General features: G+C 61.2%; 49 protein-coding genes. 15 read left to right on the forward strand and 34 right to left on the reverse strand.

Going from position 1 to position 57,671, the window contains the following annotated elements:
• Positions 1–93 precede the first annotated feature (93 nt).
• Both clpB and F599_RS0106125 read right to left on the reverse strand, forming a co-directional pair.
• Positions 94–2,667, reverse strand: a complete 2,574-nt coding sequence (clpB, locus tag F599_RS0106120; protein ID WP_019542640.1) for an ATP-dependent chaperone ClpB — start codon at positions 2,665–2,667, stop codon at positions 94–96.
• 183 nt (positions 2,668–2,850) lie between these two features.
• Positions 2,851–3,252, reverse strand: a complete 402-nt coding sequence (locus F599_RS0106125; protein WP_019542641.1) for a hypothetical protein — start codon at positions 3,250–3,252, stop codon at positions 2,851–2,853.
• Between the two features lie 169 nt (positions 3,253–3,421).
• On the opposite strand from F599_RS0106125, the gene F599_RS13730 reads away from it, so the two are divergent.
• Complete coding sequence (locus F599_RS13730; RefSeq protein WP_019542642.1) at positions 3,422–4,147, forward strand: hypothetical protein; 726 nt, start codon at positions 3,422–3,424, stop codon at positions 4,145–4,147.
• 90 nt (positions 4,148–4,237) lie between these two features.
• Here the strand turns inward: F599_RS13730 and F599_RS0106135 are convergent, their stop codons facing one another.
• The 14 genes from F599_RS0106135 to cobO form a co-directional block, all read right to left on the reverse strand.
• Positions 4,238–5,467 (reverse strand): aspartate kinase, encoded by a 1,230-nt coding sequence (locus F599_RS0106135; protein WP_019542643.1) that lies wholly within the window; start codon positions 5,465–5,467, stop codon positions 4,238–4,240.
• A 579-nt stretch (positions 5,468–6,046) separates the two neighbouring features.
• Entirely contained in the window at positions 6,047–7,177 is a 1,131-nt protein-coding gene (locus tag F599_RS0106140) for a sodium ion-translocating decarboxylase subunit beta (protein ID WP_019542644.1), read from the reverse strand.
• A 21-nt stretch (positions 7,178–7,198) separates the two neighbouring features.
• Positions 7,199–7,552, reverse strand: coding sequence for an OadG family protein (locus F599_RS0106145; protein WP_019542645.1), 354 nt, complete (start codon positions 7,550–7,552; stop codon positions 7,199–7,201).
• A gap of 136 nt (positions 7,553–7,688) precedes the next feature.
• Positions 7,689–8,468, reverse strand: a complete 780-nt coding sequence (locus F599_RS0106150) for a sirohydrochlorin cobaltochelatase (protein WP_019542646.1) — start codon at positions 8,466–8,468, stop codon at positions 7,689–7,691.
• On the reverse strand, positions 8,468–9,817 hold the full coding sequence (glmM, locus tag F599_RS0106155) for a phosphoglucosamine mutase (RefSeq protein ID WP_019542647.1): 1,350 nt from the start codon (positions 9,815–9,817) through the stop codon (positions 8,468–8,470). Before glmM ends, F599_RS0106150 begins: the two co-directional genes overlap by 1 nt.
• A 135-nt stretch (positions 9,818–9,952) precedes the next feature.
• Positions 9,953–11,548 carry an NAD(P)/FAD-dependent oxidoreductase gene (locus tag F599_RS0106160; protein WP_019542648.1) on the reverse strand — a complete coding sequence of 532 codons (1,596 nt, stop codon included), beginning with the start codon at positions 11,546–11,548 and terminating at the stop codon, positions 9,953–9,955.
• 206 nt (positions 11,549–11,754) lie between these two features.
• On the reverse strand, positions 11,755–12,669 hold the full coding sequence (secF, locus tag F599_RS0106165) for a protein translocase subunit SecF (protein WP_019542649.1): 915 nt from the start codon (positions 12,667–12,669) through the stop codon (positions 11,755–11,757).
• Positions 12,662–13,900 carry a protein translocase subunit SecD gene (gene secD / locus F599_RS0106170; protein ID WP_173430939.1) on the reverse strand — a complete coding sequence of 413 codons (1,239 nt, stop codon included), beginning with the start codon at positions 13,898–13,900 and terminating at the stop codon, positions 12,662–12,664. The genes secF and secD overlap by 8 nt, the downstream gene beginning before the upstream one ends.
• Before the next feature lie 137 nt (positions 13,901–14,037).
• Complete coding sequence (locus F599_RS0106175; protein ID WP_019542651.1) at positions 14,038–14,403, reverse strand: hypothetical protein; 366 nt, start codon at positions 14,401–14,403, stop codon at positions 14,038–14,040.
• A 35-nt stretch (positions 14,404–14,438) separates the two neighbouring features.
• Positions 14,439–15,146, reverse strand: coding sequence for a PP2C family protein-serine/threonine phosphatase (locus tag F599_RS0106180; protein ID WP_019542652.1), 708 nt, complete (start codon positions 15,144–15,146; stop codon positions 14,439–14,441).
• A gap of 6 nt (positions 15,147–15,152) precedes the next feature.
• Positions 15,153–15,749, reverse strand: coding sequence for a 5-formyltetrahydrofolate cyclo-ligase (locus F599_RS0106185; protein ID WP_019542653.1), 597 nt, complete (start codon positions 15,747–15,749; stop codon positions 15,153–15,155).
• Complete coding sequence (gene yajC / locus F599_RS0106190) at positions 15,746–16,024, reverse strand: preprotein translocase subunit YajC (protein ID WP_020700521.1); 279 nt, start codon at positions 16,022–16,024, stop codon at positions 15,746–15,748. Before yajC ends, F599_RS0106185 begins: the two co-directional genes overlap by 4 nt.
• A gap of 58 nt (positions 16,025–16,082) precedes the next feature.
• Positions 16,083–17,219: a tRNA guanosine(34) transglycosylase Tgt gene (tgt, locus tag F599_RS0106195; RefSeq protein ID WP_019542655.1), complete on the reverse strand. Its 1,137-nt coding sequence runs from the start codon at positions 17,217–17,219 to the stop codon at positions 16,083–16,085.
• Between the two features lie 256 nt (positions 17,220–17,475).
• Positions 17,476–18,036, reverse strand: coding sequence for a cob(I)yrinic acid a,c-diamide adenosyltransferase (gene cobO, locus F599_RS0106200; protein ID WP_019542656.1), 561 nt, complete (start codon positions 18,034–18,036; stop codon positions 17,476–17,478).
• Positions 18,037–18,349: 313 nt separating this feature from the next.
• On the opposite strand from cobO, the gene F599_RS0106205 reads away from it, so the two are divergent.
• Complete coding sequence (locus F599_RS0106205) at positions 18,350–19,963, forward strand: SGNH/GDSL hydrolase family protein (protein WP_020700522.1); 1,614 nt, start codon at positions 18,350–18,352, stop codon at positions 19,961–19,963.
• Positions 19,964–20,057: 94 nt separating this feature from the next.
• Here the strand turns inward: F599_RS0106205 and F599_RS14780 are convergent, their stop codons facing one another.
• Positions 20,058–20,480 carry a hypothetical protein gene (locus F599_RS14780; RefSeq protein ID WP_019542658.1) on the reverse strand — a complete coding sequence of 141 codons (423 nt, stop codon included), beginning with the start codon at positions 20,478–20,480 and terminating at the stop codon, positions 20,058–20,060.
• A gap of 242 nt (positions 20,481–20,722) precedes the next feature.
• On the opposite strand from F599_RS14780, the gene F599_RS0106215 reads away from it, so the two are divergent.
• From F599_RS0106215 to rpmB, 5 genes are all read left to right on the forward strand, one after another.
• Positions 20,723–21,565 (forward strand): AraC family transcriptional regulator, encoded by an 843-nt coding sequence (locus F599_RS0106215; protein WP_019542659.1) that lies wholly within the window; start codon positions 20,723–20,725, stop codon positions 21,563–21,565.
• 150 nt (positions 21,566–21,715) lie between these two features.
• A complete protein-coding gene (locus tag F599_RS0106220; RefSeq protein ID WP_019542660.1) occupies positions 21,716–23,239 on the forward strand; it encodes a hypothetical protein in 1,524 nt (507 codons plus the stop codon).
• Positions 23,236–25,392 (forward strand): RNA degradosome polyphosphate kinase, encoded by a 2,157-nt coding sequence (locus F599_RS0106225; RefSeq protein ID WP_019542661.1) that lies wholly within the window; start codon positions 23,236–23,238, stop codon positions 25,390–25,392. Before F599_RS0106220 ends, F599_RS0106225 begins: the two co-directional genes overlap by 4 nt.
• 296 nt (positions 25,393–25,688) lie before the next feature.
• Positions 25,689–26,813, forward strand: a complete 1,125-nt coding sequence (locus F599_RS0106230; RefSeq protein ID WP_019542662.1) for a Ppx/GppA family phosphatase — start codon at positions 25,689–25,691, stop codon at positions 26,811–26,813.
• 185 nt (positions 26,814–26,998) lie between these two features.
• Positions 26,999–27,190: a 50S ribosomal protein L28 gene (rpmB, locus tag F599_RS0106235; protein WP_019542663.1), complete on the forward strand. Its 192-nt coding sequence runs from the start codon at positions 26,999–27,001 to the stop codon at positions 27,188–27,190.
• A 246-nt stretch (positions 27,191–27,436) separates the two neighbouring features.
• Here the strand turns inward: rpmB and ligA are convergent, their stop codons facing one another.
• Positions 27,437–29,446 carry an NAD-dependent DNA ligase LigA gene (gene ligA, locus F599_RS0106240; RefSeq protein ID WP_019542664.1) on the reverse strand — a complete coding sequence of 670 codons (2,010 nt, stop codon included), beginning with the start codon at positions 29,444–29,446 and terminating at the stop codon, positions 27,437–27,439.
• Positions 29,447–29,745: 299 nt separating this feature from the next.
• Between ligA and F599_RS0106245 the strand changes: the two genes are divergently transcribed.
• Complete coding sequence (locus tag F599_RS0106245) at positions 29,746–30,111, forward strand: VOC family protein (RefSeq protein ID WP_019542665.1); 366 nt, start codon at positions 29,746–29,748, stop codon at positions 30,109–30,111.
• Positions 30,112–30,187: 76 nt separating this feature from the next.
• Here F599_RS0106245 and F599_RS0106250 read toward each other — a convergent pair whose 3' ends face one another.
• From F599_RS0106250 to F599_RS0106320, 15 genes are all read right to left on the reverse strand, one after another.
• Positions 30,188–31,510, reverse strand: a complete 1,323-nt coding sequence (locus F599_RS0106250; protein WP_026327860.1) for a replication-associated recombination protein A — start codon at positions 31,508–31,510, stop codon at positions 30,188–30,190.
• Positions 31,511–31,611: 101 nt separating this feature from the next.
• Entirely contained in the window at positions 31,612–34,128 is a 2,517-nt protein-coding gene (locus F599_RS0106255) for an excinuclease ABC subunit UvrA (RefSeq protein WP_020700523.1), read from the reverse strand.
• A gap of 269 nt (positions 34,129–34,397) precedes the next feature.
• Positions 34,398–34,706 (reverse strand): thioredoxin, encoded by a 309-nt coding sequence (trxA, locus tag F599_RS0106260; RefSeq protein WP_019542669.1) that lies wholly within the window; start codon positions 34,704–34,706, stop codon positions 34,398–34,400.
• Between the two features lie 208 nt (positions 34,707–34,914).
• The gene (locus F599_RS0106265) at positions 34,915–35,700 is read right to left on the reverse strand and encodes a ZIP family metal transporter (protein ID WP_019542670.1); all 786 of its coding nucleotides are present in this window, start codon (positions 35,698–35,700) and stop codon (positions 34,915–34,917) included.
• 208 nt (positions 35,701–35,908) lie between these two features.
• Positions 35,909–37,261, reverse strand: coding sequence for an adenosylmethionine--8-amino-7-oxononanoate transaminase (bioA, locus tag F599_RS0106270; protein ID WP_019542671.1), 1,353 nt, complete (start codon positions 37,259–37,261; stop codon positions 35,909–35,911).
• A 54-nt stretch (positions 37,262–37,315) separates the two neighbouring features.
• A complete protein-coding gene (bioD, locus tag F599_RS0106275; protein WP_019542672.1) occupies positions 37,316–38,002 on the reverse strand; it encodes a dethiobiotin synthase in 687 nt (228 codons plus the stop codon).
• Positions 38,003–38,005: 3 nt separating this feature from the next.
• Positions 38,006–38,590 (reverse strand): biotin transporter BioY, encoded by a 585-nt coding sequence (locus tag F599_RS0106280; protein ID WP_051081674.1) that lies wholly within the window; start codon positions 38,588–38,590, stop codon positions 38,006–38,008.
• Between the two features lie 225 nt (positions 38,591–38,815).
• Positions 38,816–39,313 (reverse strand): hypothetical protein, encoded by a 498-nt coding sequence (locus tag F599_RS0106285; protein WP_026327861.1) that lies wholly within the window; start codon positions 39,311–39,313, stop codon positions 38,816–38,818.
• Between the two features lie 273 nt (positions 39,314–39,586).
• Positions 39,587–40,087, reverse strand: a complete 501-nt coding sequence (locus F599_RS0106290) for a 2-thiouracil desulfurase family protein (protein ID WP_019542675.1) — start codon at positions 40,085–40,087, stop codon at positions 39,587–39,589.
• Positions 40,084–40,686: a 3'-5' exonuclease gene (locus tag F599_RS0106295; RefSeq protein WP_019542676.1), complete on the reverse strand. Its 603-nt coding sequence runs from the start codon at positions 40,684–40,686 to the stop codon at positions 40,084–40,086. Before F599_RS0106295 ends, F599_RS0106290 begins: the two co-directional genes overlap by 4 nt.
• Positions 40,687–40,693: 7 nt before the next feature.
• Positions 40,694–42,106: an NADPH-dependent glutamate synthase gene (gene gltA, locus F599_RS0106300; RefSeq protein ID WP_026327862.1), complete on the reverse strand. Its 1,413-nt coding sequence runs from the start codon at positions 42,104–42,106 to the stop codon at positions 40,694–40,696.
• Between the two features lie 2 nt (positions 42,107–42,108).
• Positions 42,109–42,951, reverse strand: coding sequence for a sulfide/dihydroorotate dehydrogenase-like FAD/NAD-binding protein (locus F599_RS0106305; protein WP_019542678.1), 843 nt, complete (start codon positions 42,949–42,951; stop codon positions 42,109–42,111).
• A gap of 163 nt (positions 42,952–43,114) precedes the next feature.
• The gene (locus tag F599_RS0106310) at positions 43,115–43,864 is read right to left on the reverse strand and encodes a methylenetetrahydrofolate reductase (RefSeq protein ID WP_019542679.1); all 750 of its coding nucleotides are present in this window, start codon (positions 43,862–43,864) and stop codon (positions 43,115–43,117) included.
• 325 nt (positions 43,865–44,189) lie between these two features.
• The gene (locus F599_RS0106315) at positions 44,190–45,107 is read right to left on the reverse strand and encodes a LysR family transcriptional regulator (RefSeq protein ID WP_019542680.1); all 918 of its coding nucleotides are present in this window, start codon (positions 45,105–45,107) and stop codon (positions 44,190–44,192) included.
• A gap of 48 nt (positions 45,108–45,155) precedes the next feature.
• Positions 45,156–46,622, reverse strand: a complete 1,467-nt coding sequence (locus tag F599_RS0106320; protein WP_019542681.1) for a DASS family sodium-coupled anion symporter — start codon at positions 46,620–46,622, stop codon at positions 45,156–45,158.
• A gap of 337 nt (positions 46,623–46,959) precedes the next feature.
• On the opposite strand from F599_RS0106320, the gene F599_RS0106325 reads away from it, so the two are divergent.
• From F599_RS0106325 to F599_RS0106355, 7 genes are all read left to right on the forward strand, one after another.
• The gene (locus F599_RS0106325) at positions 46,960–48,324 is read left to right on the forward strand and encodes a cytochrome ubiquinol oxidase subunit I (RefSeq protein WP_019542682.1); all 1,365 of its coding nucleotides are present in this window, start codon (positions 46,960–46,962) and stop codon (positions 48,322–48,324) included.
• Positions 48,325–48,326: 2 nt separating this feature from the next.
• Positions 48,327–49,340: a cytochrome d ubiquinol oxidase subunit II gene (gene cydB, locus F599_RS0106330; RefSeq protein ID WP_019542683.1), complete on the forward strand. Its 1,014-nt coding sequence runs from the start codon at positions 48,327–48,329 to the stop codon at positions 49,338–49,340.
• A gap of 10 nt (positions 49,341–49,350) precedes the next feature.
• Entirely contained in the window at positions 49,351–51,048 is a 1,698-nt protein-coding gene (locus F599_RS0106335; protein WP_019542684.1) for an ABC transporter ATP-binding protein/permease, read from the forward strand.
• Complete coding sequence (cydC, locus tag F599_RS0106340; RefSeq protein ID WP_019542685.1) at positions 51,045–52,682, forward strand: thiol reductant ABC exporter subunit CydC; 1,638 nt, start codon at positions 51,045–51,047, stop codon at positions 52,680–52,682. The genes F599_RS0106335 and cydC overlap by 4 nt, the downstream gene beginning before the upstream one ends.
• A 330-nt stretch (positions 52,683–53,012) precedes the next feature.
• On the forward strand, positions 53,013–54,026 hold the full coding sequence (trpS, locus tag F599_RS0106345) for a tryptophan--tRNA ligase (RefSeq protein WP_019542686.1): 1,014 nt from the start codon (positions 53,013–53,015) through the stop codon (positions 54,024–54,026).
• Between the two features lie 103 nt (positions 54,027–54,129).
• The gene (locus tag F599_RS0106350; protein WP_019542687.1) at positions 54,130–55,071 is read left to right on the forward strand and encodes an AEC family transporter; all 942 of its coding nucleotides are present in this window, start codon (positions 54,130–54,132) and stop codon (positions 55,069–55,071) included.
• A 29-nt stretch (positions 55,072–55,100) separates the two neighbouring features.
• On the forward strand, positions 55,101–56,123 hold the full coding sequence (locus F599_RS0106355; RefSeq protein WP_019542688.1) for a hypothetical protein: 1,023 nt from the start codon (positions 55,101–55,103) through the stop codon (positions 56,121–56,123).
• Between the two features lie 381 nt (positions 56,124–56,504).
• Here the strand turns inward: F599_RS0106355 and F599_RS0106360 are convergent, their stop codons facing one another.
• Positions 56,505–57,395, reverse strand: a complete 891-nt coding sequence (locus F599_RS0106360; protein ID WP_019542689.1) for a LysR family transcriptional regulator — start codon at positions 57,393–57,395, stop codon at positions 56,505–56,507.
• Positions 57,396–57,671 lie beyond the last annotated feature (276 nt).

Below are 57,671 nucleotides of genomic sequence, written 5' to 3' on the forward strand. Positions count from 1 at the left end.
CCAGTGTCAGATGACCGTGATTGAGGTCAAAGAAAACGGGGCTATCCGCACGAAAATGCTTTCGTGAGACAGCCCCTTTTTAGAATCCACCAATCATACTTTCTTGAACGTAAACGCGCCGTTCTCGTAGCTCATGTTCACAGTATCGCCTTCGCCGACGGTGCCGCTGATGATTTCCTTCGAGAGGGCCGTCTCGACCTTGTGCGAGAGCAGGCGGCGCAGCGGACGCGCGCCGAAGCTCGGATCGAAGCCCTGCTCGGCAAGCGCCGTGAGCGCGGCGTCGTCCCAGGTAAGAGTGATCTTCGTCTGGCGCTCCATGCGCTCGTTGAGTGCTTTGAGCAGGATGGCGGCGATGTCCTTGACCTGTTCCTTCGCGAGTGCCTTGAAGACGATGATGTCATCGACACGGTTGAGGAACTCAGGGCGGAAGTAGTCTTTGAGGATCCCCTTGACGGCGGCTTTGGCCTCCTCGTAATCCTTATTGAGGATTTCCTGCGAGCCGAGGTTGCTCGTCATGATGATGACAGTGTTCTTGAAGTTCACGACACGTCCCTTGCCGTCTGTGAGACGCCCGTCGTCGAGGATCTGGAGCAGGACGTTGAATACGTCACGGTGCGCTTTCTCGATCTCGTCGAGCAGGATGACGCTGTACGGACGGCGGCGCACGGCCTCGGTGAGCTGGCCACCCTCGTCGTAGCCGACGTATCCCGGAGGCGCGCCGATGAGGCGCGAGACGCTGTGCTTCTCCATGTACTCGGACATGTCGATGCGGATCATGCTGCGCTCGTCGTCAAAGAGCGCCTCCGCGAGCGTCTTGGCGAGCTCGGTCTTGCCGACGCCTGTGGGGCCGAGGAAGATGAACGAGCCGATGGGCCGGTTCGGATCTTTGATACCCGCACGCGCGCGCAGGATGGCGTCGCTGACGGCGCGCACGGCTTCATCCTGGCCTACGACGCGTTCGTGGAGAACCTGCGGCAGGTGCAGAAGCTTCTCGCGCTCGCCCGTGAGCATCTTCGTGACGGGGATGCCCGTCCAGCGCGAGACGACGCTCGCGATGTCCTCCTCGCCGACCTCTTCCTTGAGCAGGCGCTGATCTTTTGACTTCTTGTTGATCTCCGCCTCCTGCTCCTCGAGCTGCTTCTGGAGTGCCGGCAGTTTGCCGTACTTGAGCTCGGAGAGCTTGTTGAGGTCGTAGGCGCGCTCGGCTGCCTCCATCTCGCTGTTCACGCCGTCGATTTCCTTTTTGATAGCGCGTACGCGCAGGATGCCCTGCTTTTCCTTCTCCCAGGCGGACTTGAGCTCCGCCTCCTTGGTGGTAAGCTCGTTTTTCTCCTGCTGGAGCTTCGTGAGGCGTTCCTTCGAGGCCTCATCCGTCTCCTTCTTGAGCGCCTGTTCCTCGATGGTCAGCTGCATGAGCTTGCGGCGCACCTCGTCAAGCGGCGCCGGCATGGACTCGATCTCCGTGCGCAGCTTGGCCGCGGCCTCATCGACGAGGTCGATGGCCTTGTCCGGCAGGAAACGATCGGAGATGTAGCGGTCAGAGAGCGTCGCCGCCGCGACAAGCGCCGCATCGCGGATGCGCACGCCGTGATGGACCTCATAGCGCTCCTTGAGGCCGCGCAGGATGGAGATGGTATCCTCGACGCTCGGCTGGTCGACCATGACCGGCTGGAAGCGGCGCTCGAGCGCGGCGTCCTTCTCGATGTACTTGCGATACTCATTGAGCGTCGTCGCACCAATGCAGCGCAGCTCGCCGCGCGCGAGCATCGGCTTCAAAAGATTGCCCGCGTCCATCGAGCCCTCTGCGGCTCCGGCGCCGACGACGGTGTGCACCTCGTCGATGAAGAGGAGGATCTGCCCGTCGGATTTCACGATCTCATTGAGCACGGCCTTCAACCGTTCCTCGAACTCGCCGCGGAATTTCGCGCCCGCGACGAGCGAGCCCATGTCGAGCGAGTAGAGCGTCTTGTTCTTCAGCGACTCCGGCACATCGCCCGCGACGATGCGGCGGGCAAGGCCTTCGACGATGGCCGTCTTGCCGACGCCCGGCTCGCCGATGAGCACCGGGTTGTTCTTCGTGCGCCGCGAGAGGATCTCGATCGTGCGACGGATCTCCTCATCACGGCCGATGACCGGATCGAGCTTGCCCGCCCGCGCGGCCGCCGTGAGGTCGCGGCCGTATTTCTCGAGCGACTTGTAGCCCTCCTCCGGATTTTCGCTCGTGACGTTCTGCTTGCGGTTCTTCTTAATCGAGCTCTGGATGTTGCTCTTCGTGAGTTTGAAATCGCGGCAGATGGACTGCACATCCTCGCTGCCGTCCGTCACGAGCGCGAGCAGGAGATGCTCGGTGCTCACATAGTCGTCCTTCATGATTTTCGCGTATTCCTGCGCCTTCGCGAGCACGCGCACCATGTCCATGCCCATCGTGAGGCGATCCTGCCCCTTGACGCTCGGAATCTTCGCGAGCTCCTGCTCGAGACGCGAGCGGAGCATGCCGAGATCGACGCCGCAGTCGTCAAAAATCGTCTGCAGCAGACCCTCCGGCTCCTTCGCGAGCGCGAGCAACGCGTGGAGCGACGTGATCTCCTGGTGATAGCGCAGGGCCGCCGTCTGCTGCGCGGCTTGCAGCGCGGCCAGCGTCTTTGCCGTATATTTTTCTTCTCCCATCATAAATCCCTCCTGAGCAGAAGTTGTTTTCTTTTGTCTTTCTGAACCTTATTATACTCGTAAAAGTCAAAATGTCAAACATTATTTTGATTTTTTGACTTTTAGGAGAAAAATTCTTGCTATCCTCCGACGAAATCTGCCATCCAGCATCGCGAAAGCGCAGATGCCCGCTGCGCTGCGCACCTATTTCACGCAGCGAAGTGAGGCGTGCAACCCACGCGCAGCAGGAGCGTCAGCAACAGCCGCGGCCGCCGCCTCATTTTCTCTTTGTACGAGCAAGAGCACCGGTTGCTTCCTCTTCCGCCGCAGCAGATCTTCCATGTGCAGCTCCCGTAGGCAAGCGGCCAGATAGCCGCCGCGCCGCGCCCTGCGGATGCGCGCCTCGAGGAGATCTGCCGCCGCTTTTTCCAAGGACAGCAGCCCGCTCTCAGAGCGTGCCTCCAGCAAAGCATCCGCCAGGTGATAGCGCCGAAGAAGCTTCTCCGCGTACCCATGGAAATACGCCTCCCGCAAGCGCTCCATGAAGCGCACGCGCGCTGCATGGATGACGCTCTCCAGCCGCTCATTGAACTGCTTCTGCCCCATGTGCCACACTCCTCTTTCTGCTACGAGCCACTTTTTCCGTCCGATTGTACACACCCACATCTCTTTTTTCTATTCGACGTCCAGCCGATAAAACCCTTGTTTCCACGTAATATGACATCCGCTGGAATCTATGCTAGAATGAAGTAAACTATTGATAGGGGGAATTTTCTTGCAGAAGCATTCCGCTGCTGCCGCCATCCTCGCGGCAGCTCTGACCATGAACACCCTGCCGGCCTTTGCCGCGCCGGCGGAAAATACGGCGGCAGAGTCCGCTGCCATCCTCTCGGAGACGACGAGAACGACAACAGACGCGGCAACCGCAACAAAAACAGCAAAAGCGTCTGCTACAGCAAAGGGAGCCACGGCACAGCCTGCCGCCAAGGAATCGCCCACTGCCGCCACACCTGCCGCAGCGGACACCCCTGCCGCAGCGGAGCCGAATCCGCTCATCCCTTATACTTCCTACGATGAGATGTACTCTGTCCTCGGTTTCCGCCCGCTCATCCTGCCCAAGAGTTCCGGCTATGAACTCACGGATGCTTTCGTCATCGACGGGGAAACGAGCGATATGCGCTATACCTCTCGCTACGGCTTGCCGGAGCAGCGCGCGACGTTCTCCGTACGTACGACGCGGAAGGCGAATATCAAGGGCCGCGATGCCGCGACGATAGCCACCGCACTCTCCGGCATATATTCCGTTTCCTGGCTGCCCTATACGCAGGACGGCATGCCGCTGCTCCTCGCCGAGATCAGCCCCACGGAATTTGCGGCTTGCTGGACGCAGGGCGACTATGTTTTCTCCTGTGACGGCCAGGGCATCAACCGCTGGGATTTCCTCTACAACGTCGCGAGCAATCTCCTTGACCTCACAGCGCATTATTATAGCGACAACTGACGGTTGCTCGATATCATATCAAAAGGCATCAGAGCCCCCCCTACTGTGGGAGTTCCCTGATGCCTTTTTCGTATCGTTCCGATCCGCTGCTCAGTTCTTCGGGAAGAACTCGTCATGGATCGCGTTCACAGCCTCCTTGAGCTCCGAGCCCTTGACGAGGCAACTGATGCTGATCTCCGACGTGCTGATGATGTCGATGTTGATGCCCGCGCGCGAGAGGGCGCCGAACATGCGCGCCGCCGTGCCCGGATTGCCGAGCATGCCTGCGCCGACGATGGAGACCTTCGCCACATCCTCCTCGACGAGAACGGCGATGGCGTTGAGCTTGTCCGCCACCTTGTCGACGACCTGCTTCGCTTGATTGAGGTCGTCAGACGCCACCGTGAAGACCATGTCCGTGACGTTCTTCTCAATGTTGCGGATGCTCTGCACGATCATGTCGACGTCGATGCTGGCCGCAGCGAGCGCCGAGAAAATCTCATGCGCGATGCCCGGCGTGTTCGGGATGCCGAGCACGGCAATCTTTGCCACCTTGTCGTCATGAGCTACGCCGCGAATCACAAAATCTTTATCTTCCATCGTATAATCCTCCCTAATGATCGTTCCGGGTTTCGTCGTAAAGGTCGAGCGCACATGGATGGGGATGTGGAAATACTCGCCCATCTCCACCGAGCGCGGCTGCATGACGCCGGCGCCGAGGCGCGCCATCTCGAGCATTTCGTTGTAGGTGATCTCCTTCATCTTGCGCGCACCCTTCACGATGCGCGGGTCGGCGCTATAGATGCCGTCGACGTCGGTGAAGATCTCGCAGCTGTCCGCCTTGAGCGCGCCCGCGAGCGCGACGGCCGACGTATCGCTACCGCCGCGTCCGAGCGTCACGGGATCACGCTTCTCGTCCGCGCCCTGGAAACCAGCGACGACAACGATGTTGCCCTTGTCGAGCTCCTCCTGCACGCGCTCCGGCGTGATATCGACGATGCGCCCCTTCGTGTGGACGGAGTTCGTCTGCATGCCCGCCATCGGACCCGTGAGCGAAATGGCCGGCTGGCCGAGCGTCTTGAACGCCATCGCGAGGAGGGCGATGGAGACCTGCTCGCCCGTTGTGAGCAGCATGTCCATCTCGCGCGTATACTGGTACGGATCCTTGTTGATGCCCTGCGCGAGCTTGATGAGGTCGTCCGTCGTGTCGCCCATCGCGGACACGACCATGACGATCTGGTCGCCCGGCTGCTTTTCCTTGAGCACCCGCTTGGCAACATTCATGATTTTTTCCGTGGTGGCAACAGAGCTGCCACCGAATTTCTTGACAATAAGCGCCATGATTCTCCCCCTACAATATCCATCTAAGGAACCGCTGATTAAATGAAGTGCTCCGGATTTACGTGGATGCGCTGTATCTCTCTAGGAGACAAACCGCAGGCATAGCCGAAGCTACGCTGAGGATTTGTCGACGACGAGAGGACAGCACAGACGCGTGAAGACGGAGTGCTGAATTAATCAGTGGTTCCTTAAGGCCTCGGCGAACCGATACCCTGATTCACAACCAATTACGGCCTATTATACAAAAAAATCCACCATCTGTCTACATATATAGAGAAATTTGTGTAAACTTATCAACGGTTGATATACACCCTTGTGCGCAACACGCAAACATCGTCAAGAAGTGCCATCTGCCCGCATACAAGTTCCCCCGCCAACGGAACGCATTGGCACGCGGTGGGTGTCAGCTATGACGCTGCCGTACGCAGCAGACATCCTGAACGCACAAGCGTACAGCCATCATGACATGCCCGCTTCGGCCCCACATCCCGGACATGCCATGTTCGCGCTTGCAACGAAAAGAGCTGCCAACGGTGCGATGCGATGCGCGCCGTTGGCAGCTCCTGCGAGATACGATATTTACTTCAGCATCGCGAGCATCGTGCCGGCTGCGACAGCCGTGCCGATGACGCCAGCGACGTTCGGGCCCATGGCATGCATGAGCAGGTAGTTGCCCGGCTTTGCCTTCATGCCGACGACCTGGCTCACGCGCGCCGCCATCGGGACAGCCGAGACACCGGCCGAGCCGATGAGCGGGTTGACCTTCCAGCCCGTCGCGCGGCACATGATCTTGCCAAAGATCACGCCGCCCGCCGTGCCGAAGATGAACGCGACGAGACCGAGGAAGATGATGAGCAGCGTCTGCGGCACGAGGAAGCTCTCCGCGCTCATCGTCATGCCCGTGCCCGTAGCAAGGAAGATCGTGACGATGTTGCAGAGGGAATTCTGCGCCGTGTCAGAGAGGCGATCCATGACGCCCGACTCGCGGAAGAGATTGCCGAGCATGAGCATGCCGAGCAGCGAGGCGATTGGCGGCAGCAGCAGGCTGATGAGGATGGCCGAGACGATGGGGAAGCAGATGCGCTCGAACTTCGTGACCGTGCGCATCTGTTCCATGACGACCTCGCGCTCCTTCTGCGTCGTGAGGAGCTTCATGACCGGCGGCTGGATGAGCGGCACGAGCGACATGTAGGAATACGCGGCAACCGCGATGGCGCCGAGGAGATGCGGCGCCATCTGGATGGAGAGGTAGATGGCCGTCGGGCCGTCCGCGCCGCCGATGATGCCGATGGCGCCTGCCTCCTTCTCCGTGAAACCGAGCATCATCGCGCCGACGAGCGAGACGAAGACGCCGATCTGCGCCGCCGCGCCCAGCAGCAACGTCGATGGACGGGCGATGAGCGGGCCGAAGTCCGTCATCGCGCCGATGCCGAGGAAGATGAGCGGCGGGAAGATCTCGTTCGCGATGCCGTAGTGGATCGCGAGCATGAGACCTGGATCCTCGAGGAATCCCGTGCGCGGGAAGTTCGCGAGGATGCAGCCGAAGGCAATCGGGCCGAGCAGCAGTGGCTCATACTCCTTGGCAATCGCCAGGTAGAGCAGCACGAGGCCGACGAGGATCATGATGGCGTTGCCCATCGTGAACGCCGAGAAGCCGCTGTCCGCCCAGACGGCCTGCAGCGAAATGACAAAAGCATTGATGATTTCCATGGTGGTTCCTCCCCTCCTGTCTTATTCGAGCGTCCGCTGTACGCCGAAGCTCCGGCCGGCGTTCTTCCAGCCGTCACGCTCGATGGGGCGCACGGCGCGGATGGCCGCCGGCCCGTAGCCATAGCTCGCGAGCGCGGCGGCGATGACAGCGATGACCTCAGGCGATACGCCGTCCGCGGACACAGGCTCGGGAGCGGGCGCCGCAGGTGTCGGCGCTGGCGCCGGTGCCTCCTTCTGGGGAGCCGCCTTCTCCTTGGTCGGGTCAATCGCGTGAATCAGGTTGATGACCAAACCCAAGGCGATGAGGACGATGAAGACAACCGTCATGTTGATCAGCATGATGACAAAGGGATTCGTCGTTACTGGCTCTGACATACACTCACCTCATTATAGTATTGATAGGAACGTTTTGTACATCATTATATATTATTGTTTATACAATTTGAAATATTTTCTTTGTATCTGAACTATTACCATAGGTTATTGTTCAAAAATAGATAACATCATGTTATCACGCCAGTGCCTCTGCCGCCTTTGCGAGATAGAGCGCGCGGAAAGCGGGATACTCACCGAGGCCGTGCATACTCACGCGCACGGAAAACCCCGCCGTGCGGAGGCGCGACGCCCAGGAGTCCGGCTGCTCGCCCGCGAGATCCTGGCGCACATGGCGGCCGCCCGTCAGGAGGAGCGGCGCGAGCAGTACCTCCGATGCCGCCGACGCGCGCAGGCGCGCGAGTACATCGTCGAAGCGCGGCGTGTCCGACGGCTCGAGCACGCCGACATGGATGGGCAGCCCCTCGCTGTCGATATGCGCCTGCAGCGCGTCGTAGACGGGGTTGTGGCGGTGCGGCGAACCATGCCCCATGAGCACGAGCTGCTCGCCCGGCCGTACATGGAGATCCATGAGCAGCGCCGTGAGCACGCGCGGATCGTCCTCCGCGCCCGCGAGCACCGGCGCCGCGAGGCGCAGATCCGCGAGGCGGTCGCGGTACGCCTCGTAGGGCGCGCGGATTTTCGCCTCGTACTCCTCGCCCGCTGTCAGATGCGTGGGCAGGATGAGCGCGCGCGTGTAGGCGTCCTGCACGAGGCGCTCTAGTACATCAGGGAGCGCGGGAATCTCGCGCCCCTCCTGCGCGCGGATCTTCTTGCGCAGGAATGCCGAGGTATACGCCTCCAGCACGTCGTAGTCCTTGAACTTCGCACGCAGGTCGAGCGCGATGCAGTCGATGGTCCGTGCGCGCTCCGCGGCGTCAGCGACGCCGAAGCTCGTGAGCACGATGGCCTGCCGCATCAGCCCTGCTCCTTTTTCACGACATCGGCGATGCGATGGCAGATGGTATCGAGCTGTGCCTGATCCGGTCCCTCCGCCATGACGCGGATGAGCGGCTCCGTGCCGGACGGGCGCACGAGGATGCGGCCGTCGCTGCCGAGCTCCTGCTCGCCCGCGGCGATTGCCGCCTTGATGGCCTCGTTCTCCTCCCAGCCGTCCTTCGTCGCGACCTTGACGTTGACGAGCAGCTGCGGATACGTCGTCATGAGGTTCGTGAGATCAGACGCCTTGCGGCCGCTGCGCTTGAGCGAAGAGAGCACCTGGAGCGCCGTGATGGGGCCGTCGCCCGTCGTGCTGAAATCCGTGAAGATGATATGGCCGGACTGCTCGCCGCCGATCTTGTAGCCGTTCTTGAGCATATTCTCGAGCACATAGCGGTCGCCGACCTGCGTGACCTCCGCACGGCCGCCCGCCGCCTTGATGGCTTTATGGAAGCCGATGTTCGCCATGACCGTCGTCACGACCGTATTGTAGGGCAGCGTGCCCTTCTTGATCATATCCTGCGCGCACATCACGAGGATATGATCGCCGTCGATGACCTGTCCCTTCTCGTCGACGCAGAGGCAGCGGTCGGCGTCGCCGTCGTGTGCGATGCCGAAATCCGCGTGGTTCTCGAGCACGGCGCGCTGCAGCGACTCGAGATGCGTCGAGCCGCAGTGATCGTTGATGTTGACGCCGTTCGGCAGCGCGTGGATGACCTTGACCTTCGCGCCGAGCTCGCGCAGCACGCGCGGCATGACCTCGTAGGCGGCACCGTTCGCGCAGTCGAGTACGACGCTCATCCCGTCGAAACGCTCCTTGCAGGTGGAGAGTACGAACTCGATATACTGGTTCAAAAGATCCGTGCGGTATTCGATATGGCCAATCTTGTCGCCCGAGGGACGCGCGAGGTTGTCATCCTGCTCGAGCTGATGCACGATGGCCTCGAGTTCATCCTCGACCGCGTCGGGCAGCTTGTAGCCGTCGCCGCCGAAGAACTTGATGCCGTTGTCGTGGAATGGATTGTGCGAGGCGGAGATCACGATGCCCGCCTTCGCCTTGTGACGGCGGGCGAGATACGCGATAGCCGGCGTCGGAATCACCCCCGCGAGCATTGCGCGGCCGCCGGCGGAGCAGATGCCGGCCGTGAGCGCCGAGGCGAACATCTCACCGGAAATGCGCGTATCGCGGCCGATGAGGATGAGCGGCTGCTCGTCCGACTCGCGTCCGAAATACAGCGTCGCCGCCCGGCCGAGACGGTACGCCATCTCCGGCAGCAGGGTCACATTCGCCTCTCCACGGACGCCGTCCGTGCCAAAAAGTCTTGCCATGAAAATATCCTCCTAAATCTCAAAAATGCAAAAGCTGGGGAGCCCGCTCCCCTTGCCGCCACGCATCACCCGGCGGCCCTGTTCAAGCGCAGGCATCCGCCTGCCCCGTACCAGGCGCCTCGGCGCAGCACAGCATCAGACCTCCAGATAAGCGAGCGCCGCTTTCATGCCGTCGACGGCCGCACTCATGATGCCACCCGCGTAGCCCGCCCCCTCCCCGATGGGATAGATGCCGGGCGTCCGCTCGGCGAGGAACGTCTGCCGGTCGCGGCGGATCCGCACTGGCGCTGACGAGCGCGTCTCGATGCCCGTCATCGGCACATCCGGCGCGGCAAAGCCGGGGATGCGGCGGTCGAACTGCGGCAGCGCGTGCGCGAGCGTCGCACAGACGGCAGGCGGCAGGCAGTCCGCGAGCCGCGCCGTCCGCACGCCCGGCGCGTAGGAGGGCGGCACGAGGAAATCACTGCTCCCCGCGCGCCCCGCGAGGAAATCGCCGACCGACTGCACGGGCGCAAAATAATCCCCGCCGCCCGCCGCGAACGCGCGCGCCTCATAGTCGCGCTGGAACGCGACGCCCGCGAGCACGCCGGGACCGAAATCCTCAGGCGTCACCTGCACGAGCAACGCGGCGTTCGCGACACCGGAGTCGCGGCGGTAGTTGCTCATGCCGTTCGTCACGAGCCGACCCGCCTCCGAGGCCGCCGCGACGACCTGTCCGCCCGGACACATGCAGAACGAGTACGCGCCGCGCCCCGTCTCACGATCCTGATACGTCAGCGCGTAGTCCGCGACCGGCAATCGCGGCTGGCCGGCATCCGCGCCGTACTGCGCCCGGTCGATGAAGTCCTGCGGATGCTCGATGCGCACGCCCACAGCGAACGCCTTCGCCTCCATCGCGAGCCCGCGCGCATAGAGCATCTCATACGTATCGCGCGCCGAATGGCCGATGCCGAAAAATGCTGCATCCGCCGCGACGCGCTCCTCTCCCGCAACGATGAGCGCGGCGAGCCGTCCGCCCGCGAGCTCCACATCCGTGACCTGCGCGCCGAAGCGCACCTCGCCGCCAAGGCGGCGGATCTCCTCACGCAGGTTCTTTACGACCGTGCGCAAAAGATCCGTACCGATGTGCGGCTTATGCAGGTAAAGGATCTCCTGCGGCGCGCCCGCCGCAACGAATGCCTCGAGCACATCGCGCATGTGCGGATCGCTGATGCGCGTCGTGAGCTTGCCGTCGGAGAACGTCCCCGCGCCGCCCTCGCCGAACTGCACATTCGAGGTGGGCGAAAAGGCGCCGCCGTGCCAGAACGACAAAATATCGCGATGACGCGTATCGACATCCTGACCGCGCTCCAGGACGAGCGGCGCCTGTCCCGCGCGCGCGAGCGTGAGTGCCGCGAACATCCCCGCGGGACCAAATCCCACGACAACGGGACGCCGTTCTCCCTTCCCGAGCGGCCGCTCTAGGATGGGCGGCCGCGGCTGCGGCTGCCGCCGCTCCACCTTGCGGTCGCGCCGCAGCCGCGCGAGCACCGCCCGCTCCTGCCTGACTGCTACATCGAGCACGTAGACAAAGAGGAGCGGCGCGCCATGATAGCGCCGCGCGTCGACGGCCTTGCGCACGATGGCGACGGAGACGATCTCCTCCGCGCGCACGCCGAGCCTCTGCGCCGCCAACTGCGCGAGCGGCGTCTCATCGTCAAACGGCACCGAAAAATCTTTAATCCGAAGCAACAAGCTCCCCCTTTCCGATTGAAAACGCCATCACTTCACGACCAAAATACGAAACTACAGACTTAGCCTACTCTAAATCAAGAGAAAAGTCAATCCAGAGCAAGCGCTCGCCGCATACAGCAACGGGGCCGCCGCGTATGCGACAGCCCCGCAAAAACACAGATGAGACGCTCCCGCGCCACAGCCGTTACCAGCTGCAAGCCGCTTTATTTCGCCGCCGCGACCTTCGCCGCGTGGCGTTTCTCCGACCAGCCGCGGAACACGATCCAGAGCGGGCTCGCGATGAAGATGGACGAATAGCAGCCGACGCCGAAGCCGACGAGCAGCGCGAACGCAAAGTCCTTCGTCGTCTCGCCGCCGAAGAAATAGAGCGCGAACGTCGTGAAGAGCACAGTGAACACCGTGTAGAGCGAACGCGTGAGGGTCTGGTAAACGCTCGTGTTGACGAGCGCGTTCACGTCGCCATTCCTGCGGAAATGCAGGCGCAGGTTCTCGCGGATGCGGTCGAAGATGACGATGGTATCGTTGATCGAGTAACCGACGATGGTCAGAAGCGCCGCGATGAACGAGGAGTCGATCTGCCGCTGCGTGAGCGAGAAGACCGAGAGCACGATGAGGATATCGTGGATGAGCGCGAGCACAGCCGCCACACCGAACTTCCACTCGAAACGATAGGCGACGTAGAGGATGATGAGCGCCCAGGAGATGACGAGCGCCTCGAGCGCGTTCGTGATGAGCTCGCCGCCGATGGTCGCGCCGACCTTCTCCTCACGCAGCACCGTATAGTCGCCGACGTCCTGCTTGAGTGTCGCCATGACTTCCTTGCGCTGTTCCTCCTCGAGATCCGTCGTGCGGATCATCACGTCCTCCGAGGAAGTGACATCCGACTGCGCGCCGGAGAGCTGAATGGTGCTGCCGTCGAGGCCGTACTTCGCGAGACTCGTGCGCACCTCGGCGATCGTGACCGGCTGCGCGAACTTGAGGTCGATGATCGTGCCGCCCGTGAAGTCGATACCGAAATTGAAGCCCCGCACGAACATGCAGATGATACCGGGAATGATGATGAGCGCGGAAATAAGGAACCAGATTTTCCGATGGCCCGCAAGATCGAATTTAGGCATTCTTCTTCAAATCCTCCTTTTTCCAAAGCATGAAGCCCGTCGCGCCGTAGGCGGCAGGATTGCTGAAGAGCTTCGAGGCAATCATCAGCTTCAGCATGTACTGCGTGAGCGTGATGGCCGTGAACATCGAGAGCAGCGTGCCGAGGCCGAGCGTGATGGCGAAGCCGCGGATCGTGCCCGTGCCGAGGAAGAAGAGCACGCCCGCCGCGATGAGCGTCGTGACATTCGAGTCGAAGATCGTCGTGAACGCGCGCTTGAAGCCAGAATCCATCGAGAGCCGCAGCGTCTTGCCCTGGATCTGGTACTCCTCCTTGAAATGCTCGAAAATCAGCACGTTCGCATCGACCGCCATGCCGATGGAAAGGATGATACCCGCGACGCCCGGCAGCGTCAATGTCGCATCGAGGACGTAGAGCAGCGCGAGCAGCATGATCGTATAGGCCATGAGCGCGACGTCTGCGATGAAGCCGGAGACGCGGTAAAAGAGCAGCATGAAGAGCAGCACGGCGCCGATGCCGACGGCAAACGCGAACTCCGATTTATCCTTGGAGTCCTGGCCGAGGGACGGGCCGACCGTGCGCGTCTCGATGATGTTGACCTTCACGGGCAGCGCGCCGCTCCGGAGGACGACCGCGAGATTCTGCGCCTCCTCGAGCGACTTCTGGCCGGAGATCTCCGCCTTGCCGCCGAGGATTGGCTCGCGCACGTTCGGCGCTGTGAGCACCTCGCCGTCGAGCAGGATGGCAATCGTGCGGCCGACGTTCTTCGAGGTGAGATCCGCGAACTTCTTCGCACCCTCATCCGTGAACTCGAGGTTGACGACGTTCTGTCCATTCTGCTGGTTCGTCGCCGCCTGCGCGTCTTTGAGGTCGGTACCTGTGAGCACCGTGTTGCCGTCCTCGTCTTTGAACTCGAGCATCGCCGTCTTGCCGATGGTCTTGATGGCGGCATCCGGATCCTTGACACCCGGCAGTTCGATGATGACGCGGCGCTCGCCCTCGCGCTGGATGATTGGCTCGGTGAGGCCGAGCGCGTTGACGCGCTTCTCCATGATGGTGACGACGCGGTTCATCGCGTCGTCATTGACCTTCGCGATATCCGTATCCTCGGCCTCGAGCACGACATGCGTGCCGCCCTGCAGGTCGAGGCCCTGGCGAATGGAGTTCGCCAACGGACGGACGAAAGCGAGGAAAATGCCGACAATCGCCACGACACAGACGATGAGCTTCAGGAGACTGTCTTTTCTCAACTGATTCAATCCTTTCTCATGGAGCGCAGCAGCGCTCCTATTTATTTATGAATGAAGGAATCACCGACCACGCCAGCGCTCCCCTTCTATGATGCCAAAACAATATAGTCAACAGGCTGTCAGTGTGCCGGCTCTGTCGCGGACGCATCCTGCTGCGTTTTCAAGAACGCGATGACCTTCTCCCGCACGGCGTCTGCGTCGAGCGCGTCCGTCTGAATATAGAGGTCCGCGTGCGCGCGGGCATCGGCGAGCCGCTTGTGCTGGACGGCGAGCCGATCCTCGCCCCAATAGACAAGGCGGCGCTTGTGGATGGCCGGGAGCGTCGCGTCGATCATCACGAGCACGTCGGGATGGTGCTTGTTCCAGAAATCATGGATGCAGGAATGCTCCTGCGCCACATTGTAGGCGTCGTAGCCCGCCGCCCGCAGCCCCGCTACGAGCGTCGTCTTTCCCGACGCGCAGACACCGACGATTGCAATCCGCATACTGCCATACCTCCCAAAGAGCCCGCACGAGCCCCTCAAAACGGATAAACGGCCTTGAGCTCCTCGATCTTCGCACCCGGGGAATCCTCCGTAATGCCGAGCACGACGACCGTCATATCATCCGACGCCTTCTCCTTGTCGAGGAAGAGCGCGTACTCCATGATGCTGCGCGCTATGTAGTCCACATCCTCCGCCGTGTTCTTGCGGATGATTTCCATGATTTTCTCAAAGTCCGCATCATGTCCCGTATGCTTCCGGCCCGCATGCGCGATGCCGTCTGTATACGAGACGACGAGCATGCCCGGCGTGAAGGGCACCTCGTACATGCGCGGCTTCATGTGTCGGTGCACGCCGATGGGCGCGACCTCGTCGTCGTAGACGCTCTCGTACTCCGGCGTCACGACGATAGTCGGACAGTTGGAGTTGCGACTGATGACGACCGTCTCCGACTCGAGATCCGCGCTGATGACCGTGAGCGTGCAGGAGACCTTGCGATCCTTCATCGCGTAGAGATAGTCGTGCACAGCGCGCGCGACAGCGCCGTCGCGCGCGCCGTCGCCGATGAGCTGCGTCGCCTTCGTGACGACCCAGCTGCTCGTATGATGTGCCGCGAGGCCATTGCCCTGCCCGTCCGCGATGATGGCGGAGATGCCGCCGTGCGGACGCTCCGCGAGATCGCAGGTATCACCGCAGTACTCATTGGCATACTTGGCGGTCTTCGCCATGCCAATCTTGATTTCCATAGACTCTCACCGTTTCTTCCTGCAAACCAGATGACGCGACTCCGTGATGATCTCCGCCACGTCGATGTCATGTGCCGCCATCGGCACCTCAGCGGTGAGGAGCGCGTCGAACGCAAGCGCGATGCGGTACGCGCCGCGCGCCCGCGCGCCGAGATAGCGGTCATAGTAGCCACCGCCGAGCCCGAGGCGCGCCCCCTCCGCGGTGAACGCCGCCCCCGGCACGATGGCGAGGTCGATCTCCTCCGGCGCGACAGCGCGGCGCAGATGCTCCGGCACATTGCGGATGCCATAGGCGCCGCGCTCGAGCACCGCGAGCGATGGAAGCTCTACGGCCTCCATCGTGCCGCGCCCCGTGATCCAGGGGATGGCGACGCGCTTGCCGTCTGCAAGAGCGTGCGCGAGCAGTCCGTCGAGCTGCACCTCCTCCGGCATCGACGCATAGGCGAATACCGTCCGCGCCGCCTGGTACCGCGGCAGCGCGCAAAGCGTCCCGCACATGGCGCGGCTCGCCGCCTCCCGCTCCGCCTCCGGGATGGTGCGTCGACGGCGCGTCATCTCCGTGCGCAGGCGGCGCTTGGCCGCGAGCAGCAATTCTTCATTCATTGTTCTGCATCCTTCGTGACTTTGCCGTTGATGGCCGCGCGCGCGAACGTGATCTTCGTCCCCGGCGCGACCTCAAGCGTCGCCGTCTTCTTGTCAAGCGCCGTGATCTTCCCGTAGATGCCGCCGATCGTGACGACCTCGACGCCGATCTCGAGGCTGTCGAGCAGCGCTTTGCGCTTCGCGGCCTGCTTCTTCTGCGGACGATACAGCATGAAATAGAAGAGCGCGACCATCACCGCGATCATCAGAACTGTGCTCTGGACTTCCTGTGTCATAAGATACCCCTTTCTGCTTTGGGCGCCCCAACACATGGGCACCCCGCAAGCCTTCTTGTCAGATTGCCTGCTTCCTGTGCGGATCGTAGCCTGCGAGGAACTCGCTGCGGAAGCTCTCGAACCGTCCCTCGATGATGGCGGCGCGCATGCGGCGCACGAACTCCTCGAGGAAATACAGGTTGTGCAGCGAGAGCAGCCGCAGGCCGAAAATCTCGCCCGCCCGCACGAGGTGGCGGATGTAGGCGCGCGTATAGCCGTTGCGGCACGCGTAGCAGCCGCAGCCCTCCTCGATGACCCGATGATCATGCTCGAGGTTTGCATTCTTCATCACGAGGCGGCCCGTCCACGTCATCGCCATGCCGTTGCGCGCGACGCGCGTCGGATAGACGCAGTCGAACATATCGATGCCGCGCGCAACGCCCTCGACGAGATGATCCGGCGTGCCGACGCCCATGAGGTACCGAGGCTTATACTCCGGCAGCAGCGACGTCGAGTAAGAAAGCATCTCGTACATGAGCTCCGGCGGCTCGCCGACGGAGAGTCCGCCGACCGCGTAGCCCGGCAGATCCATCTCCACGAGCCGCGCGGCGTGCCAGCGGCGCAGATCCTTGTACATGCCGCCCTGCACGATGCCGAAAAGCCCCTGCTGCGGCGCCGTCATCGCGCGCTGGCACCGCTCCGCCCAGCGCTGCGTGCGCTCCGTCGAGCGCTTCGCGTACTCGTAGTCCGCGGGATACGGCACACACTCATCGAACGCCATGACGATATCCGAGCCGAGGCACATCTGCACCTGCATCGACACCTCTGGCGAGAGGAACTTCTTCGAACCGTCGATATGCGAGCGGAACGTCACGCCCTCCTCCGTGATCTTGCGCAGATCGCCGAGGCTGAACACCTGGAACCCGCCGCTGTCCGTGAGAATCGCACGATCCCAGTGCATGAACTTGTGCAGACCGCCCGCCTCGCGGATGAGCTCCATGCCCGGCCGCAGGAACAGATGATACGTATTCGAGAGAATGATGCCCGCGCCGAGATCCTTGAGCTCGTCCGGCGAGACGCCCTTCACCGACGCCTGCGTGCCGACTGGCATGAAGATTGGCGTCTCGAAGCTACCGTGCGGCGTATGGATGATTCCCGCCCGCGCCCCCGTGCGCTCGTCCTTCGCTATGAGTTCATAAGTAATTGCTGGAGCCAAAAAACGACCTCCTAATCTATGAAGATACACAATGCTTATCATAGCACATTTTTAAAGGAAAGAAAAGAATTGACCGTCCGTTGCAGTGATTCCTTAAGGAATCGCTGATTAAATGAAGTCCTCCGGATTTACGCGGATGAGCTGTATCTCTCTAGGAGACAACCCGGAGACGTCGCGAGCTACACTGAAGATTATAGGGCGACGAGAGGACAGCGCAGACGCGTGAAGATGAAGTGCTGAATGAATCAATACTTCCTTAAAACTCTATGCCACGCTGCGCCTTGATGCCAGCTTGATACGGGTGCTTCACGAGGCGCATCTCCGTCACGAGATCTGCGCGGGCGATGATTTCTGGCGCGGCATCTCGTCCTGTGAGCACGAGATGGAGTGCGGCGGGACGCGCTTTCAGCAGGTCAATCACATCTTCCACGCGCAGCAGGCCGAATTTCACGGCATAGTTGATCTCGTCGAGCACGATGAGGTCATAGCGGCCGCTCACGATGGCCGCGTGCGCATCGGCAAGCGCTTCCTTTGCCGCGCGGCGGTGTTCCTCTGGTGGCACATGACCGCGCATGGTGAAGCCCCTGCCGCACGACCGCATTTCCATGCGCCCGTCTGCCGCCGCGAGCGCCGCGAAGCCCTTGCGCTCTCCATAGTCGCCGCCGCTCTTGATGAATTGCAGCACGAGGACGCGCAGCCCATCTCCCCAGGCGCGCAGCGCGAGCCCGAGCGCGGCCGTCGTCTTGCCCTTGCCGTCTCCCGTATGGACGATCACGAGCCCATGTACATCATTTCCGCTTTTTTTCTCCCTCTCCATTGGAAAATCCTCCTCCAGACCGCTGAGACAAGAAGCGCACCGGTATCACGCATCTACGCGAATTCAGAGTGCTGAATTAAACAGTGGTTCCTTAAGGAGACGCTGATTAAATGAGGTGCTCCGGATTTACGTGGATGCGCTGTACTCTTCGGAGACAAACCGCTGGCGTAGCCGAAGCTACGCTGAGGTTTGTCGACGACGAGAGGACAGTGCAGACGCGTGAAGACGGAGCGCCGAATTAAACAGTGGTTCCTTAAGCACTGCATTTTATGATATACTAGGATTATATCATAAAATGCAGGAGCCGAAATCGTTGAAAAAGTTCTTTGTCTTCTTACTGCTCATCGCAGGGCTCTGCCTCGTGAGCATCTTCGCCATAGAAAAAAGTGACCCCCTCGGCCTGCGCGGCCAGGCACTCCGTGCCTCCTTCCATGAAGAAGTCCAGGGACGCCTGCGCCTCACCTGGAAAAAATCTCCCTACCCGTGCCGTTATCGCATCGACACCTATACTAAGACGACGGGCCGCGTAGACGGCTCTCCTGAGTATCACCTACTCCATACGGAAACAACCTTTACAAACAGCTATGTCGTACCGACAGGTGCCATTCCGATGTATTACCGCGTGACGCCCATCGGACTCTTCGGAGCGCTCGTCGCGCCCTCGGAGCCTATCGCGAACCCAGATTACACGACGCCGCCCGTGCCCGTGACGATCTCTCACTACACGCCGAGCGCTCCTGCAAGCTCCATGCCATTCCTGCTCTGGCACACGGTTCCCGGCGCCGTCTGCTACGAGGTCGAACTCCTCTCCGAACCGCCGCAGACGGAGGGCGGCATCGCCCTATCGCCAAACGGCCACCTCGAAAGTACGCGCGAAGTCTTCACGAACGGCTGGCAGGCCGACCTGCGGAAATACCAGCAATTCACACAGCTCTACTGGCGCGTACGTGCGCTCGGCCTGCATCTCGAGCCCATCGGAGAATTCTCGAAGGCAGAGCCGCTGACCATCGATTGGGCGCTCACGCCGCCAGATGCACCGCTGCTCAACGAGTATGACCGCATGCCGGATTTCTCTATGCCGCTCTACCCCGTCTACAGCTGGATTCCACTGCACGGCATCACGCATTACGAGGTAGAACTCCTCACACAGCCGCCCGCTGACGAGCATGGCACGGAGCCATCGCCGCAGTGCGCCTGGCACCGCGAGGTGCACAGCGCAGCGAACTGCTACGACGAATACGCGCGTCCCTACGCCGGCGACTATTACTGGCGCGTGCGCGCACTCGGCCCTGACGGAAAGACCATCGGCCATTACTCCGACACGGCGCATTTCGTCATGCCGGAGCGCACGCACGTCCGTGTCGCGCTCTTCGGCGACAGCATCACGCACGGCGGGGGAGCCGTCTCCTACCCGCCCTCGGCGCTCGAGTACAGCTATGCGACATACCTCGACTTCCCCGCGGTCAACATCGGGCGCAGCGGCGACACGAGTCGCATGACGCTCGCGCGCTTCGAACAAGATGTCCTGCCGCTGCGACCGCAGAACCTTATCATCCTCACCGGTTCGAATAGCCTGCGCGACCCCGGCATCAAGGCCGACGACGTCATAAAGGATCTCGCGCGCATCAAGGCGCTCTGCGAGGCGAACGACATCCGGCCCGTCTTCCTCACGCTCATGCCCATCCATCCGGCGAACATCCGCTACGCGTTCCATACGGAAACCGATCCGCTCTGGCACGACAAGCTCAACCATATCAACGGCTACATCAAAGCGCAGCCCTACCATATCGACCTCGAACCGTATTTCTACGACCAGCGTCAGATGTACCTCGATCCCGGGCTCTCCATCGATGGTCTCCATCCTGATATCTTAGGAAAGATGCTCATGGGCGAAATCATCAATGCGCACAAGGACGTCCTGGAATGACAGCGGACGCAGCTGCTCTTTTTACAAAAAACACCCTTCCCGCGTGCCACGACACATGTTGCAGCACGCGGGAAGGGTGTTTTCACTTTCGCGCTCAGCCCACGAGACGCTCTGCCCGCTCGTCCGCCTCGCGCATACGCAGTGCAAAAGACGCCGTCACACGGAACTCGACGCGCGCGACCTCTCCGCCCTCGAATGCCTCGACGAATGCGCGATCACCAAACGCATGCGCAATCTCAGCCGGACTCGCCGCGAGATGTTCCTCTGCGAGATAGCGGACGAGCACCTTGTAATCTGCAGGCTCTGCCTTTGCCGCCTCACCTTCCGGCGTATAGACGAGCAACGACGGCTCTGCCTTGGTGCCCGTGAATACAAGGATGCGGTCAGCACCAACGCCCTGACGGCGATCAGCCAACAGGCGGACGCCTGCCGTCCCCGGCAGGTAGCTCCCCTCCGCGCTTGCATTCAGCACCAGATACTCTTTCCCGTCCACCGTATAACTCATCACCATCATCATATCGGACGCCTCCCTTTCATTTCATGGGTTCATTATACCAAGCACTTTACGCCATAAAAACAATAATCCTGCTGTATTGATTGCAAAAAATGCTCACAGATTCTATAATAGACACGAATAACGCCAGGGGAAGTCCAACGTCTGGATACATCCAGATAATTCTTCCCTGTCAAGCAATCATCTGCCAGCGGCATCTCGGCAGTCGCTTCTCGCGTGCCGATGCCGCCAAGCAAGGAGCAGCCATGGATACTTACGAAAAAAAGGGGTACCTGCTACGCGACTTTCGCGTCTTCCGCCTGAAGGACGCTCGCCTCGCTCCTATCCCTTTCCACTATCACGATTTTCATAAAATCATCCTCTTCCTCAGCGGCAATGCTGAATATATCATCGAAGGGCGCAGCTATCCTCTCGCCGCCCGCGACATCATCTTCGTCTCCGCTGGCGAAATCCATCGCCCCGTACTCCACGCAGGCGCTCCCTATGAGCGCATCGTCATCTACGTCGCACCTGCCTTCCTCGCGCGCTGCACGCGCGGGCAAGACAACCTCGCCACCTGCTTCCGCAGGGCACGGGAGACCTCGCGCGTCATGCATGCGGGCACGGGGCTCAGCCACGACCTCCTGTTCCACATGGAGAAGCTCGAGCATACAGCGCACGCGAAGGGATTTGCCAACGGCCTCTACACGGAGATTCTCTTCATCGAGTTCATGATCCTTCTCAACCGCGCCCTGCTCGCGCACGAGCTCGGAGAGCTGCACGCCTCCTCTTACGATGAGAAAATCCAGTATATCCTCTCCTATATCAACGAGCACCTAGACGCCGATCTCTCCATCGACACGCTCGCCGGCAAAATCTACCTCAGCAAGTATTACCTCATGCGCAAGTTCAAGCGAGAGACGGGTTACAGTATCCACCAATATATCACGAGCAAGCGCCTGCTTGCTGCGCGCCATCTGCTTGCTGGCAAAGAGTCTGTCACAGACATCTGCTACAGTTGCGGCTTCCGCGACTACTCTACTTTCTCCCGTGCCTTCCGCTCGATGTTCCACATGACGCCGAAAGAATGGCGTGAAAAGATGCTTTAACTTGCCCCATTGCTTTCTTTACGAAAGATTTACATTCCGTTTACAAATCTGCGGTCTCAGCGGCGTATCCTTTATCTTATGGCCATCCGGCAGGATTTTCCTTTTCCGTGGCGAAATGGTCATAAAGAACATAAGAAAGGATTGGATGGCATGGCTGCGAAAAATCTTTTCGGCGTCATCTACATGTCGACCGCCAAACTCGAGATGCTCATCGTGAGCCTAAAACCGCTGCACGTCGTGGAGCACATGGCTTCGGCAAAGTTCGTGCAGCGCATGGACAAGTCAAAAATCTACCAAAACGAGCTGGGGAAGATCATCTTCTCCCTCCAGGGGTTTCAGCAGGTGCTCAAAGACTACGGCGTGAAACGCTACCACTTCTGGGCCAGTCAGCAGCTCATCGACGATGTCACGGCGCGCTATCTCGCCGAGCAAATCGAGGTGCGCACAGGACTCGCGGTGACCTGGCTGAGCACGAGCCAGATCAACTTTCTGCGCGCGACGGCGCTCATGGGCGGCACGAAGCTCTTCCACAAGATTGCGGAGCGTTCGACGTATCTGCTCTCCATCGGTTCGGTCGCCGCGACGCTCTCGCATTTCGACCACGGCCAATTCGTCCACGCCTGGAACATCGGTCTAGGGTATCTCGAAATCGACCAACTGACGAATGACCTCCGCCATGCCGCGACCGATGTCAGCGGCATCATCAGCGACTACATCAGCTCGAAGCTGCAGGCGCTGCGCCACCGCCTGGAGGCAGAAGGGCGGGAGGCGAACCTGATTCTCCAGGATTTCTCCCATTTCAACGATATGCTGCTGCAGCCTGGCGAGGACATCGCGCCGATGACGCAGCAGCAGTTCCAGGCCATCGAGCAGGACAACCTGCACGCGTCGCAGGAGTATCTGCGCCACCATTTCAAAATGGATGAGACAGCGGCCTCGCGCGTGATTCCCTCTCTGCTGATAATCCGCCAGATCATCTCCATGACGCATGCGGGCCACCTCTATCTGACGCGCCTCAACATCCTGAACGGTCTCGCGCTGCACCAGGCGGCGAAGGACGGTTTCCTCAAGACAGACTTCGACGGCATCATCCGCACGGTGGCGGAGAACCGTGCGCGGCGCTATCAGTCGGACGACGCGCACCGCGCCATCACATTGAAACTCGCGCTACACCTCTACGACCAGCTCAGGAAGCTGCACCGCCTCGGGCAACGTGAGCGCCTGCTGCTCGAAATCGGCGTGCGGCTCGAAGATCTGGGGAATTTCATCCAGGCGCACGGGCACTACCGCCACTCCGCCTACATCATCGAGGCGAATCCCGTCATCGGCCTCTCAGACGATGAGAACGAAATCATCGCGGAGATTGCGCGCTATCACAGCGCTGAAGCGCCCGAGGTCCGCCAGCACCATTACAGCCACCTCGGCGCAGATATCCAGATGACAGTCGCCAAGCTCGTCGCCATCGTGCGACTGGCCGACGCGATGGACGACTCCCGCCAGCAGAAAATCAAGAGCATCAGCGTCTCCGTCCGCGAGGACGCTGTCACCATCACGGCCCACTCTATGGAGAACCTCGCGCTCGAGGAATGGGCCTTCCAGCGCAAGGCAAAGCTGTTCCGCGAGGTCTACGGCATCCCCGCCGTGCTCAAGCAGAGGAGGAGTCTCAAGAAATGAGCGAGATAAAGAAAAAATACACGAAGCCCGAATATTATACGAACCGCGAGCTGAGCTGGCTGGATTTCAACGCCCGCGTGCTCGAAGAGGCCCGGAATACCGGCAACCCGCTGCTCGAGCGCCTGAACTTCCTCGGCATCACGCAGAGCAACGTCGACGAGTTCTTCATGGTGCGCGTCGCCTCGCTCTACAAGCTCGCCGCCGGCGGCGTGCAGTCCGTGGACAGCTCGGGCATGACGGCTGCGGCGCAGATCCGCGCCATCTCGAAGTGCGAGCATGAGGCCGTGGCCGAGCGCTACAACATTTACAACAAATCCCTGCTGCCAGAACTAGAACGCGAGGGCATCCACATCCGCCGCATCAAGGAACTGACAGACCGGCAGTACGACGTCCTCCGCCGCTTCTACGACGACGAGATCTATCCCGTACTCACACCGATGGCGGATGATTCCTCGCGTCCCTTCCCCTTCCTGAAAAACGACTCGCTGAACATCGCGGTACAGCTCGTCGATGACACCACGCAGGACAAGAAATTCGCGACCGTGCGCGTGCCGGATGTCTTCCCCCGCTTCATCCCGCTCACGGAGGAGGAAAATGCCTTCATCCTCGCGGAGGACGTCATCCGCGAGTTCCTCCACACGCTGTTCCACGGCTTCACGATTGAGAGTGCCTCTGCCTACCGCGTGACGCGCGATATGGATCTCGACGTGGCGGATCAGGACGCGCCCGACCTCCTGCGCGCCGTGCAGACGCAGCTGCGCGCCCGCGAGCATGGCTCCGTCATGCGCCTCGAGGTCGAGGCGGGCATGGAGCCAGAGCTCTGCGATCACCTCATCGAACGGCTCGGCGTCGACGAGAACGCCATCTACCACATCCACGGCCCGATCGACCTGACCTTCCTCAAGAAGCTGCCGGGGACCATCGATGGCCATGACGCGCTGCGCTACCAGCCGTTCGAGAGCTACAAGCATCCCGACCTCACGATGGACGGCAACATCTTCGAGCACATCCGCGCGCAGGACTACCTCATGCAGCACCCCTACGACTCGTTCAGCTCCGTCGTGAACTTCATCCACCAGGCAGCCACCGACCCGGACGTCCTCGCGATTAAAATGACGCTCTACCGCGTCTCCTCCGGCTCCCCCATTATCAAGTATCTCGGGCAGGCCGCGCAGGCCGGCAAGCAGGTCACAGTCCTCGTCGAGGTCAAGGCGCGCTTCGACGAGCAGAACAACGTGCGCTGGTCGCGCCAGCTCGAGAAGATGGGCTGTCATGTCATCTACGGCCTCGTCGGCCTCAAGACGCACTCCAAGATCGCGCTCGTCATCCGCCGCGACGAGGACGGCATCCGCCGCTACCTGCATCTCGGTACGGGCAACTACAACGATGTCACCGCGCATTTCTACACGGACATGGGGCTTTTCACCTCGGACCGCGACCTCGGCGTCGACGCCTCGAACCTCTTCAATATGCTCTCCGGCTACTCGCGGCCGCCGTATTTCCACAAGCTCCACATCTCGCCGCGCTACATCCGCAAGTTCATCTACGAAAAGGTCGACGCGGAGATCGAAGCCGCCAAAGCGGGTCGGCCAGCCCTCATCAAGATGAAGATGAACTCTCTCTCCGACCCGGATGTCATCGCCAAGCTCTACGAGGCCTCGGCCGCGGGCGTCAAGATCCAGCTCATCGTGCGCGGCATCTGCTGCCTGCGCACGGGCATCCCGGGCGTCAGCGACAATATCGAGGTGCATTCCATCGTCGGGCGGTTTCTCGAGCACAGCCGCATCTACTATTTCTATCATGACGGCAACGAGGACGTCTACCTCGCGTCCGCCGACATGATGACGCGCAACCTCGACCGCCGCGTCGAGCTCCTGTTCCCCGTGGAGCAGGAGGATCTGCATCAGCGCACCATGCGGATCTTCGAGATCATGTGGGCGGACAACGTACAGGCGCGCCTGCTCGTCTGCGACCGCTTCACGCACATCAACCGCCGCAACCAGGAGCCGCTGAGCAGTCAGGACCGCTTCATCGACCAGGCCGCCCGGCAGATTGAAAAGCAGAAAGCCGCCCGCCGCGAGGCCAAGGAAACCCCGGGCGTCTTCACGCCCATGCAGCGCCACGAAGAAACCATCGAATCCCCCAGCCGCTGAGCCGCCCGGCGCACAGACGCAGCCACCAGGACGGACGAGCGGCAATACCATAGGAAACTCAACGCACAAACGTCCACTTTGTGGACATTGTGCGCCCGCCCTTGCAGTAAATCCAGCCAATCGCGCTGCGCCTGCGGCTTGCGTTCTTGGGGATTTACATAGTAAACTCAACGCACAAACGTCCACTTTGTGGACATTGTGCGCCCGTCCTTGCAGTAAATCCAGCCAATCACGCTGCGCCTGCGGCTTGCGTTCTTGGGGATTTAATAGTAAAAATCAGTAAGGAGGTCATCAACATGGAAAATTTTGTCGTCATCGATCTCGGCTCGAACTCCATCCGCCTGCGCATCACGCAGATCACCGAGGGGAATTTTCTGCGCGTCACGCACCAGCTCAAGGAATACGTCCGCCTGTCGGAGAACATGGGCCCGGAGCGCATCCTCCAGAAAGTACCCATGGACCGCACGCTCGAGGCCCTGAAAAAATTCAAGGGCATCATCGACGGCCTGCCGAACACCCATGTCGTCGCCATCGGCACGGCCGCGACGCGTCAGGCCAAGAACCAGAAGGAATTCCTCAAGCGCGTCAAAAACGAGACAGGGCTCAGCCTGGAGGTCATCTCCGGCGAGCGGGAGGCCTACCTCGACTACCTTGGCGCCGCCCACACCCTGCCGCTGCACAACTGCCTCCTCATGGATACCGGCGGCGCGAGCACCGAGCTCATCCTCGTGCAGGACGGCAAGCCCGTGAACCTCACGAGCCTGCCGTTCGGCTCCGTCACGATCTCTCAGCGCTTCCACCTCGAGGACCGCATCACAGCGGCCAGCCTGTTCCAGGCGATGACCGTCGTCGAAAAGGCCCTCTCCAACCTCGACTGGCTCCTGAGCGCCCACAAAATCCCGCTCGTCTGCCTCGGCGGCTCGAACCGCACCCTCGCGAAGATCGCGCGCAACCGCTGGCACACTGATGCGGGCGACGTCCCCGACATCCACGGCTTCACACTGCCGGCCGATGACGCGACGGACATCATGACCGACCTCATCTCCCGTGACCGCGCGGGGCGCGAAGACATCTCCGGCCTCACGAGCGACCGCTCCGACGTCATCGTCGGCGGTCTGACGCCGCTCGTGCTCATCCTGCGCATCTGCCACATCGGTGAGATCGTCTTCTCGAACCACGGCCTGCGCGAAGGCTGCCTCTTCGAATATCTCGCCAAGCGCCAGGCAGAGCACAAGGCCGCGCCGCCGGCCTTCCACATCCCCGCGCCGCCCCAGGCGACCATCGTCACCATCGATGACATCGCGAGCGGCCGCATCGCCCCGCCCCCCGGCACCAACGCATCAGAAATCACGCCGAGCAAGCACAGCAAGAAAAAGGCGAAGAAGAACAAGAAAAAGAGCGGCGGCGGCAAAAAGAAATAAGGAACTGCGGAGCAAGAATGCGCATCAAATCGTCCGTCATCCCCCTTCATCGTCCGTCAAGGAAAAATACTTGCGCCCATCCTGTCTTTGTGCTATACTATCCATATTGTGTGCGAGAGCGTCCTGTTCTCCACGAACCATTTGAAATCAAAACCCAGATTTCAACGTAAGGAGGTGTAACACACATGGCACATGTTTGCGAAGTCTGCAACAAAGGTGAGCTGTCTGGCAACAACGTCAGCCACTCCCACCTGAAGACGAAGCGTTCCTGGAAGCCGAACATCCAACGCGTCCGCGCAGTGGTTGACGGCGAGGTGAAGCGCATCAACGTCTGCACGCGCTGCCTGCGTTCCGGCAAGGTGGAACGCGCCCTCTGATTCATGGTTTTGCGCAAAATCAAGAATTTGATAAAGAAGAGGTACGAGCCGATGGCTCGTACCTCTTCTTTTCTTTTAGGAACCGCTGATTAAATGAGGTGCTCCGGATTTACGTGGATGCGCTGTATCTCTCTAGGAGACAAACCGCAGGCGTAGCCGAAGCTACGCTGAGGATTTGTCGACGACGAGAGGACAGTGCAGACGCGTGAAGACGGAGTGCCGAATGAATCAGTGGTTCCTTTATTTTCAAGGGAGCAGCGCCCGCAGGCCCGCCTCGTCGAGCACGGGGATGCCGAGCGTCTGCGCCTTCTGGAGCTTGCTGCCTGCGGCCTCGCCCGCGACGAGGTAGTCCGTCTTCTTTGAGACAGAGCCTGTGACGCGGCCGCCGTGCGCCTCGATGAGCGCGGCGCACTCCTTGCGTCCGAGCGTCGGCAGCGTGCCCGTGATCACGAATGTCTTGCCGCCGAGCGTATCGTCGAGCGCCGCTGCCTGCTCCGCCTCCATACGCACGCCCTGCGCGGCCATATCGGCAATCTGCCGCCGATTCTCCTCGTCGGCAAAGAACTGCACGATGGCGCGCGCGCTGATGTCTCCCATGTCGCGAACCGCGAGCAGCGCCGTCTCATCCGCCGCCATGAGCGCCTGTACTGAATGGAAGTTGCGCATGAGCTCGCGCGCCGCCGCACGGCCGATGCCCGGAATGCCGAAACCTGTGACGAGCCGCTCGGGCGCATTTTCCTTGCTCGCCTCGATGGCCGCGAGCAGCTTGTCCGTATTCTTCTCCTTGCCGACGATGCCCTCCGCGAGCAGCGCATCCCTGTGCTCGCGCAGATGATAGATATCCGCGATGCTCTGCAGGTAGCCCTTTTCGATGAGCGCATGCACCGCGGCCTCGCCGAAGCCCTTGATATCCATCGCGCCGCGGCTCACGAAGTTCAGCAGGTGGTTCTCGAGCTGCGCGGGGCAGCTCGGATTCTGACACTTGATATCCGCCGTGTCCTCCATGCGCACGGCAGGCGCGCCGCAGACGGGGCAGCGGTCGCCGATGCAGAACGGCACCGTGCCAGAGGGACGCTTCTCCCTCACGACCTCCTTGATTTTCGGGATGATCTCGCCGGACTTATAGACGCGCACCGTATCGCCGACGCGCACGTCGAGCGCGTCGATGAAGTCCTGGTTGTGCAGCGTCGCGCGCTCGACGCTCGTGCCGCAGAGGCGGATGGGATCGAACACAGCGGTCGGCGTGATCCTGCCTGTGCGCCCGACGGAGAGCTGAATGTCGCGGATGACCGTCTCCTTTTCCTCTGGCGGGTATTTATAAGCGATGGCCCAGCGCGGAACCTTGCTCGTCGCGCCGAGCTTCTCGCGATCGCTGAGGCTGTTGAGCTTCACGACCGCGCCGTCGATATCATAGGGCAGGCTGCCGCGGCGCTCGCCGATGGCCTCGATGGCTGCCCAGACCTCATCCGCCGTATGGCAGACGCGATAGCCCTGGATCGTTTTGATGCCCTGGCTGTGCATGTAGTCGTAAGCCTCCGTATGCGTCGCGAACGTCCGCCCCTCTGCCTTCTGCAGATTGAAGACGAAAAGCGACAGCCCCCGCTCCTTCGTGATGCGGCTGTCGAGCTGGCGCAGCGTCCCCGCCGCGCAGTTGCGCGGATTCGCGAACGGACGCAGGCCGAGCAGCTCCTGCCGCTCGTTCACGCGGTCGAAGGCCGCCTTTTCCATATAGACCTCGCCGCGGATCTCAAAGTACGGCAGCTTGTCCGCGAGATGCTGCCGCACATCGGCGATCACGCGCGCGTTCTCCGTGACGTCCTCCCCCTGCACGATGCCGTCACCGCGCGTGATGGCCCGCTCGAGCTCGCCGTCTCGATAGCGCAGCGCCAGCGAGAGACCGTCGATCTTCTCCTCGACGACGAACTCCGGTGCCGCAAGCTCCTGCTGCAGCTCCGCCACGAACGCGTCGATCTCCGCACGCGAGAAGACATCCGCGAGCGAGAGCATCGGCACATCGTGCTTCACGAGCACGCCCGCCGTACGCATCGCCTTGCCGCCGACCAGCTGCGTCGGCGAATTCTTCGTGATGAGCTCCGGATACGCCTTTTCGATTTCCTTGAGCCGGAGCATGAGCTGGTCATACTCATAGTCCGAGATCTCCGGATTGTCTTCGTTATAGTAACGGTTATTATGGTAGCGAATCTGCTTGCGCAGGGACGCAAGCTCGCGCTTGACCTCTTTCATATCGTTTGTCATGCTGCTCTCGTTCTCCTCTCCCGTTCGGGGTGTTACTTCCTTATTATACCATAGGGCCGAGGCGGGCAGGGCGGGAAAAGATTGCTTTCCGTGAAAAAATGACGTATAGTAACATCAGGGAAAGACGCTGCCCAGCACTGCCTACGGTCGCGTCTCCTGATTGCTACGCGCCTTTCGCGCCGCCCGCGAAGCATCCGCCCTGCCGAGGGAATTTTCCTGCCCCCGGGCGGCTGGCATGCGGCTTCACGAATGGAATCCCCGATTCCTTCGGCGCTTTTCAAACTCTGGAGGTATGTCAAATGAAATTCCGTTTCGCACATAACAACTTCAACGTCCTCGACCTCGAGCGCAGCCTGAAATTCTACAAGGAGGCGCTCGGCTTCGAGGAATCCCGCCGCCTGAACGCTCCTGATTTCACGCTCGTCTACCTCTCCGACGGCGGCCAGACGCCGCACGAGCTCGAGCTCACCTGGCTCCACGACCGCAAGAAGCCCTATGACCTCGGCGAGAACGAATTCCACCTCGCCGTCACAGCGGACGACTTCGACGCCGCACACAAGAAGCACCAGGAGATGGGCTGCATCTGCTACGAAAACCTCGCGATGGGCATCTACTTCATCGCTGATCCGGATGGCTACTGGATCGAGATCCTGCCGCAAAAGTAAATACCATAACGCGCAAACGGCTGCTGCGGAACCTCCGCAGCAGCCGTTTGTTGCCTTCCCCCGTTCAGTCTCTCTTTTACGATTTTTCGTGTTTCCGTTTCCATGCTTTTATTTCCTTCAGCCGCTGCGCAAAGCGGCCTTCCAATCCTTCCTGAGTGGGGTGGTAATAGCTCCGCCCCCGCAGGGATTCCGGCAGGCATTCCATGTTGGTGAGCTTGTCCCGTGCATCATGGGCATACTGGTAGCCCTTGCCGTAGTCCAGATCCTTCATCAGGCGGGTCACACCATTGCGCAGGTGCAGCGGCACGGGTTCGGCCTGACGCTCTGCGGCATCCTTGCGGGCCATGCCATAAGCCACATAAAGCGCATTGGACTTGGGCGCCAGGGACATATAGACCACGGCCTGCGTGAGATGCACCGTACACTCAGGCATGCCGATGAAATGACACGCCTGATACGCCGCCACGGCAATCTCCAAGGCCCTCGGGTCGGCAAGTCCGATGTCCTCGCTGGCAAAGCGGGTGATTCTCCGTGCTACATAGAGAGGATCCTCTCCTCCCTCCAGCATCCGTGCCAGCCAGTACACCGCCGCATCAGGATCGGAGTTGCGCATAGACTTGTGCAAAGCAGAGATGATGTTGTAATGCTCCTTCCCATCCTTATCATAGAGAAGCAGTTTGCGGGAGGTGCATTGCGCTACATCTTCCTCCGTAATCGTCAGTTTCCCGTTTTCATCCGTAGCATTCAGTGCTGCCATCTCCAGGGTGGAAAGCGCCTTGCGTGCATCGCCATTGGCGAAAGCTGCCAATTTTTTCAGCAGAGCAGGTGCGATCTCCACCTGCTGTCCGCCAAAGCTCCGCTCATCTCTCAGGGCACGCTGCAGGAGGGCTTCGATATCCGCCTCTGACAAGGCTTTCAGCACGAAGACCTTGCAGCGGGATAAGAGTGCGCCATTGACCTCGAAAGAAGGATTCTCCGTAGTGGCACCGATCAGGATAATGCTGCCCTTCTCCACGAAGGGCAGGAAAGCATCCTGCTGAGCCTTGTTGAAGCGGTGAATCTCATCGACAAACACGATGGTCTGTTCGCCGTAAAGCCTGTTGCTTTCGGCCTTTTTCATAACCTCGCGGATCTCCTTGATCCCGCTGGTCACCGCCGAGAAATTGATGAAGCGGGCCTTGGTCATTCGGGCGATGACGCCAGCCAGGGTGGTCTTGCCCACGCCCGGCGGCCCCCAGAAGATCATAGAGGAAATGCTGTCCTGCTCAATGAGCTTCCGCAGCACCTTGCCCTTGCCCAGCAGATGCTGCTGTCCCACGATTTCCTCCAAGTTGCGGGGCCTGATCCGTGCCGCCAGCGGCTCCGGCACTTCCTTTTCAAAAAGAGACGACGTTTCCATAAGCTCACTCCTGCACCAAAATCCAGCTTCCATCATTTTCATAAAAAGGTATTTGCCTGTCCCTCAAGGCAACGTCTTCCTGAAAACAGCCTCACACGGTATCATCGCTTTTCCATGAATTTGCCAGTCAGGCTGTCCGGATTCTGACGAATGTTATCAGGCGTGCCACACGCGATGATCCGACCGCCTTCCTTGCCGCCGCCTGGCCCCATGTCAATGATGTAATCGGCATTCTCTATCACATCAAGATCGTGTTCGATGACCACCACCGTAGCACCATGATCTATCAATGTCTGAAAAACATGCAGAAGCGTTTTCACATCCTGCGGATGCAGGCCGATCGTCGGCTCATCGAAAACAAATACGGAATCACTCTGTCCTTTCCCCATCTCACTGGCAAGCTTTAACCGCTGCGCTTCTCCGCCGGACAGCCCCGGCGTTCCCTCGCCGAGCGTCAGGTAGCCAAGTCCGAGGTCGTGCAGCACCCGCAGGCGCTGCTGCAGCACCCTGAAGCCTTCGAGTACATGCAGAGCCTGATCCACGCTCATATTCATGAGTTCCGGCAGGCTGTATTCGTTACCATCCTTCGCCCTGCGGAGGATGGTGAACGCCTCTTTGCTGTATCGAGAGCCCCGGCAGTCCGGGCATGGAATCTTCACATCTGGCAAAAACTGGACATCCAGAGAGATTTCTCCTGTTCCGTCGCAGGTCGGGCAACGGAGTTTTCCTGTATTATACGAGAACGCACCTGCCTTGAAGGCATGTTCCTTCGCATAGTTCGTTTTCGCGTATACTTTTCTGAGCTCATCATGGACATTCGCATACGTCGCTACCGTCGAGCGCACATTGATGCCAATCGGCGTGGCATCGATCAGCTTGACCTGCGCAATCCCTTCCGCCTCAATGCGTTTGATATGTTCCGGCAGTTTCTGCCCGCTGATTTCGGCCTTCAGTGCCGGAATCAGGCTTTCGAGTACCATCGTTGTCTTTCCGGAGCCGGAAACGCCCGTCACCACAGTAAGGCGCCCCATCGGGATCCGCACATCCAAGGGATGCACAGTGTGGATAGCTCCCGTTTCCAGATGAATGACTCCTTTCTCAAACATGGCTTTCTCCTGCATGACCAGACGGATTCTCGATTGATACTGATCGGAAAGATACGGCCCGATGACGGATTCCGGATTTTCAGAAACAGCCTCAATCCTTCCCTCGGAAATAACCTCCCCGCCGTCCGCGCCAGCGCCCTTTCCCATCTCGATCATCCAATCGGCATGCTTCAGAACCTGCGTATCATGATCGACGAGGATGACAGAGTTGCCGTCCGCCTTCAGATCGTCCATGACACCGGTCAGCCCCTTGAGATTATAAGGATGAAGGCCAATGGACGGCTCATCGAGAACATAGAGAACACCTGTCGTGCGGTTGCGGACAGCCCTGGCAAGCTGCACACGCTGCCGCTCACCGGTGGAAAGCGTCGAAGCCGCCCGATCCAGTGATAAATATCCAAGTCCCAAGTCCATCAGCCGCTTTGAGACATCCATGAAGGATTCACAGATTTTTTCCGCCATGGGACGCATCTCTTCCGGGAGCGATGCCGGAACCCCTTGCACCCAGGGAATCAGTTCCGAAAGCGTCATGGCAGCTGCTTCATCCAACCCGATGCCCTGAAGCCGCGGCGCACGGGCGGCTTCCGACAGCCTTGTCCCATGGCAATCGGGGCAGACGTCTTCTTCCAGATATTTTTCGAGCCGCTTCATTCCCTTTTCATCCTTGACTTTGGCAAGGGAATTCTTCACGGAATTGACCGCGCTATAATAGTTGAAATCCATCTCCGCCGGTTCCAGCGTCTTCGGATTAACATAGTGAATGTGGTGTTTTTTCAGCTCGCCGTGGTAGACGATTTCCTTTTCCTCCGGCGTCAGATCACGAAACGGCACATCTGTGCGCACGCCCATCGTGCGCACAATATCCTTCATCAGCGACCACATGAGCGTTCCCCAGACAACCACTGCCCCTTCATCAATCGTCTTGGAATCATCCGGCACCAGGGAGGCCTCATTCACAGTCTGGACGACTCCCGTTCCGCCACAGGTCGGACATGCACCAGTACTGTTGAAAGCAAGTTCCTCCGCTCCGGGGCCATAGAAATTCTCTCCGCAGACCGGACAGGTAATTTCCTGCATGGCAGCAACCGAAAGAGACGGCGCGCAATAATGCCCATTGGGACAGCGGTGGCTTGCCAGCCGGGAAAACATGAGCCGCAGACTATTGAGCAGCTCCGACAGCGTTCCGAACGTACTGCGGATGCCGGGAACGCCCGGTCGCTGGCGCAGTGCCAGCGCCGCCGGTACATATCTGACCTCCTCTACGTCTGCCCGTTCCGCCTGCGTCATCCTACGGCGCGTGTAGGTAGACAGGGATTCAAGATACCTGCGGGATCCCTCCGCATACAGTGCACCAAGCGCGAGCGACGACTTCCCTGACCCGGAAACACCGGCAATCGCTACGATCTCATGCAGCGGGATATCCACATCAATATTTTTCAGGTTATGAACCTTTGCGCCGCGCACCTCGATGCACCTTGGCAGCACGTTTCTTTTTTCATCGCGTATGGACATGAGCGGCTCCTTTCCAATTCCTACGATATATCGAGCGCGGCGCACAAACGCGCGCTGCAGCAGCGCGCGCCAGCCCTCATAAAAAAAGCCGGACAAGACTGCGGCAAAACCGCCATCTTACCGGCGCGAGATAGCTCAGATGAACGGAGCATCTGAGAAAAGACAAGCGTGCGTGACGGAAGCTCCCGCGAGGCGTACGGTGCAGTTGTAGAAACTGCTACCTCGCGCTGCGAGCGGCCAGACAGTCCCATCGCAGTCTATCCGCTGTCTCAGGAGAGCAGCGCCTCGACCTGTTCCTTCGGGATGAGGCCCACGGATTGCTTGCCCTGGCGGCCACCCTCGAAGACGATGAGCATGGGGATGCTCATGACTTGGAACTGCTCCGCGAGTTCCGGCTGCTCATCCACATTGACCTTCCCGACCTTGAGCTCCGGATGCGCTGCCGCCACCTGGTCCACCACCGGGGAGAGCATGCGGCACGGGCCGCACCACGGTGCCCAGAAATCGACGAGCACCTTGCCCTCCGCCTTGAGAACCTCCTGCTCGAAATTTTCCTGCGTGAGTTCAACTGCTGCCATGAATAAGACTCCTTTCTCGGCAGGCGGCGCCATATGCTATCGTCCGCGCCGCCCGTTGCTTTCATCGTCTATCCTATCAATTTCCTCTCCGCTGCACAGTGATTGGCTCACGCAGGCATCCGGCGGCCCCTAGAGAACCCAGATGGCCGCGCGACCACTGGATCGCAGACGCGTAACAGCAGGAGCGGCATCCGGCGCCTGCTGGCCATCAGCCGAGTGCGACATCGAGCGCCATCATGAGCGTGAAGCCGACGGCGAAGCAGACGACGCCGACATCGGAATGCGTCCCCTCGCTCATCTCCGGGATGAGCTCCTCGACGACGACATAGAGCATGGCTCCCGCGGCGAACGCGAGCAGATACGGCAGCACCGGCACGACGAAGCTCGCCGCGAGGATCGTGAGCGCGCCGCCCACAGGCTCCACAGCACCAGAGAGCACACCGAGCACGAAAGCCCGCGCACGGCTCGCGCCCGACGCCCGCAGCGGCATCGAGACAATGGCACCCTCTGGGAAATTCTGAATCGCGATGCCGACGGAGAGCGCGATCGCCGCGCTGAAGGAAATGTCGCCGCCACCCGCGAGCCACCCAGCGAGCACAACGCCGACCGCCATGCCCTCAGGGATGTTGTGCAGCGTCACCGCGAGCGCCATCATGACGGTCTTCGAGAAATGGCTCTGCGGCCCCTCCGCCTGCTCTGCATGAAGGTGCAGATGCGGTATCAGGTGATCGAGCGCAAGCAGGAAGAGCGTCCCCACCCAGAAGCCGATGACCGCGGGCAGGAACGACCAGCTGCCGAGCGACGCGCTCTCCTCCATCGCGGGAATCAGCAAGCTCCAGACAGAGGCTGCGACCATCACGCCCGCAGCAAAGCCCATGAGCGCCTTCTGCACCCGCGCCGAAAGTTCCTTCTTCATCACGAACACGCACGCAGCACCGAGGCTCGTGCCAAGAAACGGGATGAGGAGTCCCGCCAAAAGTTCTTTTTCTATCATCGCGCACCTCCTGAAAAAATCACAAAATTACATGCACAAACGTCCACTTCGTGGACATTGTACGCCCGCCCTTAGAGGATTTCCAGCCAATCGCGCTGCGCCTGCGGCTTGCGCTCTTGGTGATTTACATCATAAAACGCCGACAGTAAGATGTCCCTTTTAGGATACCATACCTGTCAGCGTTTTGTCACGAAATGCTATGCCACGCTCAGCCCTCGGGCAGGACGGCCGTCACTGCCTCGTGCGCCATCTCGATGGCGAGGCTGAGTTCCTCGCGCGTGATATTGAGCGGCGGATTGAAATAGAGGATGTCGCCGAGCGGCCGCAGTACGAGGCCGAGCGACAGCGCCTTCTTGTAGATGGCGTAGCCCGTGCGCCGGCGCGCGTCGAGCGGCTCCTTCGTCGCCGGATCTTTCACGAGCTCGATGGCGTGGATGAGGCCGATGTGGCGGATCTCGCCGACATTCGGATGCGCGCCGAATGTCTTCGCAAGCTCCGCCGTGAGCCACTTGGCGTTCTGCGCGGCCGTCTCGAGCACATGCTGCTCCTCAAGCACGCGCTGCACGGCGAGCGCCGCCGCGCAGCCGAGCGGATTACCCGCGTAGGTGTGGCTGTGGACGAACGCGTGCCCCGTGCCGTAATCGTCGTAGAATGCGTCGTAGATCTCATCGGAGACACAGGTCACGGACATCGGCAGGTAACCGCCTGTGAGCCCTTTCGAGATGCACATGACATCAGGACTGATGCCCGCCTGGTCACAGGCGAACATCGTCCCCGTGCGCCCGAAGCCCGTTGCGATCTCGTCAGCGATGAGCTTGACATCGCAGCGGTCGCAGAGCGCGCGCAGTTTTTTGAGATAGAGCGGCGGATAGATGCGCATACCCGCGCTGCCCTGCAGGAGCGGCTCGACAATCATCGCCGCCGTCTCTTGCGCGTGTGCGGCGAACGCCTGCTCGGCCTTCTCGAAGCACTCGCATGCGCAACTTTCGCGCTGTTTTCCGTACGGGCACCGATAGCAGTCCGGCGCTTCGACATGGATGTTCTCCATCATCATCGGCTGATAGAGCTTCGCGTAGAGATCCATGCTGCCGACCGAGAGCGCGCCGATCGTCTCGCCATGGTATCCCTCCGAGAGGCACATGAAGCGCTGCTTCTCCGGCTTCCCGGTCTGATGATAGAACTGAAAACACATCTTGAGGGCTGCCTCAACCGAGGACGAGCCATTGTCATTGAAATGGAACTTATTGATCCGCGCGGGCGTGATGTCCGCGAGCTTCTCCGCCAGCTCGATGGCAGGACGATGGGAAAAATTCGCGAAAATCACATGCTCGAGCTTGTCGATCTGCTCCTTGATAGCCGCATTGATATCAGGATTCGCGTGCCCGAGCAGATTGGCCCACCAGGAACTCACGATGTCGAGGTATTTCTTGCCATGGATATCATAGAGCCAGACACCGCGGCCGTGGTCGATGACCATCGGCGGCAGCGTCTCGTAATCCTTCATCTGCGAGCAGGGATGCCAGATATGCGCGAGATCCCGCTCCTCCCAGGTTTTCGTCATTTTCTCTCCTCTTTCCCAATACGAACATTCTCCTACCGGCGCATCGTGCCTCTCTCAAGCATAGAGCGCCGCGAGCTCCGCTGCGTCCATGCGGAGCTCTTTGTCGCCTGGCTGCACACGGGCGAGCACGGGCACCTGCGTCATCTCCTCGACCATGCGGGCATTGTCCTCCTCCATGAAATCGCCCGGATGGCAATGATTGAAGATGATGCCGCGCACAGGAATCTCCCGCGCGCGCAAGTGCTCGATGGTGAGCACGACAGCGTTGATCGTGCCGAGCCCCGCATCGGCGATGACGAGCGTGCCGAGGCCGAGGTCTTTCACGAGGTCGTCGAGCACGACATGCTGCGTCTCGTCCCAGCGCAGCGGACAGATAATGCCGCCGCTCCCCTCCATCGTGAGATAATCATAGCGCGTGAGCGCCGCTTGGAAATCGCGCCGCACTTTGTCGAAATCGATGGGCATGCCGCTGCGCTGCGCTGCGAGATGCGGCGAGACAGCCTCCTCGTAAATGTAGGAAACGAGATGAGGCATCGTCTCGCCGAGCCCCGCGACCTCGTTGACATGGAGCGCATCCCCCGGCAGGAGCCGTCCCGCCGCATCGCGCTCAGCGCCAGAAAGCGCCGCCTTGTAATAGCCTGCGTGCATGCCCGCGTCACGCAGGCATTTCACAATGAGTCCCGTGACGTACGTCTTGCCGATGTCCGTCCCCGTACCTGTGATGAAAAGACCTTTTCCCATCGCTCATGCCTCCTTTGCCGCGAGTGGCTCCGCCTTTGCGGGTGCCGGCATCACCCAGAGGCCCGCCGCATGACAGCGCAGACCAAGCGCCGCCGCCGCCACGCAGAGCAGGAAATCCGGCGGCGCCTGCAGGATGCCGCAGTAAAAAATCGCCGCCCAGAGCGCAATCGGCGCATCGAGAACGAAATTCGAGAATACGTAGAACCAGCTGATGCCGAGGAGATAAACGACCGCCATGCCGAGGAGGTTCACGAGCAGCAGGCTGCGGAAGCTCACCTGCGCCACGCGCCGCGCGTACCGCCCGCAGAGCCACGCCTGCACCACGAAGCCGATGAGATAGCCGAACGTCGGCTGCAGCACATACGACGGGCCGCCGCCCGAGGCAAAGACCGGCACACCGAGCAGGCCGAGCGCGATATAGACGAGGACGGCCAGCGCGCCGAGGCGCGCACCGAGCAGCAGCCCCGCGAGCAGCGTGAACAGGAACTGCAGCGTGTAGACATCCGTCCCCACAGGGATCCGCACGAACGTGCCGACTGTGATGAGCGCGACAAAGAGAGCGCAGAGCACAAGCTCGCGCGTTTTCATGTGTTTCATCGAAAAAACACTCCTTTCATCTCACTCGTATTATCATACACTTAGAAAAAGCTATCGTCAACTATTTTATATATAAGGTTGACGATGATGTTCCACGTTCCGCAATTCTACGACGGTATGATCCAGCTTTCCCGCCGATCCTGTCCGTGTTCATGATTCCAGCATATCAAAACGGGCGGCAGACCGTACGTCTGCCGCCCGTTGCTTGGCGTCTGATCAGAACTTCAGAGAAAGCCCGAAGCCGACACCATCCTCGTGGTGTCCTTCATCCGGTTTGAAGTTGTGGTAATTGATGTTCGCGTCGATGTTCGCGATGAGGTTCTTGTTGATGCCGACCTGCGTCTCGTTGAAATCCTTGCCGGCAACATAGGAAGCATACGCCTCGAAACCGAAAACCTTCGGCGTGCTCACAGCCGCGCCGATATAGGCGTTGTGCTTGTCACCCGGCAGGTTCCAGCGATAGCCGCCGATGGCCTTGACCTCTGAGCCGATGAGATCGTACTGCAGATAGACAGCGTCCTGGTTCTGGTACTCATCACGATCCATGTATTCATAGCCAACGGTCGCCTTGCCCGTGACCTTGTGCTCGATATAGGCACCTTTCGTGTTCGCGCCGATGGCCGTCTCATGGTTCGCCATCTGGTTGACCGGTGCCGCGAGGGCCGGCACGGTGAGCAGGCTGGCCGCAAGTGTCATAGCTGCGATGCGTTTCATTTTCTTCATGTTCATACCTCCAAAAATTTCTCAAAAGCACTTCTATCTTGCCTGTCCCATGCCTCATGGCTTTTTGGTCAGGCAATGGAAAACGGGTCAAACCGCCCGGTAATCCCCATAAAGACACAGCTCGTAACGCGCTGCCAGAACATCATCCAAATGACACGGGGTCGCGAGTTCGAGTCTCGTTTTCCGCTCCAGACTCGTGACGCGCTGCCAGAACATCATCCAAATGACAGCGGCGGAAAGGAGTGTAGTGGCAGGGGCAGTTCCTCAAGAGGGCCGCCTGGCTGCCGCGTCCTCCCTGAGGAGCTGCTCTAAAAGCGCCTGCGTCAGATCCTCTTCCGAGTAGACGCGGATGCCGTGCGCCGTGAGCAGCGCGGCGGCAACACCCATGCCCGGCTGCTTCCTGCCGTCGAAATCGCCGGTATGGACGACGTGAACGCCGCAGGAAGGACTGCTCTCCTTGAGGATGGCCGTCCTGATCTCGTAGGTTTCAGCGATCTTCAGCACCTTCTGCGCCCCCGCAATCAGGTACTCCGTCGTATCGAGCCCATTCCGGTCGACAGCCTTCCCCTTGCCGACCAGCAAGGCTGCGCCCGTCACATGGCAGAGTTCCATGGGCGGCCGCGGCACAGGCAGCAGGGCGAAGCACTCTGGGCAGACGGCAAGGAACTGTCCCCTTTCGTGATACTGCATGATGAGGTCATGCGTGTTCGTGCCACCGTCGTACTTGACGCGATGACCAAGGAGACAAGCACTGACGAGGATCATCGCCGCCAACCCCCTCGCCTGGCACCATAGCTCGCGCGTGCCTCTCCGAAGGGAATGAGCCGCACACCGAGCGTGCGCACGAGCGCAGGGAAATCATCCACTGTGCCGAGCTCACGCCCCGCACAGAGCGGGATGGCCGCGCAGACGCGCGCATCCTCAAGCGCATCATGATGCTGGAATTTGAGCCCGAGGAACGCGCCCACGGTATCGAGCTTGTGATTCGCAAGCTCCGGCCACGCCTTGCGCGCGATGGCGACGGTATCTGCATAGAAGAACGTCGGCGCACGCAGGCCCGCTCCTGCCAGGCAAGAGGCGAGAACGCCCATATCGAACCGCGCGTTGTGTGCGACCACGATCTTGTTTTCCAGATGAGCGGCGAGCTCGGGCCATACGCCCGCAAAGTCTGGTGCCGTCTCCGTATCCTCGGGCGTGATGCCGTGGATCTTGATATTGAACGCGTTATAACGGTTCTCCGGCGGCCGGATGAGCGCGGAAAAGCTCTGCCGCACTCTGCCGTCCTTTATCTCGACGACGGCTACACTGCAGGCGGAGTCCCGCGCCGCTGTCGCCGTCTCAAAATCAATCGCCGCAAAGTCCATGCGCGCCTCAGTCCCTTTCCGCTTTCTTTTCCTTGAGATAGGCATCGATGGCCGCGGCCGCCTTGCGCCCCGCACCCATCGCGAGGATGACCGTCGCCGCACCCGTCACGATGTCGCCGCCCGCGAAGACGCCGGGCTTCGACGTCGCGCCCGTCTCCTCGTCCGCCGCGATGTTGCCGCGCTTCGTGAGCGCGAGCCCCGGCGTCGTCTGCGCGATGATGGGATTCGGCCCCGTGCCGATGGCGACGATGACCGTATCGACCGCGAGGGAGAACTCCGAGCCCTCGACGGGGATCGGCCGACGGCGTCCGGACGCATCCGGCTCTCCAAGCTCCATGCGGATGCAGCGCATCGCTTTCACCCAGCCGTTCTCATCGCCCTCGATAGCGACGGGGTTCGTGAGCAGGCGGAAGTCGATGCCCTCCTCCTTGGCGTGCTCTACCTCCTCTGCGCGCGCGGGCAGTTCCGCCTCGCTGCGGCGGTAGACGATGTAGACATGCTCCGCGCCGAGACGCAGCGCCGTGCGCGCCGCATCCATCGCGACGTTGCCGCCGCCGATGATGGCGGCTGTCTTGCCTACCTTGAGCGGTGTCGCGTAGTCGGGGAAACGGTACGCCTTCATGAGATTGCAGCGCGTGAGGAACTCATTGGCGGAGTAGACGCCGCTGAGGCTCTCGCCCGGAATGTTCTGGAACCGCGGCAGACCGGCACCCGTGCCGATGAAGGCCGCGTCGAATCCCTCCTCGCTGAGGAGCTCGTCCACCGTATAGAGGCGGCCCGCCACGGCGTCCGTCTCGATGGTCACACCGAGCTTCTCGAGGTTCTCGATCTCCTTCTGCACGACCTTGTCCTTCGGCAGGCGGAACTCTGGAATGCCGTAAGAGAGCACGCCGCCAGCCTTGTGCAGCGCCTCAAAAATCGTGACCTTGTAACCGCGCTTCGCGAGATCGCCCGCGCAGGAAAGCCCGGAGGGGCCGGAGCCGATGACCGCGACGCGCTGCGCATCTGGGGCTGCGGCGAAAGGCGCATCCGGCATCTCCTTAGCGAGCGCCCGATCCGCTGCGAACCGCTCGAGACGGCCGATGCCGACCGGCTCGCCCTTCTTGCCGAGGATGCAGTATTTCTCGCACTGATTCTCCTGCGGGCAGACGCGGCCGCAGACCGCAGGCAGGGAGTTCGTCTCCTTGATTTTCTCGATGGCGCCGTCATAGTCGCGTTCCTTGATCTTCGCGATGAACGCGGGGATGTCGACAGAGACCGGGCAGCCCTTGCGGCACTGCGGCACCTTGCAGTGGAGGCAGCGCTCCGCCTCCGCGACGGCCGTCTCCTCGTCGTAGCCGAGCGCGACCTCCTCGAAATTATGCGCGCGGACCTCCGGCGCCTGCACGGGCATCGGATGTTTCTTGAGTGACAGAGCCATGATCATTTCCTCCCCAGGCCAATACGGCAAACGTGTTCTTTCTCCACAGCCTCCAGATCGCGGTACATGCGCTGGCGGCTCATAAGCCCCGGGAAGTCGACGGCATGGCCGTCGAACTCTGGCCCGTCGACGCAGGCGAACTTCGTCTCATCGCCGACCGTCACGCGGCAGCCGCCGCACATGCCCGTGCCATCCACCATGATGGGGTTGAGCGAGACGACCGTTGGAATGCCGTACGGACGCGTCGCCTCCGCGACGCTCTTCATCATGATGACAGGGCCGATGGCCGTGACCTGCGCGATCTTCTCGCCGCGCCTTACGAGCTCCTCCACGGCGTTCGTCACGAAGCCCTTGATGCCGTACGAGCCGTCATCCGTCGTCACGAGCACCTCGTCCGTCACGGCCTTCATCTCCTCCTCCATGATGAGGATATCCTTCGTCTTCGCGCCCATGATGGCGATGACCTTGTTGCCCGCCTCATGCATCGCGCGCGCGATCGGATACGTCGGCGCGACGCCGATGCCACCGCCCACGACGACCATCGTGCCGTCGAGCTTCCGAATCTCGGACGGGTGGCCGAGCGGCCCGACGAAATCGAGCAGGCTGTCCCCCGCCTCGAGCGCCGCGAGCTCCATCGTCGAAGCGCCGATGACCTGGAACACGATGAGGATGCGTCCCGTCTCACGGTTGAAATCCGCAATCGTCAAAGGAATGCGCTCCCCCTCCTCATTGACGCGCAGGATGATGAACTGCCCCGGCTCCGCTTTCTTCGCGACGCGCGGCGCAGCGATCTCCATCGCGTAGACATGCGGGGAAAGCTCTTCCTTTTTCAAAATCTCGTACATGGCTCCTCCTCCTGCCGGGGCGGAAAACCGACCCAGCCTCTCCTACGATTGATTCTTCCTTGTCTGTGTGCCTCGATGCACAGGTATCCGACGTGCGGACACCATGCATCACCTCTGCCGCAAATCCCACCGCACTCCGCGCCCCCTCGCGCGAGCGCACGGCTCACATTGCGGGAAAGATGCCCGCGAGATACGCCTCGAGATTCGCCTTGATCGGCATGATGTAGATGCTCTCGTCCCGCTCCTGTGCAAACGCCATCACGCGCCGCGTGAACTCGATACTCCAGTCGAGCGTCGGCGCGAACTCCTGCGGGAAAACGACCTTGTTCTTCCGCTCCCAATAGCTCTGGGAACGCTCGGACATCACGGGCGCGACGCCCCAGTAAACATCGAGCCCCGTGAGCATGTCCTCATAGACGGAGAGATAGCGCAGGTCGAAAAACGGCTGCGTGAAGAAGCCAGCCGCGCCCGCCTGCAGCTTCCGCTTCACGCGGTAAAGCTCATCGCTCATCGAACCGCGGTACTGGTCGATGCCCGCGTAGACCTTGACCTCCGGCATCTCCTCGCGGAACTTGCGGATGACATCCGTCGATGTCGTCGGATAGACCTTCTTCGTCATATCCTGTGGCGGATCCCCCTGGATGACGAGCACCTCGCGGATTTCCTGCGCGCGCAGGAAATCCTTCATCGGCAGTTCCGCAGAGAGATCGATATCCATCGCCCGGATGTGCGGCATCGCCGCCTTGAAATATTCCTTAGCCACGGCCGCGCCCTCATAACTCCGCATGGGCAGTCGGAGCAGGTCAGGGATGTTGATGACATCCGCGTGCGCCGCGTGCTGCTTCACGACAGCCAGCGATTCACGCAGCGCCGCTTCATCGCGCGGCACGAGCTCGATGGAAATCCGCTTCATACAAGTACCTCCGAATCAAATGGATATGATAACTCTACGATACTACCGTTCATTTTAGTTTGTTTTGACCGATTTTGCAAGCCGCGCACGGAAATGCGCGCCCAATCACAGCAGGGACGGCACCTGCGACCTCATCCTTTACAGGATAACAGCTTTCTTCCGCAGCCGCTAATACAAAGCTACATGCACAAACGTCCATTTTGTGGGCATTGTGCGCCCGCCCTTACAGTAAAAGCTGGCCTTCCGCAATAGCGAGAAGCTATCACGAAAAACCAGCGAAAATGACCCCCGAAGAGACTTCCCCGATCCAGCAAATATCCTGCGCTCACGCCGAGCGCGAATATTTCGCGATGTAATCGCGCAGCAGATCGAGATACCTCTGGCTCATAAAAGAAAGCGCTACCCCTTGCGGATAGAGATACCCGACCTCCATGTATTCGTCGCTCTCGAGCGGCACCGCGACGATCTCCGTGCCGTTCAGGTCGCTCGAGAGGATGCCGGAGGAAATAGTGTAGCCGTTGAGCCCGATGATGAGATTGAAGAGCGTCGCGCGGTCCGATACGATGATGCTCTTCGGCACATTCTCCATGCGATGGAGCTCCTCGGCAAAGTAGAGCGAGTTATCCGTTCCCTGCTCGTATGTGAGCCGCGGATACGGCAGGAGATCTGTGAGGCATACGCGCTCTTTCGCCGCCAGCGGGCTGTCCCGGCGCACGAAGACGTGCGGCGACGCCCGGAAGAGCGGCACGAAGGAGAGCTCCGCCTTCGCGAGGATATGGCGCATGACCTCCTGGTTGAAGCGGCTCAAGTAGAGCACGCCGAGCTCGCTGCGCCGCGTGCGCACATCCTCGATGATCTCGCCCGTGCGCGACTCGCGCAGCGAGAACTCGTAGGCAGCCGCCTCGTACTCGCGCACGAGCGACACGAACGCGTTCACGACGAACGCGTAATGCTGCGCCGAGACCGCGAACACATGGCGCACCGGCGCGCCGCCCTTGTACGCGCGCTCGAGGAGATCCGCCTGTTCGACGACTTGCCGCGCGTAGGCGAGGAATTTCGTCCCATCCTCTGTGAGTTTCATGCCGCGGTTCGTCCGCGAGAAAATCGTGATGCCCATCTCTTTCTCGAGCTCCGCGATAGCACGCGAGAGACTCGGCTGCGAGAGGTAGAGATGTTGCGCCGCCAGGTGGAGCGAGCCTTTCTCCACGATGGCGACGAGATAGCGCAGCTGCTGCAGTGTCATAATTCATTCCCTTTCCTTATAGTGGAAGAATCAGATCCGGCCCCCATCTCACGAGATGATGCCGAGCCATTTCCAGTACGTATTCGTGAGCAGGAGGATCACGAGATAGGCGAGTACCGTCAGAGGAATGCCCGTCTTGATGAAATCCTTGACTTCGAACGTCTCCGTGCTGTACGCAATCATGTTCTGCGGCGCGTTCACGGGCAGGATGAAACCGAAGCAGATCGTATACTGGAGAATCATCACCATGCCGACGACGTTGAGCGCCGTATGCTCCGCCGCGCCCTGCAGCACGGAAATGCAGATCGGGATCATCGCGGACGAGAGCGCCGTCGCGCTCGCGAACCCGAGATGGATGAGGATGAGGAAGAGCGCCATCACGGCGATGATGGTAACGGCCGTCGCGTCATAGAGGCTGAAATGCTGCACGATCTCCTGCGCGATCCACGCGCCTGCCTTCGTCGAGAGGATGGCCGAACCGAGGCTGATGCCGACGCCGAAGAGCATGAGCGTGCCCCAACTGATGCGCGACTGCACCTCTTTCCACGTCATGATGCCGATGCCAGGCATCATCATGAGCGTGACCGCGACGATGGTCGTCGAGGACGTATCGAACGGATGGACGATCTTCTCCGTCGCCCAGAAGAAGAGCAGCACGACAGAGAGGATGAGCAGTTTCTTCTCATCGGACTTCATCGGGCCGAGCGCCGCGAGCTCCTGCGCAATCTTCTCGCGTCCGCCCGCGATCTCCTTCATCTCCGGCGGCATGAGCTTCAAGAGGACGAAATAGAGCAAAGCGCTCATGATGATGGCGAACGGCGCGGCCGCGATGAACCAGTCGAGCCAGCTGATGGTCGTGCCGAGCTGTTTCTCGATGAAGCCGAGCGCGACCATGTTCTGCGCGGCTGCCGTCTTGATGCCGACGTTCCAGATGCTGTCCGCCTGCGCAACCGCGATGAGCATGATGGCGGCGAACTTGCTCTTCCGCGGCACGCCGAACACGGCGATGATGCCCATGACGATCGGCACCATGCACGAGACGCGCGCCGTCGTGCTCGGCACGAAGAAGCTCAGCACGAATCCTGTGAAGATGACGCCCGCGAGCACGTGGTTCGTTTTCGCGCCGATTTTCGAGAGGATGAAGAGCGCGATGCGCTTGTCAAGCCCTGTCTTCATCATGGCCGCCGCGATGAAGAGCGCCGCGCCGACGAGCGCGAGCGCCGTGCTCGAAAAGCCCGCGAGCGCCATCTTGAGCGCGCCCGACGTGCCGAGCATCTTCGACGGATTGCTCATGTTGGGCGCCGTACCGAGCAGGAACGCCATGAGCGACATGATGATGCCGGACGAGACTGGATAGGAGACGGCCTCCGTCATCCAGATGACGACAGAAAAGACGAGAATCGCGAGCATGCGATGACCGGCCGTCGACAGCTCAGGCGGCGTCGGCAGCACCATGATGACAATGAGCACGAAGATGCCGAGCGGCAGCCCCATCAGCCCGATTTTCTTTTTCATGATGAATCCCTCCTGTGCAAAATATAGAACAAAAAGCAGCCTTCGCTAGGAAGACTGCTCAAAACACTCTGTTGCGATTGCAGCGCGTCGTTGCGCTTTTATGCTCTAGATGCATGTTTATTATATTGAACTTGATATGTTTAGTGTAATCGCCGTCGCATAGATTGTCAAGGTGTAAAGCGAATAAATTTTCTTTCCTCTCCTGATGCGTCCTGCATTTGATATATCATAACGAGAATAGTTCTTTTTAAATTATCATTGTCATAAAAATCGCACTAAGGTATAATGAAGATAGCCTCATCATGTTTTATCTTTTTTCGCAAAGGGAGGGAATCCTATGGAAGCATTGCTCTTGTCCCGATGGCAGTTTGCCATCACAACGGTCTACCACTTCCTCTTCGTCCCCGTGACGCTCGGCCTTTCCGTGTTCGTAGCGCTCTTGGAGACGTGCTATGTGCGGACGCGGCGTCCGGCATGGAAGGCGGCTTGTCGGAAGCTCGTGAAGTTTTTCGGCACGCTGTTCGTCATCAATTTCTCCATGGGCGTCGTCACCGGCATCGTGCAAGAATTCCACTTCGGTATGAACTGGTCGGAGTATTCCCGCTTCATGGGCGATATCTTCGGCGCGCCGCTCGCGCTCGAGGCACTCACTGCCTTTTTCCTTGAATCGACGATGCTCGGTGTCTGGCTCTTCGGCTGGGACCGCCTCTCCGAGCGTGCGCACTGCGTGACGATCTGGCTCGTCGCGCTCGCGAGCAATCTCTCCGCGTTCTGGATCCTCGTCGCGAACTCGTTCATGCAGCATCCCGTCGGCTATGCACTGCGAGGCGGGCGCGCGGAGATGACGGATTTCTTTGCGCTCGTCACGAATCCCTATGTCGTGGGCGAGTATTCACATACCTTTTTCTCCGGCGTCGCGACGGCGGGCTTCGTCGTACTCGCTGTCTCGGCCTGGAAGGTGCTCCATGACGCCGCCTCACGCGCCGCGTTCCGGCAGAGCCTCATGGCGGGAGCGCTCTTCCTGCTCGTGGGCCTTCTCGGCGCCGCGGGCAGCGGCCATCTGCACACGCAGTATCTCGCACAGGCAAACCCGATGAAGCTCGCCTCGATGGAGGCGCTCTGGGAAACGGCGGATCCCGCGCCCTTCGCCATCGTCGCGGACATTGACGAGCAGGCGCACGAGAACCGTGCGGAGCTCGAGGTGCCCGCGCTCTTCTCCTTCATGCTCTACAACCAGCCGGCAGGCGCGGTGCGCGGCATCAATGACCTGCAGGCCACGGCGGAGCAGCAATACGGGCCTGGCGACTACCGGCCTGATGTCACGGGGCTCTTCTGGAGCTTCCGCCTCATGGTCGGCATCGGCGGTGCCATGATCGGCCTCGCTTTTTTGACGTTCCTCCTCGCGTGGAAGGGCGATCCCCTGCGCTTCCCCTGGCTCCTGCGCCTGATTCCCTGGCTGCTGCCGCTCGTCTATATCGTGAATTCCTGCGGCTGGTACGTCGCCGAGGCGGGACGCCAGCCCTGGATCGTCGTCGGCCTGCAAAAGACAGCGGAAGCCGTCTCCCCGAATCTTTCCGGTGCGGAGGTATGGCTCACGATGCTCGGTTTCACGGTGACGTATCTGCTACTCGCCGGTGTCGCGCTCTATCTTGCGTTCCGGTTCGTCAGGCATACGGTGATTTCTTATGAAGGGAGGGCTTGACGATGGATCTTCATGTTGTATGGTTCATCCTCATCGTCGTGCTTTTTACCGGCTTCTTCATTCTCGAGGGCTTCGACTACGGCGTCGGCGGACTCTTGCCCTTCCTTTCCAGAGAGGATCGTGACCGCTCGATGATCCTGCGTACGATCACACCGGTCTGGGACGGCAACGAGGTCTGGATGATCACGGCGGGCGGCGCGCTCTTCGCTTCGTTCCCGCATGTCTACGCGACGATGTTCTCGACGTTCTACCTCGCGCTGTTTCTGATGCTCTTCGCGCTCATCCTGCGCGGCGTGGCGTTTGAATTCCGCGGGCGGCGCGAGACGTCCGCCTGGCGCCATTTCTGGGAGGGATGCATCGCCTTCGGCAGCATCCTGCCGGCGATTCTCTGGGGTGTCGCCGTCACGGATCTCCTGCGCGGCCTGCCCATCAATGACAAGATGATCTATACGGGCGGCTTCCTCGACCTCCTGAGCCTCTACTCCATCGTCGGCGGCCTCACGTTCCTCTTCGTCTTCCTCTACCACGGCGCATCGTTTCTGACACTGCGCCTCGCGGAGCCGCGCCTCGTCGAGCGGGCGCGCGCGCTCGGAAAGACCGTCGGACGCATCGCCATCGGCCTCTTCGCGCTCTGCCTGGTGCTGACGTATGTTGAGACGGATCTTTTCACGCGGCCGCTCGCCGTCCTCGCACTCGTGTGCGCCGCTGTGCTTTTCGTGCTCGCCAATGTCCTGCTCGCGCACAAGCGGGGCGGCGCGAGCTTCGCTCTCTCCTCGCTCGCGATTGCCCTGACGACGGTCGGCTTCTTCGCAGGGCTTTTCCCGCGGCTCATGGTATCGAGCATTCATCCCGCATACAGTCTGACCATCGAGAACGCCGCGTCCTCGCCCTACACGCTCTCCGTCATGACGGTCGTCGCGTGCATTTTCGTTCCCATCGTCCTCCTCTATCAGCTCTGGGCCTACCATCTGTTCCGCGGGCGCGTGACCGCGCAGGATGCCGAGGAGGAATATTGATTCCAACGCTATGAAAAAGATACCTTGGCTTTTCTCCACGCTGCGCACCGCCAGGCGACAGAGCAGCATGCTCCTCGCGCTCGAGGCGCTGCGGGCGCTTGCGATTCTTTCGGGCGCGTACCTCACAGCGCGTTGGCTCGACGCTGTTTTCCTGCGGGGCGCACAGCCAGGCGATACAGCACCAGTCCTCCTGGTGCTGTTTTTCGTCATGGGCGCGGCCGCAGGCGCGAGACGTGAGGAGACGCGCCTGCTCGCGCGCCTTTCCGCCGCCTCGCGCCTGTGCGTGCGCGCCGCGCTGCACGCGCGCCTGCTCGCACCGGATGCCGCGGCGGAGGCACCTGTCCTGCCGCTCGCGCTCGAGGCTGTGGACGCGCTCGACCTCTGGTTCTTGCGCGTCATGCCCCTGCTGCTCTCGCTCATCTGCGTCGTGCCCCTGACGCTTGCAGCAGCCTGCGCCTGCGATCCGCTCACGGCGGGGCTGCTGCTGCTCACGCTGCCCATCGCGCCGTTCCTGCTCTATCTCATCGGCCGTGTGACGAGGGAAGCGAGCCGGATGCAATGGCAGCGCATGGAGGCGCTCACAGAGGCGTTCGGCGAGCTGCTGCGCGCGCTGCCGACGCTCAAGCTGTTCGGACGTGCCGCGGCGCAGCGCGCGGAGGTCACGCGCCTCAGCGATGCCTTTTCCCAGGCGGCGCTGCGTGTCCTGCAGCTCGCCTTCGTCTCCGCGTTCGCGCTCGAGCTCATCACGACGCTCTCCATCGCCATCGTCGCCGTGAGCATCGGCCTGCGCCTGCTCTACGGGCAGATCGCGTTCGAGACGGCGTTCTTCCTCCTCCTCATCACGCCGGAGTTCTTCCTGCCACTGCGGCAGGCGGGCACGGCATTCCACAGCGCCATGACGGCCCAGACGGCGGAGGCATCGCTGCGCCGGCTGCTCGCGCCCGCCCGCACTGGCGAGGCCGGAGGCGATATCCTGCGGGGCGCGTGTGAGACACATCCAGCGGCAGAAAGCACGGCAGGAATGCGGCAGGCGGACGCCCCCGCCTCACAAGGGACAGCCGCTACACCGACGGTACTCATCCGCACGCTCACCTACACCTATCCGCACCATCCACTGCCCGCCCTCGCGGGGCGCTCGCTCGTGCTCCCCGCGGGGACGATAACGGCGGTCACGGGCCCGTCCGGCTGTGGGAAATCGACGCTGCTCCTCACGCTCGCGGGGCTCTGCGCCCCCTACGAGGGCAGCATCACCATCGCGGGGCGCGAGCTCTCCTCACTCCCATGCGCCGCGCGCACACACCTCATCAGCTACGTGCCGCAGGAGCCTCATATCTTCAGCGGCACGCTCGCGGAGAACATCGCACTCTTCGCTGCGCCTGACGCGCACCGTCTCGCCGACGCCCGCCGCGCTGCCGCGCTCGATGCCGCGGCGGGTGTCCCCTGGGAGGACAGACAGCAGCTCGGCGCGGGCGGCGCCGGTCTCTCCGAGGGGCAGAAGAAGCGTCTCGGTCTCGCCCGCGCATTCTACCAGAACCGCCCGCTCGTGCTGCTCGATGAGCCGACAGCGACGCTCGACCGTGCCGCAGCCGCCCGCGTGCGCGCCGCCCTGCGGCAATACCTCACGGGCAAGACCGTGCTCATCGCGACGCACGACGCGGCACTGCTCGCGCTCGCGGATCACCGCATCGACTGGGAGGTGTCACCATGACCTGCCTTTTGCGCCTGCTCTCGCTCGTGCCGCCCTGCACGCTCGCACCAGTGCTGCTCGTGAGCCTGCTCTCACTCGCGCTCGGCATCGGGCTCCTCGGTGCCTCGGCGTGGCTCATCGCGAGCGCCGCCCTCGAGCCGCCGCTCTACACGCTCGCCATCGGCATCACCTGCGTCCGCGCCTGCGGCCTCGGACGCGCCGTATTCCGCTATCTCGAACGGTTCCTCTCGCACCGCGCCGCCTTTTCCGGCCTCACGCGCATCCGCCTCGCCCTCTTCGACCGCGCCGCTGCGCTGCTGCCGCTCGCCGCGGGACCAGCCCGGCAGGGCGCGTTCCTCTACGACCTGCTCACGGGCGCGGACGCGCTGCGCGACTTCTTCGTGCGCGCGCTCCTGCCGCCCGTCGCCGTCGGCAGCGCGACGGGCCTCCTCGCGGCGCCGCTCGCACGCCTGCTCGGCACCAGCGGCTTGCTGCTGCCGCTGCTCTTCGCGCTGCGTCTCTGTCTGCCGCTCGTCGCGGAGAAGAATGGGGAGCAGCAGCGCCGCACCCACGGCAGCGCCTACCGCTCCCTGCTGCTCGACATGACGGAGGGCCGCGCGGAGCTCGCCGCCGCGGACAGCCGCCCCGCCTGCGCGCGCCTGACATCGTCTGCGCGCGCACTGCTCGCGTCTGACTGCCGCGCGGCCTGCCGGGCGGCGGACGCGGACGCACGCGCGGCGATCATGGACGCCGCGCTGCTGCTCCTGCTCCTCGCGCTGCTCGCGCCGCACGTGAGTGCAGGCGACATCTCAGGCGTCACGCTCGCCGTCCTCCTGCTCGTGCTGCAGGCCCTCCTCAGTGCCTGGGGCACACTGCCGGACGCCATGCGCCAGCTGCGGCAGAGCCTCGCCGCTGCGCGCCGCCTGCTGCCGGATGCCGCGGAGCGCACGGCAGAGCAGCCGACCGGCAGCCAGCCAGCAGTCCCCGCAGTACAGACGGCACGCGGCGCCGTCCTGCTGCGCGCCGCGCACCTCTCCTTTGCCTATCCCGGCCGCGCGCCCGTCTTCTCTGATCTCTCCTTCACACTGCGGCGCGGCGAACATACAGCCATCGTCGGCGCGAGCGGTGCGGGCAAGACGACGCTTGCCTTGCTCCTGCTCGGCGTCTGGCCGCCCGCGCACGGTACGCTCGCTCTCGGAGGCACACCCTACCCGGCGCTGCCGCCCGCCGCCATCACACGCGCCATCGCCGCTCTGCCGCAGGGCTCCGTGCTCTTTTGCCACTCCATCCGCGAGAACTTCCGCCGCTATCGCCCGCACGCATCCGCGACGGACATCCGCGCGGCACTCCGCACAGCTTGCCTGGAGGACGTCGTCCGCGCCCTCCCGGGCGGCATCGACGCGCCGCTCGGCCCCGATGCCTGCCATCTCTCCGGCGGCCAGCGCTGCCGCCTGCTCACCGCTCTCGCGCTCGCGGGCGACGAGCCCGTCCTCCTGCTCGACGAGCCGACGGCAGGCCTCGACGCCGCCACCGCTGCGCGCCTGCTCGACGCGCTCTTTGCCCACGCGAAAGCCACGGGGCGGACGCTCCTCGTCATCACGCACGCACGCGCCATCCTCCCGCGCTTTGCGCAGGTTCTCTCCCTTTCCCCTTGACACAGGACGCCCGCTGTGCTATCCTCAACGTGATTAGAAACCTATGAAGCGAGAGGATGGACAGTACCGCCCCGAAAGAGAGTCCGCGTTGCTGCGAGCGGATGCGGCGGCTGTCCGGATGGGTCGCCGAGGGCGCACGGAAAGGCGGTTTCCCGCCGAGTATGCTGCGACGTCTGGCCCGCGTGAGCGGCCGGGGACGCACTGCGTCCCATGAGTGCATGGATGTTCCATGAAACAGGGTGGCACCGCGAAGATTTTCGTCCCTGACAGGATTCGTACTGTCAGGGGCTTTTTCATACCTGCTCCTGACGATCATGAGGAGGAACCATCATGGCAGAAGAAGCCAAAGACACGAAAAAGATCATCCTTTCCGGCATCCAGCCGACGGGCGTCTTCACGCTCGGCAACTATCTCGGCGCCGTCAAGAGCTGGAAGAATCTGCAGGAGGAGTACCTCTGCTACTATTTCATCGCCGACCTCCACTCCCTCACGATCCACATCGACCCGGCGAAGCGGCGCGCGCAGACGCGCGAGGCGTTCGCGCTGCTCCTCGCCTGCGGCATCGATCCTGAAAAGAGCCTCGTCTTCGTGCAGAGCCACAACAAGTGCCACGCGGAGATGGGCTGGATCATGGACTGCTGCTCCCAGTTCGGCGAGCTCTCGCGCATGACGCAGTTCAAGGACAAGAGCGCGAAGCACCCTGACAACATCAACGCCGGCCTCTTCACCTACCCCGCGCTCATGGCAGGCGACATCCTGCTCTACCAGGCGGACTATGTGCCGGTCGGCGCGGACCAGACGCAGCACCTCGAGTTCACGCGCGACGTCGCGACGCGCTTCAACCACACTTATGGCGAGGTGTTCAAGCTGCCCGAGGGCTATTTCCCGAAGGCCGGTGCACGCGTCATGAGCCTGCAGGATCCGACGAGCAAGATGAGCAAGTCCGACACGAACCCGAAGGCGACCATCTCCATTCTCGACGACGAGAAAACCATCCTGAAGAAATTCAAGAGCGCCGTCACGGACAGCGAGGCGGAGGTCTGCTACCGCGAGGGCAAGGACGGCATCAACAACCTCATGACCATCTACGCCGCCATCACGCACAAAACGATGGAGGACATCACGCGCGAGTTTGCGGGCAAGGGCTACGGCGATTTCAAGACGGCCGTCGGCGAGGCCGTCGCCGAGGAGCTCCGCCCCATCCGTGAGCGCTTCGCAGCGCTCATGGAGGATCGCGCCTACCTCGACGAGGAGATGAAAAAGGGCGCTGAGCGCGCGGCGAAGATCGCCAGCAAGACGCTCACGAAGGTCAAGAAACGCGTCGGCCTGCTGCTCGAGAAATAAGGCGCGTCTACAAAGACGGATGCGCATCTTTTTGCGGCAAAGCGTGCAATTCCCCCTCGGTCGTGGCATAATGAAGATATGTCACGACCGAGGGGGAATTTTCTTGTTCAGCAATTTCATCGTCGCGGTGAGCGCCGTCGTGCCGATCTTCGTGCTCATCGGCATCGGGCTACTCGTCCAACGCGCACATCTGCTCACGAAAGAGGAGCTCGCGCATACGAACCGTCTCGTGTTCCGCGTCTTCTTTTTCTTCACGCTCTTTTCCAATATCTACAATGCGGACTTCGCCGACGGCTTCAACCCGCGCCTCATGCTCTTCGGCGCGGCCGCCGTCACGCTGCTCTTCCTCGGCGGGCTCGCGTTCTCCTGTCTCTTCGAGCCGCTCAGGAAGCGGCGCGGCGCCATGACGCAGGCGATCTTCCGCAGCAACTTCATCATCCTCGGCCTCCCGCTCGTCGTCAACATCTTCGGCGAGGACGGCGCGCTCGTGCCGACGATGATGGTCGCCGTCATCATCCCGCTCTACAACATCTACGCCGTCCTCGCACTCGAGACGTTCCGCGGCGGCACGTTCCGCCTGCTGCCGATCCTGCGCGGCGTGCTGAAGAACCCGATGATCGACGGCATGCTGCTCGGCTTCCTCTGCCGCCTGCTGCCGTTCCCGCTGCCTGATCCGCTGCTGCGGCCGCTCATGCAGGTCGGCGCCGCGACGACGCCGCTCGCGCTCATCATCCTCGGCGCCTCGTTCCGACGCGGCGGTATCAGCGAGAGCCGCCGCGACCTCTGGGCCTGCGTCTTCATCCGCCTCATCGCCGCGCCGGCCCTCGTGCTCACAGCCGCCGCGCTGCTCGGCTTCCGCGGCGTCGAGTTCGTCACGCTGCTCGCTATCTTCGCAACGCCCTGCGCCGTCGCTTCCTACGCGATGGCACAGCAGATGGGCAGCGACGCCGCGCTCGCCGGCAACACCGTCGTCTTCACCTCCGCGCTCTCCTGCTTCACCATCTTCGGCTGGATCTTCCTCACGAAGACGCTGGGGCTGTTCTGAGAAAATGCGGCACACCTGAGGAAACCATCATGGAAAACCATACTGCTCTCACCGTCTGGCCGACCTATCTCGCAGGCTTTCGCTGCGAGCGGCCTGACTGCCCGCTGGGGAGAACGGCGGCAGACGCGCCCTGCCCTGCCCTGCACGACATCCGCATCCACGCCGTCTGCGAGCGTTCCCTGCGCCTCGACTGCCCGCGGGCCGCGCACTATGTCCTCGCCGCCCCTGAATCCTTCCATTTCGAGTCGCAGCGCCTGCCCGCCGCGGCTCTTTCGCCAGCGAACCGGCAGCTCGCCTCGCTGGCCGAGCCGCGGCCGGAGCACGCGTTCCTGCTCGACCTGCAGCGAACCTCCCTGCGCCTGCTCAAGGCACAGGCGTACCCGCTCGACGCCCGCCTCGTGCTCCTCGGCATCTACCTCGAAGACGCCGTGGCATACATCGAGGACGGACGCGGCTACAAGCTTGGCGAGCTCGTGAAGAGCTACGCCTCGCCGCTCTTCGCCGCCCGTTTTCACGAGGCGCTCAAAAACATCGCTTTCGAACCGCTCGCGCACCTCGATTTCCTGATCGGCATCCTCAAGAAGCTTACAGACGCGCAGGATCTCGCACTCGACGCGGCAGACCTCGCACTCGTGCGGCGCGCCTACCGTCTCGACGGCCCCCCTGACCTCGACCGCGTCCGCCGCACCTACGCGCTCAACCGCCGCGCCTTCGAGCGCGCGGCGCTCACTCTGCCGCACTTTCCCGAGCGCCTCCTGCTGCACCAGTTCTACACCGAGCTCTATCCCTGCGCCGTTCCCGGCGGCATCATTCACAACTACTGGCTCTTCGTGCTCAGCTGCAAACTCGCCGAGCTCCTGCTCACCGCACACGCTGCCCTCGAGCGCCAGCAGCTCACCACGGCCCATCTCGCCGAGGCCATCGCCAAGACGACCAGGCTGCCGCAGACACGCAGCGGCCTTTCCGTCCTCGAGCGTACACTGGACGGTCGGGAGGACGATTCTCTCCGTCTTTTCCGGCTTCTCTATCACATTCCGCAAATGAAAAACTAATTTCTTACTCCCTCTGTCAACCGCAAAATAAGAATTTCGTACAAAATGCGTTATTATTACAAATTTCAGTGTTTTTCCTTATGATATTATGCTATAATAAAATTGGTCATCAAAAAGCCTCCGTGCTTTTTGCCCCGATGGCCAACCCCATGCGCGCCAAGTAGCGGAACAACCCTTTCCCCGCTGCCTGGCGCGTTCTTTTATTAGGTAAATCCCCAAGACCGCAAGCCGCAGGCGCAGCGTGATTGGTTGGAAATCCTCTAAGGGCGATGCACAATGTCCACGAAGTGGACGTTTGTGCATGTAGCATTGTGCAGGCGGTATGGATGCGGCGCACGGGGAACGCGCAGGCAAAAACGTGTCGGAGAAGTCAGGGCCTCCTCAGCTCCCCGGCTCCTCCGCGAAATGACGGATGACGAACTGCTGGAACGTGAGAGCCGCCGGCGAGAGCTGCTTCGTCGTGTTCCAGGCGATCCCCACGGCGCGCTTGCAGACCGGGAAGGAAATCGGCAGGTAGACGATGCCTAGATGCTCGACACCCGGGATATTCGGGATGATGCTCACGCCGAGCTTTGCCGCGACGAGACTCGCGAGCGTATTGACGTCGTCCCCCTCGAAAACAATCTGCGGATGGCTGCGCGCGAGCTCGAACGACTGGTCGACGAGCGTACGCAGGCTGTAATTCGGCTTGAGCGTGATGAGAGGCTCCGACTCGACGTCGCGCAGCGTCACGCTCTCGCGTGCAGCGAGCGGATGATCCTTCGGCACCGCGACGAAGAGCTCCTCCGACCAGAGGTACATCCAGGCGATATGCTCCGCCGTCGTCATCGTCGAACAGAGGCAGAGATCCGTCTTACCGCGCTCCACCTGGCGCATGAGGAATTTGCTGTTGTGCTGGTTGAGCTTGATGCGGATGTCGGGATACTTCGCGTGGAACTCCGCGAGCAGCATGGGCAGCAGATACCCGCCGAAGGAATGGAAGAACGAAAGGTTCACCGTCCCGCCGTCCTTCTTCTCCGCCTGCGTGAGCTCCTTTTTCGCCGCCGCGAGCTCGCGCAGCACGCGGTCGATGTGATAGAGGAAATGCTCCCCTGCCTGCGTGAGCTCCGCATGGCGCGCATGACGCACGAAAAGCGGCACACCGAGTTCCGCTTCGAGCTTTGCAATCGAGCGCGAGAGCGCCGACTGTGACACGGCGCAGGCATCCGCCGCTTTCGTGAAATGCTTGATGCGCGCCATCGCCTGGAAATACTTCAGTTGTGAAATCTCCATGGAAATTATCTCCTTTTTCAGGAAGCGCTGATGCCTTCCGCACTTCATTTCATCAGCGGTTCCTTTAGGAACCACGGATGAATTCAGCACTCCGTCTTCATTTCGTCAGCGGTTCCTTTATACATTTATGTCATCTCATTCATGCATACCAATCATAACACATTTTATGCGTAAAAGAGATAAAACTTACGGATTTTCTCGTATGATAACGATTTCTTTCCCATGATTCCGCTTGTATTATGTAATATATACATCAATCTCATTAAAAAGATACAT

This window comes from Selenomonas bovis DSM 23594 (assembly GCF_000381005.1).
Classification (GTDB): domain Bacteria; phylum Bacillota; class Negativicutes; order Selenomonadales; family Selenomonadaceae; genus Selenomonas_C; species Selenomonas_C bovis.

Excerpts from the sequence above, each read along its gene's own strand:
- F599_RS0106360 (WP_019542689.1), bottom strand. The coding sequence starts at position 57,395 with ATGGAGATTTCACAACTGAAGTATTTCCAGGCGATGGCGCGCATCAAG.
- F599_RS0106355 (WP_019542688.1), top strand. The coding sequence starts at position 55,101 with ATGGAAAACCATACTGCTCTCACCGTCTGGCCGACCTATCTCGCAGGC.
- clpB (WP_019542640.1), bottom strand. The coding sequence starts at position 2,667 with ATGGGAGAAGAAAAATATACGGCAAAGACGCTGGCCGCGCTGCAAGCC.
- F599_RS0106220 (WP_019542660.1), top strand. The coding sequence starts at position 21,716 with ATGGCTGCGAAAAATCTTTTCGGCGTCATCTACATGTCGACCGCCAAA.
- F599_RS0106250 (WP_026327860.1), bottom strand. The coding sequence starts at position 31,510 with ATGGAAACGTCGTCTCTTTTTGAAAAGGAAGTGCCGGAGCCGCTGGCG.
- F599_RS0106180 (WP_019542652.1), bottom strand. The coding sequence starts at position 15,146 with ATGGAAATCAAGATTGGCATGGCGAAGACCGCCAAGTATGCCAATGAG.
- yajC (WP_020700521.1), bottom strand. The coding sequence starts at position 16,024 with ATGACACAGGAAGTCCAGAGCACAGTTCTGATGATCGCGGTGATGGTC.
- F599_RS0106320 (WP_019542681.1), bottom strand. The coding sequence starts at position 46,622 with ATGAAAAAGAAAATCGGGCTGATGGGGCTGCCGCTCGGCATCTTCGTG.
- F599_RS0106175 (WP_019542651.1), bottom strand. The coding sequence starts at position 14,403 with ATGCGGATTGCAATCGTCGGTGTCTGCGCGTCGGGAAAGACGACGCTC.
- F599_RS0106255 (WP_020700523.1), bottom strand. The coding sequence starts at position 34,128 with ATGTCCATACGCGATGAAAAAAGAAACGTGCTGCCAAGGTGCATCGAG.
- cydB (WP_019542683.1), top strand. The coding sequence starts at position 48,327 with ATGGATCTTCATGTTGTATGGTTCATCCTCATCGTCGTGCTTTTTACC.
- F599_RS0106225 (WP_019542661.1), top strand. The coding sequence starts at position 23,236 with ATGAGCGAGATAAAGAAAAAATACACGAAGCCCGAATATTATACGAAC.
- gltA (WP_026327862.1), bottom strand. The coding sequence starts at position 42,106 with ATGGCTCTGTCACTCAAGAAACATCCGATGCCCGTGCAGGCGCCGGAG.
- F599_RS0106265 (WP_019542670.1), bottom strand. The coding sequence starts at position 35,700 with ATGATAGAAAAAGAACTTTTGGCGGGACTCCTCATCCCGTTTCTTGGC.
- F599_RS0106285 (WP_026327861.1), bottom strand. The coding sequence starts at position 39,313 with ATGAAACGCATCGCAGCTATGACACTTGCGGCCAGCCTGCTCACCGTG.
- F599_RS0106215 (WP_019542659.1), top strand. The coding sequence starts at position 20,723 with ATGGATACTTACGAAAAAAAGGGGTACCTGCTACGCGACTTTCGCGTC.
- trpS (WP_019542686.1), top strand. The coding sequence starts at position 53,013 with ATGGCAGAAGAAGCCAAAGACACGAAAAAGATCATCCTTTCCGGCATC.
- F599_RS0106325 (WP_019542682.1), top strand. The coding sequence starts at position 46,960 with ATGGAAGCATTGCTCTTGTCCCGATGGCAGTTTGCCATCACAACGGTC.
- F599_RS0106185 (WP_019542653.1), bottom strand. The coding sequence starts at position 15,749 with ATGAATGAAGAATTGCTGCTCGCGGCCAAGCGCCGCCTGCGCACGGAG.
- bioA (WP_019542671.1), bottom strand. The coding sequence starts at position 37,261 with ATGACGAAAACCTGGGAGGAGCGGGATCTCGCGCATATCTGGCATCCC.
- F599_RS14780 (WP_019542658.1), bottom strand. The coding sequence starts at position 20,480 with ATGATGATGGTGATGAGTTATACGGTGGACGGGAAAGAGTATCTGGTG.
- F599_RS0106135 (WP_019542643.1), bottom strand. The coding sequence starts at position 5,467 with ATGGCGCTTATTGTCAAGAAATTCGGTGGCAGCTCTGTTGCCACCACG.
- F599_RS0106335 (WP_019542684.1), top strand. The coding sequence starts at position 49,351 with ATGAAAAAGATACCTTGGCTTTTCTCCACGCTGCGCACCGCCAGGCGA.
- F599_RS0106295 (WP_019542676.1), bottom strand. The coding sequence starts at position 40,686 with ATGGACTTTGCGGCGATTGATTTTGAGACGGCGACAGCGGCGCGGGAC.
- ligA (WP_019542664.1), bottom strand. The coding sequence starts at position 29,446 with ATGACAAACGATATGAAAGAGGTCAAGCGCGAGCTTGCGTCCCTGCGC.
- rpmB (WP_019542663.1), top strand. The coding sequence starts at position 26,999 with ATGGCACATGTTTGCGAAGTCTGCAACAAAGGTGAGCTGTCTGGCAAC.
- F599_RS0106280 (WP_051081674.1), bottom strand. The coding sequence starts at position 38,590 with ATGAAAACGCGCGAGCTTGTGCTCTGCGCTCTCTTTGTCGCGCTCATC.
- trxA (WP_019542669.1), bottom strand. The coding sequence starts at position 34,706 with ATGGCAGCAGTTGAACTCACGCAGGAAAATTTCGAGCAGGAGGTTCTC.
- F599_RS0106290 (WP_019542675.1), bottom strand. The coding sequence starts at position 40,087 with ATGATCCTCGTCAGTGCTTGTCTCCTTGGTCATCGCGTCAAGTACGAC.
- F599_RS0106125 (WP_019542641.1), bottom strand. The coding sequence starts at position 3,252 with ATGGGGCAGAAGCAGTTCAATGAGCGGCTGGAGAGCGTCATCCATGCA.
- glmM (WP_019542647.1), bottom strand. The coding sequence starts at position 9,817 with ATGGCAAGACTTTTTGGCACGGACGGCGTCCGTGGAGAGGCGAATGTG.
- F599_RS0106140 (WP_019542644.1), bottom strand. The coding sequence starts at position 7,177 with ATGGAAATCATCAATGCTTTTGTCATTTCGCTGCAGGCCGTCTGGGCG.
- F599_RS0106305 (WP_019542678.1), bottom strand. The coding sequence starts at position 42,951 with ATGTACGAGATTTTGAAAAAGGAAGAGCTTTCCCCGCATGTCTACGCG.
- secF (WP_019542649.1), bottom strand. The coding sequence starts at position 12,669 with ATGCCTAAATTCGATCTTGCGGGCCATCGGAAAATCTGGTTCCTTATT.
- bioD (WP_019542672.1), bottom strand. The coding sequence starts at position 38,002 with ATGGGAAAAGGTCTTTTCATCACAGGTACGGGGACGGACATCGGCAAG.
- F599_RS0106310 (WP_019542679.1), bottom strand. The coding sequence starts at position 43,864 with ATGAAGCGGATTTCCATCGAGCTCGTGCCGCGCGATGAAGCGGCGCTG.
- F599_RS0106145 (WP_019542645.1), bottom strand. The coding sequence starts at position 7,552 with ATGTCAGAGCCAGTAACGACGAATCCCTTTGTCATCATGCTGATCAAC.
- F599_RS0106245 (WP_019542665.1), top strand. The coding sequence starts at position 29,746 with ATGAAATTCCGTTTCGCACATAACAACTTCAACGTCCTCGACCTCGAG.
- F599_RS0106315 (WP_019542680.1), bottom strand. The coding sequence starts at position 45,107 with ATGACACTGCAGCAGCTGCGCTATCTCGTCGCCATCGTGGAGAAAGGC.
- cobO (WP_019542656.1), bottom strand. The coding sequence starts at position 18,036 with ATGGAGAGGGAGAAAAAAAGCGGAAATGATGTACATGGGCTCGTGATC.
- F599_RS0106230 (WP_019542662.1), top strand. The coding sequence starts at position 25,689 with ATGGAAAATTTTGTCGTCATCGATCTCGGCTCGAACTCCATCCGCCTG.
- cydC (WP_019542685.1), top strand. The coding sequence starts at position 51,045 with ATGACCTGCCTTTTGCGCCTGCTCTCGCTCGTGCCGCCCTGCACGCTC.
- F599_RS0106150 (WP_019542646.1), bottom strand. The coding sequence starts at position 8,468 with ATGCGGCAGGCCATCGTGCTCACGAGCTTCGGCGTCGCTGACGCCGCG.